At 42.0% G+C, this 57,671-nt stretch carries 48 protein-coding genes (1 of these 48 running past the window's edge); 17 read left to right on the forward strand and 31 right to left on the reverse strand.

Annotated elements, in window-relative coordinates; translation table 11 throughout:
- The first annotated feature begins 375 nt into the window (after window positions 1–375).
- The 5 genes from KSK37_RS12780 to KSK37_RS12800 all read left to right on the forward strand — a co-directional run bounded on the left by KSK37_RS12780 (window position 376) and on the right by KSK37_RS12800 (window position 4,621).
- Complete coding sequence (locus tag KSK37_RS12780; RefSeq protein WP_217201937.1) at window positions 376–1,047, forward strand: hypothetical protein; 672 nt, start codon at window positions 376–378, stop codon at window positions 1,045–1,047.
- A gap of 117 nt (window positions 1,048–1,164) precedes the next feature.
- Window positions 1,165–1,593 (forward strand): hypothetical protein, encoded by a 429-nt coding sequence (locus KSK37_RS12785; protein ID WP_217201938.1) that lies wholly within the window; start codon window positions 1,165–1,167, stop codon window positions 1,591–1,593.
- A gap of 68 nt (window positions 1,594–1,661) precedes the next feature.
- Window positions 1,662–2,267: an REP-associated tyrosine transposase gene (locus KSK37_RS12790; protein WP_217201939.1), complete on the forward strand. Its 606-nt coding sequence runs from the start codon at window positions 1,662–1,664 to the stop codon at window positions 2,265–2,267.
- Window positions 2,268–2,644: 377 nt separating this feature from the next.
- Window positions 2,645–3,766 (forward strand): hypothetical protein, encoded by a 1,122-nt coding sequence (locus KSK37_RS12795; RefSeq protein ID WP_246566602.1) that lies wholly within the window; start codon window positions 2,645–2,647, stop codon window positions 3,764–3,766.
- A gap of 15 nt (window positions 3,767–3,781) precedes the next feature.
- Complete coding sequence (locus KSK37_RS12800; protein WP_217201940.1) at window positions 3,782–4,621, forward strand: polysaccharide deacetylase family protein; 840 nt, start codon at window positions 3,782–3,784, stop codon at window positions 4,619–4,621.
- 176 nt (window positions 4,622–4,797) lie between these two features.
- On the opposite strand, the gene KSK37_RS12805 is transcribed toward KSK37_RS12800, so the two are convergent.
- A complete protein-coding gene (locus KSK37_RS12805) occupies window positions 4,798–5,952 on the reverse strand; it encodes a T9SS type A sorting domain-containing protein (protein ID WP_217201941.1) in 1,155 nt (384 codons plus the stop codon).
- Between the two features lie 286 nt (window positions 5,953–6,238).
- Here KSK37_RS12805 and KSK37_RS12810 point away from each other — a divergent pair, with 286 nt between their 5' ends.
- The 4 genes from KSK37_RS12810 to KSK37_RS12825 all read left to right on the forward strand — a co-directional run bounded on the left by KSK37_RS12810 (window position 6,239) and on the right by KSK37_RS12825 (window position 8,712).
- Window positions 6,239–6,793 carry a hypothetical protein gene (locus tag KSK37_RS12810; RefSeq protein WP_217201942.1) on the forward strand — a complete coding sequence of 185 codons (555 nt, stop codon included), beginning with the start codon at window positions 6,239–6,241 and terminating at the stop codon, window positions 6,791–6,793.
- 606 nt (window positions 6,794–7,399) lie between these two features.
- Complete coding sequence (locus KSK37_RS12815) at window positions 7,400–7,726, forward strand: hypothetical protein (RefSeq protein ID WP_217201943.1); 327 nt, start codon at window positions 7,400–7,402, stop codon at window positions 7,724–7,726.
- Window positions 7,727–7,844: 118 nt separating this feature from the next.
- Entirely contained in the window at window positions 7,845–8,228 is a 384-nt protein-coding gene (locus tag KSK37_RS12820) for a YkvA family protein (protein ID WP_088360546.1), read from the forward strand.
- 187 nt (window positions 8,229–8,415) lie between these two features.
- Window positions 8,416–8,712: a hypothetical protein gene (locus tag KSK37_RS12825; RefSeq protein WP_217201944.1), complete on the forward strand. Its 297-nt coding sequence runs from the start codon at window positions 8,416–8,418 to the stop codon at window positions 8,710–8,712.
- A gap of 114 nt (window positions 8,713–8,826) precedes the next feature.
- Here the strand turns inward: KSK37_RS12825 and KSK37_RS12830 are convergent, their stop codons facing one another.
- The gene (locus tag KSK37_RS12830) at window positions 8,827–9,081 is read right to left on the reverse strand and encodes a hypothetical protein (protein ID WP_217201945.1); all 255 of its coding nucleotides are present in this window, start codon (window positions 9,079–9,081) and stop codon (window positions 8,827–8,829) included.
- 109 nt (window positions 9,082–9,190) lie between these two features.
- On the opposite strand from KSK37_RS12830, the gene KSK37_RS12835 reads away from it, so the two are divergent.
- Both KSK37_RS12835 and KSK37_RS12840 read left to right on the forward strand, forming a co-directional pair.
- Window positions 9,191–10,105, forward strand: coding sequence for an alpha/beta fold hydrolase (locus tag KSK37_RS12835; RefSeq protein WP_217201946.1), 915 nt, complete (start codon window positions 9,191–9,193; stop codon window positions 10,103–10,105).
- 19 nt (window positions 10,106–10,124) lie between these two features.
- A complete protein-coding gene (locus KSK37_RS12840) occupies window positions 10,125–10,976 on the forward strand; it encodes a GNAT family N-acetyltransferase (RefSeq protein ID WP_217201947.1) in 852 nt (283 codons plus the stop codon).
- Between the two features lie 130 nt (window positions 10,977–11,106).
- Here KSK37_RS12840 and KSK37_RS12845 read toward each other — a convergent pair whose 3' ends face one another.
- Window positions 11,107–12,963: a glycoside hydrolase family 13 protein gene (locus tag KSK37_RS12845; RefSeq protein ID WP_217201948.1), complete on the reverse strand. Its 1,857-nt coding sequence runs from the start codon at window positions 12,961–12,963 to the stop codon at window positions 11,107–11,109.
- A 205-nt stretch (window positions 12,964–13,168) separates the two neighbouring features.
- On the opposite strand from KSK37_RS12845, the gene KSK37_RS12850 reads away from it, so the two are divergent.
- From KSK37_RS12850 to KSK37_RS12860, 3 genes are all read left to right on the forward strand, one after another.
- Window positions 13,169–13,963 (forward strand): LytR/AlgR family response regulator transcription factor, encoded by a 795-nt coding sequence (locus tag KSK37_RS12850; RefSeq protein ID WP_217201949.1) that lies wholly within the window; start codon window positions 13,169–13,171, stop codon window positions 13,961–13,963.
- A 159-nt stretch (window positions 13,964–14,122) separates the two neighbouring features.
- Window positions 14,123–14,422, forward strand: coding sequence for a response regulator (locus KSK37_RS12855; protein ID WP_179209415.1), 300 nt, complete (start codon window positions 14,123–14,125; stop codon window positions 14,420–14,422).
- Window positions 14,423–14,614: 192 nt separating this feature from the next.
- Complete coding sequence (locus KSK37_RS12860; RefSeq protein WP_088360447.1) at window positions 14,615–16,741, forward strand: Tex family protein; 2,127 nt, start codon at window positions 14,615–14,617, stop codon at window positions 16,739–16,741.
- Window positions 16,742–16,810: 69 nt separating this feature from the next.
- On the opposite strand, the gene KSK37_RS12865 is transcribed toward KSK37_RS12860, so the two are convergent.
- The 6 genes from KSK37_RS12865 to KSK37_RS12890 form a co-directional block, all read right to left on the reverse strand.
- Window positions 16,811–17,491, reverse strand: a complete 681-nt coding sequence (locus KSK37_RS12865) for a type 1 glutamine amidotransferase domain-containing protein (RefSeq protein ID WP_088360448.1) — start codon at window positions 17,489–17,491, stop codon at window positions 16,811–16,813.
- A 269-nt stretch (window positions 17,492–17,760) separates the two neighbouring features.
- Window positions 17,761–18,510, reverse strand: coding sequence for a rhamnogalacturonan acetylesterase (locus KSK37_RS12870; protein WP_088360449.1), 750 nt, complete (start codon window positions 18,508–18,510; stop codon window positions 17,761–17,763).
- Complete coding sequence (gene pelA, locus KSK37_RS12875) at window positions 18,497–20,464, reverse strand: pectate lyase (protein ID WP_217201950.1); 1,968 nt, start codon at window positions 20,462–20,464, stop codon at window positions 18,497–18,499. Before pelA ends, KSK37_RS12870 begins: the two co-directional genes overlap by 14 nt.
- A 3-nt stretch (window positions 20,465–20,467) precedes the next feature.
- Window positions 20,468–21,679, reverse strand: coding sequence for a glycoside hydrolase family 88/105 protein (locus tag KSK37_RS12880; RefSeq protein WP_217201951.1), 1,212 nt, complete (start codon window positions 21,677–21,679; stop codon window positions 20,468–20,470).
- A 5-nt stretch (window positions 21,680–21,684) separates the two neighbouring features.
- Window positions 21,685–22,662: a DUF4861 family protein gene (locus KSK37_RS12885; RefSeq protein ID WP_217201952.1), complete on the reverse strand. Its 978-nt coding sequence runs from the start codon at window positions 22,660–22,662 to the stop codon at window positions 21,685–21,687.
- Between the two features lie 29 nt (window positions 22,663–22,691).
- Window positions 22,692–23,585: an alpha/beta hydrolase gene (locus tag KSK37_RS12890; protein WP_217201953.1), complete on the reverse strand. Its 894-nt coding sequence runs from the start codon at window positions 23,583–23,585 to the stop codon at window positions 22,692–22,694.
- Between the two features lie 319 nt (window positions 23,586–23,904).
- Between KSK37_RS12890 and KSK37_RS12895 the strand changes: the two genes are divergently transcribed.
- Window positions 23,905–26,397 (forward strand): pectate lyase family protein, encoded by a 2,493-nt coding sequence (locus tag KSK37_RS12895; RefSeq protein WP_217201954.1) that lies wholly within the window; start codon window positions 23,905–23,907, stop codon window positions 26,395–26,397.
- 447 nt (window positions 26,398–26,844) lie between these two features.
- On the opposite strand, the gene KSK37_RS12900 is transcribed toward KSK37_RS12895, so the two are convergent.
- The 7 genes from KSK37_RS12900 to KSK37_RS12930 form a co-directional block, all read right to left on the reverse strand.
- Window positions 26,845–27,663: a T9SS type A sorting domain-containing protein gene (locus KSK37_RS12900; protein ID WP_179209416.1), complete on the reverse strand. Its 819-nt coding sequence runs from the start codon at window positions 27,661–27,663 to the stop codon at window positions 26,845–26,847.
- 281 nt (window positions 27,664–27,944) lie between these two features.
- On the reverse strand, window positions 27,945–28,739 hold the full coding sequence (locus tag KSK37_RS12905) for a T9SS type A sorting domain-containing protein (protein WP_217201955.1): 795 nt from the start codon (window positions 28,737–28,739) through the stop codon (window positions 27,945–27,947).
- A gap of 238 nt (window positions 28,740–28,977) precedes the next feature.
- A complete protein-coding gene (locus KSK37_RS12910) occupies window positions 28,978–30,318 on the reverse strand; it encodes a T9SS type A sorting domain-containing protein (protein ID WP_217201956.1) in 1,341 nt (446 codons plus the stop codon).
- Window positions 30,319–30,374: 56 nt separating this feature from the next.
- Window positions 30,375–33,593, reverse strand: coding sequence for a pectinesterase family protein (locus tag KSK37_RS12915; protein ID WP_217201957.1), 3,219 nt, complete (start codon window positions 33,591–33,593; stop codon window positions 30,375–30,377).
- A gap of 95 nt (window positions 33,594–33,688) precedes the next feature.
- Entirely contained in the window at window positions 33,689–35,500 is a 1,812-nt protein-coding gene (locus tag KSK37_RS12920; RefSeq protein WP_217201958.1) for a RagB/SusD family nutrient uptake outer membrane protein, read from the reverse strand.
- Window positions 35,501–35,519: 19 nt separating this feature from the next.
- Complete coding sequence (locus KSK37_RS12925; protein WP_217201959.1) at window positions 35,520–38,516, reverse strand: SusC/RagA family TonB-linked outer membrane protein; 2,997 nt, start codon at window positions 38,514–38,516, stop codon at window positions 35,520–35,522.
- A gap of 4 nt (window positions 38,517–38,520) precedes the next feature.
- Window positions 38,521–40,005: a glycoside hydrolase family 28 protein gene (locus KSK37_RS12930; protein WP_217201960.1), complete on the reverse strand. Its 1,485-nt coding sequence runs from the start codon at window positions 40,003–40,005 to the stop codon at window positions 38,521–38,523.
- A gap of 184 nt (window positions 40,006–40,189) precedes the next feature.
- Between KSK37_RS12930 and KSK37_RS12935 the strand changes: the two genes are divergently transcribed.
- A complete protein-coding gene (locus tag KSK37_RS12935; RefSeq protein WP_217201961.1) occupies window positions 40,190–41,212 on the forward strand; it encodes a LacI family DNA-binding transcriptional regulator in 1,023 nt (340 codons plus the stop codon).
- A gap of 68 nt (window positions 41,213–41,280) precedes the next feature.
- Here the strand turns inward: KSK37_RS12935 and KSK37_RS12940 are convergent, their stop codons facing one another.
- From KSK37_RS12940 to kduI, 10 genes are read right to left on the reverse strand one after another with little or no spacing between them, the layout of a single operon-like run.
- Window positions 41,281–42,894, reverse strand: coding sequence for a UxaA family hydrolase (locus KSK37_RS12940; RefSeq protein WP_217201962.1), 1,614 nt, complete (start codon window positions 42,892–42,894; stop codon window positions 41,281–41,283).
- Window positions 42,895–42,905: 11 nt separating this feature from the next.
- Window positions 42,906–44,375, reverse strand: coding sequence for a tagaturonate reductase (locus tag KSK37_RS12945; RefSeq protein WP_217201963.1), 1,470 nt, complete (start codon window positions 44,373–44,375; stop codon window positions 42,906–42,908).
- Between the two features lie 2 nt (window positions 44,376–44,377).
- Window positions 44,378–45,910, reverse strand: coding sequence for an MFS transporter (locus tag KSK37_RS12950; RefSeq protein WP_217201964.1), 1,533 nt, complete (start codon window positions 45,908–45,910; stop codon window positions 44,378–44,380).
- A 21-nt stretch (window positions 45,911–45,931) separates the two neighbouring features.
- Window positions 45,932–46,597: a bifunctional 4-hydroxy-2-oxoglutarate aldolase/2-dehydro-3-deoxy-phosphogluconate aldolase gene (locus KSK37_RS12955; protein ID WP_217201965.1), complete on the reverse strand. Its 666-nt coding sequence runs from the start codon at window positions 46,595–46,597 to the stop codon at window positions 45,932–45,934.
- 10 nt (window positions 46,598–46,607) lie between these two features.
- Entirely contained in the window at window positions 46,608–47,057 is a 450-nt protein-coding gene (locus KSK37_RS12960) for a NanQ anomerase/TabA/YiaL family protein (protein ID WP_217201966.1), read from the reverse strand.
- A gap of 12 nt (window positions 47,058–47,069) precedes the next feature.
- The gene (locus tag KSK37_RS12965; protein WP_217201967.1) at window positions 47,070–48,110 is read right to left on the reverse strand and encodes a sugar kinase; all 1,041 of its coding nucleotides are present in this window, start codon (window positions 48,108–48,110) and stop codon (window positions 47,070–47,072) included.
- A 25-nt stretch (window positions 48,111–48,135) separates the two neighbouring features.
- On the reverse strand, window positions 48,136–48,462 hold the full coding sequence (locus KSK37_RS12970) for a cupin domain-containing protein (protein ID WP_217201968.1): 327 nt from the start codon (window positions 48,460–48,462) through the stop codon (window positions 48,136–48,138).
- 13 nt (window positions 48,463–48,475) lie between these two features.
- Window positions 48,476–49,876, reverse strand: a complete 1,401-nt coding sequence (gene uxaC / locus KSK37_RS12975) for a glucuronate isomerase (RefSeq protein ID WP_217201969.1) — start codon at window positions 49,874–49,876, stop codon at window positions 48,476–48,478.
- Between the two features lie 12 nt (window positions 49,877–49,888).
- Complete coding sequence (locus tag KSK37_RS12980) at window positions 49,889–50,674, reverse strand: gluconate 5-dehydrogenase (RefSeq protein WP_217201970.1); 786 nt, start codon at window positions 50,672–50,674, stop codon at window positions 49,889–49,891.
- 2 nt (window positions 50,675–50,676) lie between these two features.
- Complete coding sequence (gene kduI, locus KSK37_RS12985; RefSeq protein ID WP_217201971.1) at window positions 50,677–51,519, reverse strand: 5-dehydro-4-deoxy-D-glucuronate isomerase; 843 nt, start codon at window positions 51,517–51,519, stop codon at window positions 50,677–50,679.
- A gap of 294 nt (window positions 51,520–51,813) precedes the next feature.
- Here kduI and KSK37_RS12990 point away from each other — a divergent pair, with 294 nt between their 5' ends.
- Window positions 51,814–53,331: a glycoside hydrolase family 28 protein gene (locus KSK37_RS12990; protein WP_217201972.1), complete on the forward strand. Its 1,518-nt coding sequence runs from the start codon at window positions 51,814–51,816 to the stop codon at window positions 53,329–53,331.
- Between the two features lie 316 nt (window positions 53,332–53,647).
- Here the strand turns inward: KSK37_RS12990 and KSK37_RS12995 are convergent, their stop codons facing one another.
- The 5 genes from KSK37_RS12995 to KSK37_RS13015 all read right to left on the reverse strand — a co-directional run.
- Complete coding sequence (locus KSK37_RS12995) at window positions 53,648–54,508, reverse strand: hypothetical protein (RefSeq protein WP_217201973.1); 861 nt, start codon at window positions 54,506–54,508, stop codon at window positions 53,648–53,650.
- Window positions 54,509–54,917: 409 nt separating this feature from the next.
- Window positions 54,918–55,556, reverse strand: a complete 639-nt coding sequence (locus tag KSK37_RS13000; protein WP_217201974.1) for a SanA/YdcF family protein — start codon at window positions 55,554–55,556, stop codon at window positions 54,918–54,920.
- Window positions 55,557–55,696: 140 nt separating this feature from the next.
- On the reverse strand, window positions 55,697–56,314 hold the full coding sequence (locus KSK37_RS13005) for a DUF6759 domain-containing protein (protein WP_217201975.1): 618 nt from the start codon (window positions 56,312–56,314) through the stop codon (window positions 55,697–55,699).
- Window positions 56,315–56,316: 2 nt separating this feature from the next.
- The gene (locus KSK37_RS13010; protein ID WP_217201976.1) at window positions 56,317–56,826 is read right to left on the reverse strand and encodes a hypothetical protein; all 510 of its coding nucleotides are present in this window, start codon (window positions 56,824–56,826) and stop codon (window positions 56,317–56,319) included.
- Window positions 56,827–56,832: 6 nt separating this feature from the next.
- Window positions 56,833–57,671: the end of a hypothetical protein gene (locus KSK37_RS13015; protein WP_217201977.1), read on the reverse strand. 847 nt of this gene lie beyond the right edge of the window; the window shows 839 of its 1,686 coding nt (coding positions 848–1,686); its start codon lies off the right edge, out of view; its stop codon occupies window positions 56,833–56,835.

Below are 57,671 nucleotides of genomic sequence, written 5' to 3' on the forward strand. Positions count from 1 at the left end.
AAATAAGAGAAAGTAGAGGACTAATGCGGCAGATAAGTCGTAGAACTTAGCGCGAATCATAGTTCACCTCTACTTCTCTTTCTAAAGATAAGGTTTTACATTTATTTATAGAATACAAAGTAAAGGCGCGAATCCTTTCGCGTTAGCACAATAATATCAGCAGAATTTTCTATTTTTAAGTATAGCATAATGGCAAATGAGCCGAAACTATAAATTCCATCCTGTAGGTATTTATTTTATCAGCTTCGCAGTAGTGGGCTGTCAGAAGTCGGCAGAAAGTTATTAATTCATGCAATTGATTATGAACGTGAATTTTCGGAGGACGCACAAAAATGCATCGAAAAATTAAGAAATTGCATATTAGAGAAACACATTATGGATGATACAAGAAAATTAGAGAAAGAATTTAATCGGATAAAGAAATCTACATTTCTAACGTTACAACAATTAGGCGTACCGACAGTTGAACTTGAAAATGATTTTATCAATTCAAATATAGAGGCTGGCAATGTTAGAGCATTAAGAGACTTTATATGGTATCAATTCAACAAACACCTGCAGAGAGAAGCCAAGGACTCCGATTTACAGTCACGAATTTATTATGCAATGGCAATGTTCCGATTTAATTATGAAGAAGGAAAAGACGTTGACAGACTTAAACAGCAGTCTATTGATGCAAAAAAAACACATTACAAAATATCACAAACAGGCACAGGGGTGGTTATGGATGCTAAAATTTATAATTCGATCAAAAATTGTTGCCCTGAATGTACAGCAGACGATGGAAAAGCTTTTGATTTAGACGAATTTTTGGATAGCGACAGATTACCACATAAAAATTGCACTTGTGAAGGTTTTGGTTGTGGTTGTAGTTTTGGCGTGGTGGCAAGGAGAGATGAAAATGGTCTATTAATTTTTATCGAAAATGACACCAAGCCGACCACATCGAATAAACCACTAAAGACAAAATCAACTTCAACAATGTTGCAAAATGAAGGTGCGAAAAGCATTTTAAGCATTTTTAATGTCTTCAAAAAGAAGCGATAAATTCACCCCCACCGCTACCGCAAATTCTTTCGCGTATTTGCACTAATATTTACTATCTAACGCTTAATTTGAAAGTGGTTAAAATGTTTGCTAGGGAGAAAAAATAAATCATAAATTATGGATGATATAATCAAGACTTTTCATTTTCAATCCGAAAATGTAGAATTGCATTTACATATAAAGAAAAGTTTATTTAAAGGGAGATTAAAAATGTTTATTGAGGGTAATCTTATAACCTCAGATAAAGAATTACAGATTGACCGATCTAGTAATGGAACATCAAATGATACGTCACTCGTTTATAAGAATAAGGTCATGTTTTGGATGAGTTCCAATAAATGGAAAGGGTTGAGATGGGCTAATTATAGCAACGAAACGAAATTTTCAACATATAATAGTGTGAAAGAGATGAAAGAGAAATATATACATGAACGGGAATTTATAACGCCTATTTCAGAATATTTTTATGATTGCATGAAAAATTATAAAAGAATTAGGCTGCTTTATGAAACGTCGATTGATGACATCATTTCTGATGATGAATAACCTCCGCTGCGCAAAGTCTCCTGACTTTGAGCCTTCTAAAAAATTATTATCTTTGATAAAACACAACCATGAAAGCCGGATACATCATCAGGGATCAGGAAAAACCTCACTTTGTTACTTGTACAATAGTAGACTGGATCGATATTTTCACAAGGAAAAACTATCGCGACATCATCATGAACTGTTTCGAGTTCTGCATCAAAAATAAAGGGATGGTTTTATTTGGATACGTAATTATGAGCAATCATATTCATTTGATTGCGCAGAGCAAAGAGGGTAAACTTTCAGACCTTATCCGCGACTTTAAAAAATTTACAGCCACCGAAATCCTCAAACAACTGCAGACCGAACCGGAAAGCAGACGGGAATGGATTTTGGAAAGGTTTGCAAAAGCTACAGAAACGCATACTAGAAATAAGAATTTTCAGGTTTGGCAATACGGTAATCACGCAGAGGAAATTTTTACGTTAAAGTTTATGTGGGATAAACTCAATTATATTCATCTTAATCCTGTACGTGCAGGAATTGTAGAAAAGGCTAACCACTATTTGTATTCATCAGCAGCTAATTATTCTTTTGACAAAGGACTTATCTATATTGAAATTGCAGAAAACCCTGTCATTGATGTGTTGGGAAAGAAGGAGTTTTGGAAATATAATAATTATGAAGAGTAGGTTTTTAAATGCTCAAAGTCAGGAGACTTTGCGCAGCAGTAGCCGCACGAAAGGATTGACTTGATCTAAAATTCATTTCTTGCCGCTGCGAGGAAATTAATTCAAAATAGATAATATGGATACCGTTTTTTGGATATGTGTAAAACTCATGCAGGTAATGAGCAATATGCTTGGGATTACCTATCAGCAATTAAATGTTGTTTTGTTTGTAATAGTCCATCCATCCATTACTTTAATTTTGTTTTTGAAATTCAGAAAATATAAAAGACTTTGGACAGAACAGCAAAACATAAAAAATACCTAATCAAGGGAATGCTGTACAAAGACTTCTGATTTAAGCCATCTAAAAAATCACTATCTTTGATAAAACACAACCCATGAAAGCCGGCTGCGTCATCAGGGATCAGGAGCAACCACATTGGGTAACTCCTGCTGTGGTGGACTGGATTAATATGTTCACCGGAAAAAACCGGCGTGACCTTATACCATTTTTCACGATCTCTTTTTTGTGGTTAAGTACTATAGCCTGCAATGGCGGCAAAACGGACGAAACGGACGAAACGGTAAACCGAACAGAGAAACCGGAAACCGTAAAAGAGAATTCTGTAGAGAAAAAAACAGCACACCCTATTAATATTGATACGGCCGATTTCAATAAAAGAATACTCGCTTTAAGCAACAGCGACACCAGCGGCAGATGGCCCGTAAAAGCGCCTTATCCTTTGCCCGGAGCGTTATTGCCTTACCATAGGATCGTTGCCTTTTACGGAAATTTATATTCGGCAAGAATGGGAATCTTAGGCGAACTTCCCCGAAAAGAAATGCTGGCGAAATTAGAGGGCGAAATAGTCAAATGGAAAGCGGCAGATTCTACGGTACAGACCATTCCTGCTTTGCACTATATTGCGGTTACGGCTCAGGGCGAACCGGGAAAAAATAACATGCACCGCCTGCGAATGCCTTTTCACCAGATCGACACGATCATCAGTTGGGCAAAACCCATGAATGCGCTGGTGTTTCTGGATATTCAGGTAGGACACAGCTCCGTGAAAGCGGAAGTTACAGAACTGGAACCATACCTTTCTCTGCCCAACGTACATCTGGGAATAGATCCCGAATTTTCGATGAAAAAAGGAGAGCGGCCGGGTTCAGTAATTGGATATTTTACTGCCGCCGATATTAATGATGCCATTGATATCTTAGCAGACATCGTACGCAAAAACAAACTGCCTCCGAAAATACTGGTGGTACACCGGTTTACTCAGGGAATGGTGAAAAATTATAAAGAAATCAAAACCGTTCCCGAAGTGCAGATTGTCATGAACATGGATGGTTTTGGAAACAGAAGCTTAAAGAAAGACTCTTATGTGAGTTATATCTACAGAGAACCGGTGCAGTTTACCGGTTTCAAATTATTCTATAAAAATGATCAGAAAATGTACACGCCCGAAGAAATAATGAAATTCACGCCGATACCGATTTACATCCAGTACCAGTAATATACTTTTTGACTGATGAAAAATATTGTTGAGTCCGTTTTTGTTGGGTTGTTTTTATGGGCAGGCTGTCAGCCGGAACCCGGCAAAATAACTTCAGGGCCGCCACTTATTGAGGCTCCTGCGAAAACTGGAGTACCCAAAAAAGTCATGGCAGATGCGGCGGCTGTTCTTTCAAAAAAAGAAGTGCCTGTTTTATGCTATCATAATATTAAGGATTTCGGCGCCAATGCGGGTGCAAATACCAAAGTGTACACCGTAAAACCTGCTGCTTTTGCAGAACAGATGAAAGCTTTGGCCGATGCCGGATATCAAACCGTTTTGCCGGAGCAGCTGTATAACTATTTAGTTTTTGACGGCCCATTACCCGAAAAACCAATCATGATCACCTTTGATGATACGCGGGAAGCACAGTTCAGTATTGGCGCAGCCGAAATGAAAAAATACGGTTTCAAAGGGGTATTTTTTATCATGACCGTTTCTATGAACCGTCCCGGATATATGAGCACAGAGCAAATCAAAAGCTTATCGGATGGCGGCCATGTTATAGGCGCACACACCTGGGATCACCACATGGTGACTAAATATGCTGGAAACGACTGGGCTGCACAATTAGTCAAACCAAAAGCCACCCTGGAGGAAATCACAGGTAAACGGGTAACGGATTTTGCTTATCCAAATGGAGTATGGAATACCGCAGCCATCGCTGAAATAAAAAAGAGTGATTATAAAATGGCTTATATTCTGTCTACCAAAAGAGATCCTGCAGATCCATTATACACCATCAGACGTATTATTGTTTCCGGAAGCTGGTCAACTCAAGGTATGATGAACGCTGTGCATTCTTCATTTCACTGAAAGAATCAGGATTTAGGGCCCGCCGCGTGAAATGAAACTGGACGAAGTCAATCTCTCGTGTCATCATACAATAAAACTAAAACTTCCCCGCCCTAACAAAAAAAACTGCCCAAAGCCTTAAGACTTTGAGCAGTGGAAACTGATTGCTAACCAATCATTCTGTTTTTAAACAGATTTTAATTTTTGATAAAACGGACAGATTTGGTCTGGCCATCGACAGAAAGCATCAAAGTATAAACCCCGTTGGTAAGATTTCTGATATCCACCTGATTTCCGTTGGTAACCGATTTTGCTACCGTTCTGCCGGAAGCATCCACAATGACATACTCCGTATTTTTTACTGAACTGCCTTTGAAGTTAAGGAAGTCTGAACTTGGGTTAGGATAAGCAGACAGTTCTGCAGCAGAAACATCCGCAAGACTCAAATTGCTCGCAGAAGCAAGCCACATCACCGCATTGAGCAGCAACGGCTTGTGATTGCCGTTCGCATCTCCCGTATATCCGTTATAGAGGGTATTTCCTGAATTTCCGGTTCCGTCATCAGGAATCGAACTGTCCCCAAGCGCCACTACCTTTCCTGTTCCGTAAGTTGCTGTGGAAACAAGGGCATTCGTGGTGCCGAAAGTTCCTGTCGTAAACATCAGGCCCTGTACCGAAGAATTTTTTGCCGTGTTCAGCGTCATCGAAGTTCCGTTGGAAAGCATGATCATAGAAGGATTTCCTGCGGTTCCGTGTAAAACAGGATTCGTTGGAAGATTGGCAATATTGGTATAGGTTCCGGACAGATTCTTCAGGTCGAAAGTAATTCCGAAAGGATTGGAAAGAACCGTATTATTCGACATCAGATCATTCCATATTGCAGGAGAATCCCATCCGTCGTTGTTTCGGTCACTGATGGTGTGATCACTGATCATGAAAAGGCCGCCTCCGTTCTTTACAAAATTTACAATCGCATTGCTTTCTGCTACGGTAAATTTAGTATTGGGTTCGTCAACGATATATACTTTATAGTTGGACAGATCCTGAGGATTGGTACTGTCACCGTAAGTGATCTTTCCGGACGCAGGAAGTGTTTCCAGAATATAATTGGGATTGGTCTTCACCAGATCAACTCCCCATGCGCTCAGCGCTCCTTTCCAGTAGGTTTCGGATGTTGAAGAAGTGATACCGCTTTGCGCGGGTGTTGGGGTGCGCTGCGCAGTTCCTCCATCGGAATCAATAACCCAGTCAGCATTTCCGGCCATTTCAGCCTTCGTATTATCAAATAGAATTTTTTGGGAACTGAACAGGTTCAGACCCAAAAATAAAAACAGTAAAGAAAACTTTCTCATGAATTTTTAAAATTTAAGGATGCAAATGTAATTATAATCACCATATACATTCTGAATTTTTAAATAATTTTAACCTGATTTTAATTTTCCTTAAAATTTAACAGATGAATATTGGGAAAATCATATTTTAGAGAATGAATTTTTCCGGTTTCGGCAATCGTTCAGGGCAACAGAAGGCGGTGTGATCACAAGAGAAAATGACGGATATATTTTTTATATATTTTTTATACATTTCTCATATTAAATTCGATTTATTTATATATTTGATATCATAAAATACCGAACCATGAAAACACTTCTATCTTTTGTCCTTTTTCTTTCTTTTACGCTATTCCATTCTCAGCTGAAAAAAGTTGGAGTGGTTGATTTTTACAACTGGACGGCTAATGACGGTGTGCATTATCAGTTTATCCTTGCTGCCGGGGATGTGGCTGGCCTCGATGTGGAACAGCCAGCTGTGGTACGGGTACGCTACTCTACCGATGGCGGGGTTTCGTACAGACTCGTGGAATTTGATGCGACCTTAAGATTCATGACCGACAAAAACAATTCGGAAAACCTCATCGCTTATCTGAACGGCGCCTCCACGGCGAAAATCATAGAGAATGCCACGGGCTACACTCCGGATAACTTCGTGCTGTACTACACTAAAAGCGGTAATTTCATCAAGGGTTTTCAGGCAGATCACAACGAAATGGCAAAAAGCGAAGTGGAATATGCCAAAGTCTATATGACGCCAAGCAGCACTGCCGAGCAGCTTCGCAACCTGATCCGGCTGTATTATAAATCCACTGATCCGCTCTACCGTGACCTTATGGTATATGCGGCGCAGTATGATTAAAGAAAGCGGATACAGAAAATCTTTGAACCGGTAAATAACAGTAATGAAATTTGCGTTTAAAAACAATCAAAAGGGCAGCAAATTTGCTGCACTGTAAAAACAGATGAATCGTTGAAAACATACAACACCAAAACAGCGGGATAAAAAACTGCTTCCCGGTTCCGCTGCTTTCTTTAAACCTTTGGCGGGAAGACAAAATCACAATGAGCACCACGGTTTATTATGAGGCATTCATAATCCTCTTTCTGGCTTTCATCATTTTCAGCAGCTTTGAAATTCTAAAAAGTCCCTATAACACTTCCGGAAAATTCCTATGGTTTTCTATGGTTCTGTTCATGCCGTTTTTAGGATCGATACTTTTTCACTGGTACAGAAAAGGGTAAAACTTTTGCTGCCTGACCCGCGGAAAGGATTATTAAAAACTGCTGTGAAGTCTAAAGCAATTTTTGCGTCATTGTGGCAACCTTAGTGTTCTTTGTGGTTAAATAAACCACCCCATATCCTCCGTAAACTCCAGGGTTAAAAAATAATCCGAAAACGGTAAGATCCCGCACTACATTTTAAAATCCGAAAAAAAACAGATATATTGGCTTGATAATTCAAATCATGCAAGATTTTTTAGAAAAATGCCTTTACTACAAAGGCGAAGAAAGCTGCCCTGCGGAGCTTAAAGCCCTTGGTTATAACGGAATCTGGTATTACGAGATGCTCTGGGTAGAACGCGATGACCTTCGGGACGAAAACGGATTTAACATGCTGGAATACAAACACTACGGTCTTACACCATTTAATGAAAACGACGGCACACCAATGACTCTGAAAGCACTGCTTTTTAACAGGCACATGCACTGGACGGGCGGCTGGGGACCGGAAAACGATGTGAAAAGCTTTAAACAATGGTATTTGGAGAATTATCTTGCGAAGCGACGGTAAGAATTGGATTTGCTTTCCGGAACTGTTAGCATCAGGGACAAAAGGAAAATCAGTATGGTCTAAAATTATGGTACAACATTAGTTCCATATTGATGTCATAATTTTCGAATTTACCATCATGCTCCGTGAGTTAAAAGAAAAAGTAAAAAAACTAAAACAGGAAACCGTTCCCATCTATTATGCACTTTTCGACAGGCGCACGCCGCTGTCGGCAAAATTATTGGCGGCACTTACGGTAACCTACCTGCTCAGCCCTATCGATCTTATTCCTGATTTTATTCCGGTTCTGGGCCTGCTGGACGACCTGATCATTGTTCCGCTGCTCATCACAGCAACCCTGAAACTGATTCCGCAATATGTGCTCGACGACATTAAAAGTAAAATAGACAGCAAAAAAAAACTGCCCACAAAATGGTATTATGCGTTGCCGGTGGTGGTGCTGTACGGATATCTGCTTTTGGTGATTTTCAGGCATGCAAAGCAATGGTTTAACCTTTTCTAAACCGTAAAACGTTTACAGGTTTTCACTGTTACTTCCGGCTCCGGTAGTCTTATGTCAGTGAATACTCAGGCTTTAACAATGGACCATCTGATCATTTTTCGGATTAATCTGTAACAAAAAAGGTACAGACGCTACCTATCTGCATTCACAGGATATTGACTTCTAAAAACTAACCGAAACCATTTAAATGATTCAGAAATTTATTATTTTCATTGGTGTATTTGCGCTTCTCCACAGCTGCAAAACCAATACCCGCAGCGTCTATATGCGTCCTACCCTCCACACCCTTCACCAGGTTAACAGCCAATACTCTTACATTCAGCTCAGGCAAACCGTGGCAGCACTGAAACCCGACCTTATTGCAGTAGAAATACGGTCTGAAGACCTAATGCAGGACTCACTGTATCTGAAAAAGAATTACCCGTACGAAATGTGGATGATGAAGCAATGGTTTCCTGCAGTACAGACAGCAGGTTTCGACTAGCTCGGAAGCGATATTGAAGGCCAACCCATACCTGAAAATTACTGGAAAGAAATATCTCCCATTAAAAAATACGAAAAAGCGCTTGCAGAAGATTCTGTTTACTCCAATAGAAAATCAAAATGCAGCCATTTCAATACCGAGCGCCTTCCCATCCTGAAAACCAAAAGTCTTGCGGAGATCCTGAGCAGCAATGACGCCCAACTTACCGGGAAGTTTTACAGCTGTCTCGCCGAAAGTCTGCATGGAAGCGTACATCAGCGAGTAACCGATTTCTATGACCAACGAAACGATAAGCTGCTGGACAACATAAAAGACCTGATCGCTAAAAACAGAAACAAAAGGATCCTTATTATTACAGGAGACGATCATTATGCTTTCCTTAAAGACAAAATACCGCACAGGACCCATCAGTAAACTTCATGCTTACAAAAACTAAATAACCATAACAGCGGTTTGTGCCGCATCAAATTCAATTTACATGAAAACAATTCATTTATCTTTTTTAATGCTATTGGTGGCGAATTTATTTTCTGCCCAAATGTCTTCTAAAAAACCCGAAGCAACGGCTCCCTTTTTCACAGAGACTTCCGACGGCACGAAGCTTTTCACGAAAGTTTTGGGAAGCGGTGACCTTTGTATCTATGTTCACGGCGGTCCCGGGATGTGGAGCGATTCTTTTGAAAACCTCAAAGGTAAAAATCTCGAAAGCAAGCTCAGAATGGTGTATTACGACCAGCGCGGCAGCGGCCGTTCAGCCGGTTCAGTAACCAATGATTATTCCGTAAACAGAATGGTGGAAGACATCGAAGATATCCGCAAGAAACTGGGCGCAGGGAAAGTATATCTCATGTCGCACTCCTTCGGAGGGATTATCGCGACGGCTTACGCGGCGAAATACGGTGACCATCTGAAAGGGCTGATTCTGGTTAACAGCACCCTGTACCTCAACGATTCGGTGATGGGCCAGGTAGCCTACGCCAATGAACTTGCGGGAAGCCATATCGAAATTAAAGACGGCCAGTATATGCCGGCATTGGGCGAAGCCATGGGCGTACTGAATGACAAAGGGCTTATTTATAAACTGCTTACTGACACCCAGGAGAATATGGATACCCTGAACAAGATCGATGCGAAGAGACCAGAGGAAAACGGCTTCCGCAATAACGTCTGGAACATCAGTGAATATTACGGTGATTTCACCAAACTTACGCCGGAGATAAAAGTTCCTGTTTTGGTCATTAGCGGAACTCAGGATCACGCCGTAGGTCCGCAGCACTATAAACTGTTTAAATTCCCTAAACAGAAAGTGGTACAGATCAAGGGCGGACACTTGCTGTATTACGAAAACAATGATGAGTTTGTAAAGAGTGTTTTTTCATTCATCCAAAAATAAACGGTTAAATCTTCTCTCCATGGAAATAAAATCACTTGAAGACATCAGCTTCGAAGCGGTTTTTGCTGCCTTTAATCAAGCTTTCGCCGATTATGAAATGCAGCTCAACGCGGATGAACTGAAGAGCATGCTCATCCGCCGCGGCTACAGAGCGGAATTGTCTTTCGCAGCTTTTGAAGGCGAAAAGATCGTCGCCTTTACCCTGAACGGTACCGGAGATTTCAACGGACTCAAAATCGCTTACGATACCGGAACCGGAACGCTGAAAAGCCACAGAGGACAGAGTCTTGCCGGCAAAATATTCGAACACTCCATCCCTTATCTTCAGCATGCAGGCATTTCGCAATATCTGCTCGAAGTGCTTCAGCATAATACCGCGGCCGTTTCGGTATATCAAAAGGCAGGCTTTAAAATCACCCGCGAATTCAATTATTTCAGCTGGAACAACGAAGCGGTGAAAGCAGCTTTAGGAGACACCGCTGGGAAATTTCAAATTAAACCGGTAACCGGCCGTTTGCCTGAAAAGGTGTCGGAATTTTGCGACTTTGAGCCTTCCTGGCAGAATACTTTTCAGTCGATTGAACGGGCGCAGGAAAATTTCGTGAATCTGGGTGCCTATGACGGTGAACAGTTGGTAGGCTACTGTATTTTTGAGCCGCTTTCGGGAGACCTTACCCAAATTGCCGTTCATCAGGATCACCGCAGAAAAGGCGTAGGTTCATTACTGCTGCAGGAAATGACAAAACTGAATACCAATTCCCGGGCAAAACTCATCAATGCAGAAGTAAACTGTACCGCAATCCTACACTTCCTGAAGTCTAAAAACATTGGGCTGACCGGAAAACAGTACGAGATGGTAAAGGAATTATAGTTCTTTATTTTTTCGCTGGAGATTTATAATCATATTGTTAATCTTTTAAGGGTTTCAAAAGCTACCCTATCTGAAAAACTTTATCTGATGTCATCGGAAAGTTATTGTGATTTAGGTTTCAATAAACGGCTTAGCGGTCAGTTTCAATCTCCAGGATCATGGCAGTTGCGGCAGGGATTTTCAGCGTATTTTCAAAACTAAACTCCTGGTCTGTAATAATATCCCTGGCTTTGAACTGCGTTGGGACTGCTTCGTGATACCGTTTTAAATCAATGGTAACCTCTTCTTCATTTTTATTGAGCAAAACCATAACCTGCTGTTGGTCATTGTACCGGAAATAGATATAGACATTGTTTTTTTGCGGAGCGTAGTGAAGAAATTTTCCGTTGGTAACAGCGGAGTTGGTTTTTCGCCAATTCAGTAATTTCGAGAAGTAGGCCTTTGCTTCTTTTTCGCCGGTGGACAAACCCTTTTCTGTCAGGGTGTTTTTAGCATCTGTTTTCCAGCCGCCATAAAAGTCCCCTCGTCGCTGTCCGTCGCTTCCTGCTTTTTCGTTGGTCATCAGTACTTCAGTTCCGTAGAAAAACTGGGGAATTCCCCGCATGGTCATATACATCGCAATTCCGAGTTTCCAGTGTGAAAAGTTTTTGTTGATCCGGGAATAGAAACGGTCGATATCATGGTTGTCGGGAAAAATGAGCTGCTCATCGGGATGAGGATAGAAAAAATCTAAAGCCACGCCCTGATAAACATCGCGCCATGGCGAATACCAGTCATCCGTTCTGTTGAGGCTGGTTACAATATTGTCTGTCAAAGAAAAGTCCATCACAGTGGGTAAATAAGATTGGTAACCATCGCTGTTTATTTTATCTTTTTGCCAGTAGGCGTTTTGAGCCGGAATTCTGGTCATTTCTTCACCGACGATATTCATATTCGGATATTCATCAGTGATGGTTTTGGTCCAGACGGAAAGGAAATCTTTGTCCGCATCAGAAAAGGTATCTTCTCTAAGTCCCGAAATCCCTGCATATTCTACCCACCAAATGGTGTTCTGAATGAGGTATTTTGCGACCAAAGGGTTTTTCTGGTTAAGATCAGCCATATGGTCATCAAACCATCCATCGGTGTATTCTTTTTTATCAATTCCGGTAGCGTAGAGATCATTAACCGTTGATTTCAGATGATTGGTCCGGGTATGGGTGTCGGAAAAGTTAAGCCAGTCTTTAGAGGGCAGATCTTTCACGAAATAGTATTCGTTTCCGCAATGATTGAGAATGACGTCCCAAATGATTCCGATGTTTCTCTTTTTCGCTTCATGAGATAGTTTTTTGAAATCTTCATTGGTCCCAAAACGGGGATCTATTTTATATAAATCAGTCGCTGCATAGCCGTGATATGAGTATTGCGGCTGGTTGTTTTCTGTTAAAGGCGTGTTCCATATTTGGGTAAATCCCAGCGACTGTATATAATCTAAATGATTGACAATGCCATGGATATCGCCTCCGTGTCTTTTATCTTCACTGCTTCTGTTGACGGTTTTCTCATTCATCGTCGGAATCACGTCGTTATTTGCGTTTCCATTGGCGAAACGGTCGGGTACAATAAGGTAAATGGCATCTTTCTGAGAGAAACTTTCCCGGTTAGCGCTTTCTTTTTCCCTTTCCAGCAATGGGAACTTCTGAGTGATTTTCTTCCCGTTCTCTTTAAAGAAATCAATATTAAGAATACCGGGTTTGGTGTGGTCGGATATTTTAAGTGTTAGAAAGAGGTAATTGGGATTTTCCACTTTTTTAGATGCTCCAAGCTGAACGCCGGGATAGGAGATTTTAGGTTCCAGATTAGAAATGTCTTTTCCGTAAACGAGCAGGGTGACGGTATTGTATTTCATCCCGATCCACCAGTTGGCAGGTTCTATTCTTTCAATTTTCTGGGAGTAAAAAAGTGTTGACAGTAAAAGAGCAACAAATAAGGGAAGTGTTTTTTTCATAATCGGTATTAATGTTTTTTGATGGAAGTAATCTTTCAGTCTTTTCATCATGAGTTTACAGAACAAAAATATTTCATAAAACCCAATGCGGAAAGCACCCGGTACATACAGCAACCCATGAGGGACGAACAGCAGGATGTACGGCGAAAGCTGTTATTCAAGAATAAAACACTATTTTTGAATAAAGGATTTAAACTGTATTTAAATGAACATTACCCAGTGCAGGCTTACCAACCATATTTTATACTGGATGCTGTTTGTTCTGTTTTGGAGTTTTGTATGGGGCCTGTCCGATTATGATTTTCTCAGAAATATACTCATTCAGATATGCTGTCTTCCTTCCAGGATGCTTTTGGTTTATATCAGTCTGTATTTTCTGTATCCAGTGTTCTTTCTGAAAAAGAAATACCTGCTGTTCGCCCTTTACTACAGTTTATTGGTGCTGTTTATAAGTGTACTTATTCAGCGGCCATTTATGATGTATTATATTCAGCCTCATTACATTCCGGGATATCAGAGTAACCACTTTTTTGAACCCTCAGAAATAATGAACACCGCACTGGATATTAATATCGCAGCCATTATTCCGTTAGGGTACACCATTTTGAAATCATTGGAAAGAGTAAACCGCGATAATTCAGTGCTTGCGGAGCAGAATAACCTTTTGAAAACCGCCAAAGACCAGCATATCATCGAACTTAAAATTGACAAGTCAGTATATAAAATCCCTGTTGCTGAAATTGAATACATTGAAAGCCAAAGAAATAATGTGAGGATTAAATTGATCGGTTCGGAACTGATCGCGAGACAAAATATATCCTCACTTCAGGATCTGCTTCCGAAAGAACATTTCGTAAGAGTTCACCGCTCCTTTCTCATCAACAGAAGCCGGATAACCGCTTATTCAGCAAGTAAAATAGCGCTCAGCGATGTTACCGTCCCCATTGGCCGGAGCTATAAAGAAGCTGTTCTGAACAGCTTAGGGAGTGCTGGATCCTAATATATACAATTTATTTTTGCCTCACTTCGGTTTCACCGCCACCCAAAAGTCTTCTCGCGCGGCCTATTGTTGATGACCACTGATTTTTCAAAATATTCTCAAAATTTTAAGGACTGGCATGTTTTTTTTATTACAGTTCATAAGTAACTGAAAATGATTATGAAAAGCAAGATCCTTATCCTCGACAATAAAATATATTCCCTCTCTAAAGTTTCAAATTTTCTGAAACAAAAGAAATTTGAAGTGGTGAAGCCTACGGAAACCCAAAGTGTGTTCAATATCTGTTCAAAGGCAGACGTTGCCGCGGTGATCATTGATCTGCGGCTTTTCGGCGAAAAATCCGCTGTTTTCATCAGGAATTTAAAAGAAAATGTACTTCCGGAACACGTGAAATTAATTACCATTTCCGATCATACTTCTCCCCGTCAGATCTTTCAAAAAATTACGTTGGATACCTGAAAGTAAAAGCAGCTCGTCCAGAAAGCGGGTAAAATTCCCACAACGGGTCAGCATCAAAGCAATGTCAAAGGAATGTCAAAGGAAAGTCAAAGCAATGTATAACTAATGTCCGGAAGATTCCTACCTTTTTCCTTAAACCCTGTTGATTCATTCCTATAATTCTCCCTATTTTAGCGGTCTTAAAAATCTCCTATGACCGCGACCGGCTTTATTCAAAAATCCCTTCCTCTTTCTGAGAAAAATATCAGTACAACCCTGAAACTTCTGGGCGAAGACTGTACCATCCCTTTTATTTCCCGATACCGGAAAGATGCCACGGGAAACCTCGACGAAGTTCAGATTGAGCAGATCGCCAAACTCAACACCCAGTTTGAGGAAATTATTAAAAGGAAAGAAAGCATCCTTAAATCCATTGAAGAACAGAACTCCCTTTCCCCTGAATTAAAACAAAGGATTGAAACGAGTTTTGACCTTCAGGAACTGGAGGATCTGTACCTGCCTTTCAGGAAAAGAAGAAAAACCAAAGCCGACACCGCGAAAGAAAAAGGTCTGGAACCTTTGGCCAGAATCATTATGAGCCAGAAAGCCAATGACCTTCAGTTCCTTGCTTCCAAATACCTGAATGATGAGGTGACTTCGGTGGAAGATGCGCTTCAGGGCGCCAGAGACATTATGTCGGAATGGATTAATGAAAACGGATATGTCCGCAAAAACCTCAGACGCTTATTTCAGCGTAAGGCAATTATTTCTTCAAAAGTAGTAAAAGCTAAAAAAGATGAGGAAGCCGCACAGAAATTCTCCCAATATTTTGAATGGGAAGAAAGCCTGAACAGAATTCCTTCGCACCGCCTTTTGGCCATGCTCAGAGCGGAAGCTGAAGGTTTCGTGAAAACTAAAATTGATGTCGACAAGGACGAAGCCCTCGACCTTATCGAAAACGCCATCCTGAAATCCAATAATGAATGTACAGATCAGATTGCAATTGCAATCGGGGACAGTTATAAAAGATTGCTCGAACCCGCAATTTCCAACGAGGCCTTGCAGGAAGCAAAACAGAAGGCAGACGAAAAAGCGATCGGCATCTTTTCTGAAAACCTCAGACAGCTGCTGCTCGCGCCGCCTTTAGGCGAAAAACGGATTCTTGCCATCGATCCCGGTTACCGAAGCGGCTGCAAGGTGGTTTGTCTGGATGAAAAAGGTGACCTCCTGCACAACGAAACGATCTACCCTCACGCTCCGCAAAACGAGAGCGGAATGGCGATGAAGAAGATCCGCTCCATGGTAAATGCCTATAATATTCAGGCGATCTCGATTGGAAACGGAACGGCAAGCCGGGAAACAGAATTCTTTATCAAGAAAATAGCTTTTGATACTCCGCCTCAGGTTTTTGTAGTTTCCGAAGCCGGCGCGTCGGTATATTCAGCAAGCAAGATTGCGAGGGATGAATTTCCATCTTTCGATGTCACGGTTCGCGGAGCCATTTCGATTGGCAGAAGACTTTCTGATCCTTTGGCAGAACTCGTAAAGATCGATGCGAAATCAATCGGTGTCGGACAGTATCAGCATGATGTAGACCAGACTCAGCTGAAAAACGAACTGGATACTACCGTAATGAAATGCGTAAATTCTGTCGGAATCAATCTGAATACGGCAAGCAAATCGCTGTTGAGTTATGTCTCGGGAATCGGGGAAAAGATGGCAGAGAATATTGTGAATTACCGCGCAGAAAACGGAGCTTTTGAAGACAGAAAACAACTGAAAAAAGTACCGAGACTTGGAGAAAAGGCTTTTCAGCAGGCCGCAGCTTTTGTGAGAATTGCCAACAGCAAAAACCCGCTGGATAATTCAGCGGTTCACCCGGAAGCCTACCCTGTCGTGGAGAAAATGGCAAAAGATTTAAGTATTAAAACCGTTGACCTCATCGCTAATAAAGAAAAGATTGCTTTAATCACTCCTGAAAAATATGTAACCGAAACCATTGGCATTTTAGGGATTAAAGATATTCTGAAAGAACTTGAAAAACCCGGTTTAGATCCCAGGAAAGCTGCGAAGGTTTTTGAGTTTGACCCTACCGTTAAAAGCATCAAAGATTTAAAAACCGGAATGATCCTTCCCGGCATCGTGAACAACATCACGGCATTTGGCTGTTTCGTAGATCTTGGGATCAAAGAAAGCGGACTGGTGCATATCTCACAGCTGAAAGACGGTTTTGTTTCCGATGTGAATGAAGTGGTGAAACTGCATCAGCACGTTCAGGTAAGGGTGACAGAAGTGGATGAGGCAAGGAAAAGGGTGCAGCTGAGTATGATACTGAATTAGTTTCTTTTGCCTTAAAATAAAAGTTCCGTGATGAGAGTCATCCGGAACTTTTTTTATGCTTTTGAATATTTATTTCTGAAGCTTATTAAGTAAGATTTCCGCCACCTTTTCAGATGAAGCCGGATTTTGGCCGGTAATCAGCAGACCGTCTTCCAGAGCATAAGGTTCGAAATCGCCTGCTTTCGAATAAATTCCTCCTTTTTCTTTCAGCATATTTTCAACGAGAAACGGAACCACGTCGGTGAGTTTCACAAGCTCTTCTTCCGTGTTAGTAAATCCGGTCACTTTTTTACCTTTTACCAGTGGCTCTCCCTCAGCATCATTCACATTTTTCAATACTCCCGGAGCATGGCATACAAAAGCTACAGGTTTTTCCATAGCGTAAAAACTTTCGATCAGCTTCGCTGAATCTTTGCTTTCAGCCAAATCCCAAAGTGGCCCGTGACCTCCCGGATAAAATACCGCGTCATAGTCCTCCGCTTTTACTTCGGACAAAGGATGCGTTTTACCGAGTTTTTCCTGCAGTGCGTTATCAGCCTTGAAACGGATGGTGGCTTCAGTCTGGTTTTCCGGTTTATCACTGCTGGGATCAATGGGAGGCTGTCCTCCAGCAGGAGAAGCCAGGGTTACTTCTACCCCTTTATCCGTGAGATAGTAATAGGGACTTGCAAACTCTTCGATCCAGAAACCGGTTTTCTCACCGGTATTTCCCAGTTTGTCATGGGAAGTTAATACAAACAGTACGTTCATTGCTTTTGTTTTTTTGGTTACTTTAGTCAGTAAAGAATGCAGGATATTTCATCCGTAACAAAGGTGAAATCGCAACATTTTTACTGCTGTTTCACGTCAATATCTGTTCCAATCTGTCAGGAGCATGATCGAAGATATAAATAGCGGCAATAGCATGACCGGCATCTTACCTCTTAAAAAATTAAGCAAATCTCAAATACTTTCCACGCATTTGATAGCGACCTATTCGCAGCATGGATGATCTGTAGGACTAAAGACGTTATATTTTCCTACTTCAGATATTTCGCCAAAGGATGTTTCTGGCGCTTCAGTTCTTCAATAAAAAGTTTTGAAATTTCGTTGGCACCGAGTTCGGAAAGATGGGTATTGTCATCTTTTCCTTCAGGATAATAAGGAATTTCGCCTGGCTGGTAATGGAGGTGCAGCTTTTTAGAACCTTCCACTCCATAAGCGGTTTCGAGGTTTTCAGTCAGGTACTGCATATCGAAAAACGGCACTTTCATTTCATTGGCTACCATTCGGGCTACCAGAGTATAATTTCCATGCGCATCCAGCAGCACGCCTTCCTTATTGAACTTTCTTCTCGCTATGGAAGAAAAAAGAATGGGAACCGCCCCTTTGGCTCTGGCTTCTTCAATATACCGGATTAAATTATAGCGGTAAGCCGTCTGGGGATTCGTATAACGCTCCGGATCGGTATCTTTACTGTCATTGTGCCCAAACTGTATAAACAGATAATCGCCGGGTTTTAAAGCTTCCAGAACAGGTTTCCAGTTGCCGCGCTCTCTGAAGCTTTTGGTGCTTCTTCCGTTAACGGCGTAATTCTTAATCTCAACCTGATCATTGAAATACTGTGGCAGAACCTGAACCCAGCCTCTTTCCGGATTTTTGTCGGGATCGGGCTTAATGGCCATGGTGGAATCGCCAATCGTATGAACTATAATTTTTTTATGAATATTGTTGGCCTTACAGCCCACTAAAAAGAACGCGGAAAGGAGGATTAATTTATAGATTTTCATACCAGTTGCTGTTGATTTCGGTTTTTAAAATATTCTGTTTGGTGTATTTTTTTTCTTCTTTTCGGGAAAGCTGATGAGCCCATTTCACTCTCAAATCTGGTTTTGCTCCTTTCCCTGAATTGCTGAATTCCGCGAAGAAAGCGTTTTCTTCTGCTTCTTTTTTATTCCAGTTGTGCCAACCTTCAGTCGCGGTGGCTGCAGGTAATTCACTGTTTAAAAATACTGATTTTGCAAAACTGCGCCACGGTCTTCCCAGATAAATTTTGCTCACTTCTTCAGCTGCCGTCAGTCTGCAGTTATTAAAAACAAAACCAAACCTGCTGCCCTGAGGCGTGGAAGGTGCGGTGATGTAGGAATCTTTTTTGCTGTGCAGGACGCAGTTTTCAAAATAAGCAGTTGCGCCTCCGAAAATATAGTCGGTGGTACCTTCCACATAGGAATCTTTAATATAAATTTTTCCTTCATTTCCAAGGTAAAGCGTATCCTGGTTGCCGGTCAGGCTGCAGTTGACCACCGCTACCCTGTCTGAAGTAATGCTCAGTGCAACGGCTTGTCCTACGTCACCTGCAGTATTCCTGATGGTGAGGTTTTCAAGGACAATGTCATTCGCTTCAACACTGAAAGTGGAGGTGAAAAATGTACTGTTTCTGCCCCGGTCTGCTTTATCAAAATAATCATCAAAAGTAATGACGGTAGCATCACGGTCCTCTCCGATGATTGTAATATTCGTATTCCACTGCCGGATCTTTACTTTTTGATGGTACGTTCCCTTTTTAATGAACAGGGTAATTCTTTCGTCGGGAAAAGATCTGCATTGATCAACAGCGTGCTGAATGCTTTCGAAATCCCCTGAACCATCTTTAGAAACGACATAATAATTTTTATCGGGAATGGTTTTAACGAATTTCTTTTTCCATTGATCATATTTTTTAAGCACTTCAGCAGGTTCGTAAGTATACCAGGCATAACCGTTTCTGCGCTCAAAACCGATGTCATCATACGAGCTTTTCCTGATTCCGTCCCGGTCCGAAACAAAAATCCGGTTGGTTTCGAGGTCATAAAATCTTCCCCAAATTGGCGGTGCCGTACCGTCAGCGATCAGTTTTTTATCTCCTGAAACTATTGCTTCTTTAAAACCTGTGACCTTATTCTGCTTAAACCATTTCACCGCATGTTCCACGGCATTAATGACTTCAGCTGAAGGTTTTTCCAAAGACATCAGAAGCAAAACCAGTGTTGCAGATTCCTTCCCGCTGAGCGACGGAAATTCATAAGCCCGCGCTTTGGCTGGAAACAGGCTGAATTCGTCATGCTGCGCACACCAGATTGTAAGTTTTCCATTCTGTTTGTACTGGGTTTTTAGGATGATTTCAATACCTTTTGAAAAAGAATATTCGATTTTTGACATCGTTTCTGACGGGATTTTCACAGGAAAGGTCTCCCTTTCATCCATGATTTTTTTTAACAGAAAAAGCACATTGGCCATCGCATCATCATTATAGGTAATATGCGAACTGTAATTGTTCTGTAAGGGATAAAACTGAGGCCAGCCGCCGTTTTCGTACTGTGCTTCCAGAAGAAAACCCAGGCCTTTCAGAAAAGCAGCGCAGTAGGATTCGTTGGGGTGATACCGGTAGACATTCGCCAGAAAAGTAAGCTCCTGAACGGTCGCATTATTGTCAATCGTCGTTTCCTTCAGGTTGTTTTTGGACGCTGTAATCTCCTTTTTTTCCTGCGCAGAAAGTACTTTCTGCATGGCAATATTCTTTCCCCAGCCTCCGTTTGACTTTTGATACAGCAGAACATTCTCTGCAATGCGTACAGCTTCTTCAGAGGCAAGGAAAGCAGCGTCTTTAGAAAATGCTGTTTTACTCCACTTTTTTTCTAGAGACTGCGCGTTCAGATGGTGCAGACTCAATATCAGAAGAAATAGTAAGGTGATCCGGTTTTTCATCGGTTATCGGTCAAGTTGCAGAGCGGCCAGAATAAACGGTCCGGTACCTTTCGGATCGTTGTCTTTCTTTTTCTCATTGACATAATATTCGTATGAACCGTCTCTGTATGGTTTTCCGCCCAATCCCGCCACCGCACAAACCTGGGTAAGGGTAACATAACCTTCCGGCGAAACGGTAATCAGGTTTTTAACCAGTCCGTCAAATGCTTTATTCGCAGCCGCTTTATAGGTTTTCGGCAGATAGCCCTTATTGGCGCCTTTGGCGAGCGCATACGCAAACATTGATGAACCTGAGGCTTCCAGATAATTGCCTTCACGTGTGCCCTGATCGGTTACCTGATACCAAAGCCCTGTAGCATCCTGATATTTTACGATCGCTTTAGAAAGATCATTTAAATAAGAAATCAGTTCCGCTCTTTTTGGATGGTCTTTTGGAAAATAGTCAAGGACATCCACTAAAGCCATGGCGTACCAGCCCATCGATCTCGACCAGAAGTTTGGAGAATTTCCTGTCTTTTGATCTGCCCAGGGCATTTCGCGGCTTTCGTCCCAGCCGTGGAACAGCAAACCTGTCTTAGGGTCAACCATATTTTTCTGCACCAGCTCGAACTGCAAGGCCACATCATCCAGTTTATTACCGTTTTCGAAGGTTGAATTGTATCTGGCGTAAAACGGAGAGCCCATATAAAGTCCGTCGAGCCACATCTGGTTCGGATAAATTTTCTTGTGCCAGAAACCGCCTTCAGAAGTTCTGGGCTGGGTATCAAGCTGCGAACGTAAAGTTTTTAAAGCTGTAAGATAACGGTTGTCTTTGGTTTTAGCATATAAATCGAACAGATGATGACCGGCAATAATCATATCGATATTATAACTCGAGAATTTGTAGCTTGGGATATTTCCCTTCGCATCAATAGTGGCGTCTGCATAGCCTTTCACATAATTAAAATACGCGGGGTTTTTGGTTTTTGCATAGAGTTCCTCAAAACCTATCATGACCAACCCGTGAACATAGTCCCATTTAGGCTCGGTTTTGTCATCGAGCATATAGGCTTCAGGATATTTTTTCATTAAAGTAAGCGCCATTCTTTCTGACCATTTTTTATCCGCAGGAACTTCCATACCGTTAACTGCAGTTTTGGAAATGGTTTTACATCCTGTCAGAACCAGAGCTCCAAAGAGAACCAGAGAAATACTTTTTATTGAAAATGAAATCATAAGCTTTACTTTAATTCGTTGGAGGTATTTAATTTCGCAAGGTTTTCATCCAGATACTTCAGGAATTCCGCTTCGGTTTTGATGCCGTTCGGTTCTTTTTCCCATGCGCCCAGAAAATAGAAAGTCACCTTTTCTGTTGTGGGTTTAAACTGAACTAAATGATCAGTTGCCCCTTCAAAAACTTTCTCCGCATCACTGGTTTTATAGAATACAGCCATCCCCAGGTTATCATTGAACAGCGTCTGTTTTCCGTAGGTTGCAATATACGCCCATTTCCCGTTACCACTGGTTTTTCTGATGGAAGGCAGTTTGTAAAGATTTACAATTCCGGTAACAATTCCGTTAAGCGCTCTGCTGCTCTGTATCGTGTGTCTGGTATAACGCTGATCGGGGGAAGCCGTAAGTTCGGAACTCAGATCGGTGGTTTCTCCGTTGGTTTCCCAGCCTTTATAATTCACAAAAACTTTGGAGTTTGCTTTGGAATTCTCTACCCTGGCGGTGGTATTTTCCACTTTATTGAAATGCTGAACTTCATTGTCCACAACCCTTCCGATGGAACCGATGCCAAGTCCTTTTCCTACTTTAAGAATATCGGCACCCCAGTCGCTCATTTCGTGATAGGAATCAAATCCGTCCTGTCCTACGCCCTGAAGCACCATCTCTTCGGTGAGTTTTCCGTAGATATCAATGGCATTTCGCCAGTCCAGATACAGACGGTACCCTATTTTATTACTTTCCCAGCCCGGCCCTTCGTAACGGATATAGTAAGAATGATCGGTATGGCTTGACGGCAGGGTTAAATTCTGAACATTTTTAAAAGTGCCGCCTTCATATTTTTTGCCTTTCCATTCGCCGCCTTCTTTTACTGAAAGTTCAGCATAAGTTTTAGCATTTTGGGAAGCCAGTGAAGTTGGTTTGGCCGCATTACAGTTCAGCAGTAAAGAAAGCACCGGGATGGCCAGAATGGGGTGTATAGATTTCATATTATTTTTTTTATGATTAAATTTTAAAATTATGGTTTGAACTGCTTATTCAGAAATTGCGTCACATATTTTACCGTCGGTTCAAACCAGGGATTGAACATCCAGAACGTATGCGGCGAATTTTCTATTTTTTCAGAACGGGAATAGATGGAATATCGATTTAAGACTTCAGTCATATCTGTTCTGCCTGCCTGAAACCTTTCGTACTGACTGTTGATGAACAGCACCGGAACAGAATTTCTGTCCACGTGACATAGCGGCGAAGCATCACTCCAGATCTCCGGTTTTTCCTGATAAGTTCCGCCAAGCCATTCAGCGGCCAAAGTTCCTTCCTTTGACTGCGGATGACTGAATGCCAGAATTCCGTCGATATCGATGACAGCGCTCACCTGCCCCGAATATTTAGTCCCGGTCAAAGCTGCCATCTGCCCTCCCGAAGAAGTTCCCAGTACCGCAATTTTATAAGCATCAATATTAAACCTCGCTGCATTTGACTTTAAAAAACGGATCGCGTTCAGTACATCATCAATCCCTGCCGGATATTTTGCTTCCCCTGAAAGCCTGTACTCCACCGCAAAACATTGATATCCCTGCGAGGCAATACTTTGCGCGAGAGGCATCATCATTTCTTTATCTCCGGATTTCCATCCTCCGCCGTGAATAAGGATAACGGCGGGTTTCTTTCCTGCTGACTGATGAAGATAACCGTCCAGAAGAAGTTTTCTATCTCCTAAACTATGATAGGGAATATCTTTAATCTCTTTTACATCAGCAGAAACTGGAGCTTTCGCCAGAGCAACCGACGGAAATTTCTTCAGCACTTTCTGCAGCTCCGATTCATTGGTGAAGGAGAGGTCTTTCTGGATTTGCGCAAAACCCAGAGAAAAGGAAATGAGAAAAACAACTGACACAAACAGTTTCATAAAACACACAAATTGGGCGGTCCTGATGTTGAGAAAATTGCCAAATAAATTAGCAATCGATTACACAAATATATAACTTTTATTGACGTATTGAACTTAAAAACAGATTTAAACGCAGATTTCGAAGGTTAAAATAATGTTAAATTCAACTCACAAAATAAGTTTCCTAACACGCGAATCCATTCAAAAACCCTTTTAATATTACATTTTTAATGACAATAATCAGAAATATTAATTATTTCTTGCGCATATTAATATTTCATATAACTTTGTGTAATCCATTACATAAATTATAATTATTAAACAAATTTATTGAATTATGACTAAATTTTTATCCATCCTGAGTTGGCTGTTTACCGCAGTGCTGATCAGCGCACAGGGAGTAAACATCACTGCAGAAGCCGGTTCGCTGGAAAGCGCCTACGTAAAATGGGATCCGGTAAGCGATGCAGACAGCTATAATGTATATTATTCCGGTGCCGGAATTACCGACCGCAAAATTGACACCCAGCTGATCAGAAGTTACGGGACTTATTTCCGTGCAGATCTGCCGGGACTTGCAGCAGGCAATTATACCATTAAAGTAGCTCCGGTAAAAGCAGGCACAGAAGGCACAGCCTCCGTATCCAATACGGTAACTGTTCTTGCACACGACCGTAACGGCTTTGCCCACGAAGGCGGAAGAATACCGGGAGCGTACAATATGGACGGTACCCTGAAAAGCAACGCCGTGGTCATTTATATTACTCAGAATACCAAAAACACCGTATCGATGAATGTTACGGGCGCTACTGCAAACCCGTGTGTAGGTCTGCAGACGATTCTGGACGGATTCAAAAAAGGAAAAGACAACCGTCCTTTGGCGGTAAGACTGATTGGAAACATCACCGATCCGAGCTACCTTCTGAGCGGCGACTTGGTGATCGAAAATAATAACTTCGCCGCAGGTTCCATTACCCTTGAAGGAATTGGAGACGATGCTTACGCCAACGGATGGGGAGTACGGATCAAGAATGCCTCAAATATTGAAGTCCGTAATTTAGGATTTATGCTGACTGACGCTGCCGAAGGTGACAATGTTGGTTTGCAGCAGTCCAACGATCATGTTTGGGTTCATAACAATGATATGTTTTACGGAAAAGCAGGCGGTGATGCCGATCAGGTAAAAGGAGACGGCGCCCTGGATGTAAAAAAATCAACGTTTGTAACGCTGTCTTACAACCACTTTTGGGACAGCGGAAAAGCCAACCTTTTGGGATTAAGCGAAGGAACTACGGCAGGTCTTTATGTGACTTACCACCACAACTGGTACGATCATTCAGATTCAAGACATCCGAGAGTAAGATACTATTCCGCGCACGTGTATAACAATTATTTTGACGGAAATTCTAAATATGGTGCAGGATCTACAATGGGTTCTTCCCTCTTTCTTGAAGGAAATTTTTTCAGAAACTGTAAATATCCGATGCTGATCTCCATGCAGGGAACTGATACCTTCACCGGTCCCGGAACTTTCTCCAGCGAAAACGGCGGCATCATTAAAGCATTTAACAATACAATGAGCGGGCAAAACCGTTTTATTGCTTATGATGCAGTGAATTACCCTGTAGAATTTGACGCATATGTGGCCAGTTCACGAGGTGAAACGGTTGCCAATACGGTAAAAGCAAAAAAAGGTGCAGGGGTTTATAATAATTTTGATACCGATGCTGCTTTATATGTGAAAAATTTGGTGGTTGATGAACCCGAAGCAGCAAAAACCAAAGTAATGCAGTATGCCGGACGCGTTGACGGCGGAGACATGAAATGGACTTTCACCGCTGCGGATGATACTTCCTACGACATCAATGCAGGTTTAAAAGCAATGCTCGTTAATTACACCAGTCCTATGGTTTATGTTCAGGGAGAAACTCCGGTGGTAGTCAGCACCCAGACGCTTGATATCCCTGCAAATAATGACCAGACTGTCGCTGCAGGAAGCCCAATTGAAAACATGGTATTTACCTGGGGCGGAACTGCCACAGATGTAACCGTTGACGGTTTACCGGCTTCAGGACTGACATTCGTTAAAAATATTGCAGCAAAAACAGTAACGGTTACCGGTACACCGACTACAGATGTTTCATTTACTTTGACAACGTCAGGATCCTCAGGAACGCCTGTATCTGGATCAGGAAATGTAGCTTTGGGCGAGCCTTCAGCTGAAACCACATTTATACATAATTTTACAACTGACGGAAAAGTAAGCACTTACTACACAATCTCAGGAAATATGAATTCAACCGACGGATCGACAAATTATGACGGCAATACGCTTACGAAAAGGCTGAAAATTGAAACCGCGACCTTCATCAATTATACCACAGCAAAAACCTCAACCCTGACACTGGTTTTTGATCCGGCATTTGCAGGTAAAATTAAGCTTAACGGGACAACTTATACCGTACCGGCCGGAGCAAACGGTGTGATCAGCATTCCTAATGTACCAGCCGGAGCCAATGCGATCCTGAAAGGAGACACCGCGAATCTGTTTTATATTAAAACGGTTTATGACACTCAGGTTCTGGCTGCCGGTGAGCAGAACAGAAAGAATCAGCTGACCGTTTATCCTAACCCGACAGTGGACAAAGTATTAATCCAGTCTGCCGAAGAAGTACAGAATATCAGTATCTTCAGTGCAAACGGAAGTTTGGTGAGAACTGTTACTGGCAATATAAAATCAGTGGATCTGCAGCATCTGAATGCGGGAATCTATCTGATGAAAATCACTACAAAATCCGGAAGCACCACCCAGAAGATTATTAAAAAGTAAATTTCTGACTGACCGGATTTATATAACCTTCTCCTTTTGGGGAAGGTTTTTTTGTGAATCATTCCGACTGGTTCAAGACCAAAAATCAGTTAATGAAACATTTTAGAATCGACCCTAACACCTTTAACTGTTATGAATAACGTTTAAAGCGATTCAGATAACCGATGTGTTACGGTAAAAAGACGCATCAAAAGCTACTTCCTGATTCAGAAACACTATGCGGAATAAAAGGTCTTTTTTGTTGTTTTAAACCATCCGCAACAGGAAAAGATATTAAATCCATACCATTATTTTCTACTCAATAATCACGGAACACAAAACTTCAAAAGGAGAAAGGTATTTCTAAATAGACTTGCCATAAAAAAATGCCCATGGATGTCCCACAGGCAACAAAAAAAACAGCATTCCGAAAAATGCTGCTTCCTGTATAAATAAATGATCCTAAATTTATTTCACGATAACCTTTTGGGATTTTACTCCTTTATCCGACTGTACGTTTACGATATAAACACCGGTTTTCAAATCAAAATTAACATCAGATTTGGTGTTAAGTGATTTTACCAGTCCGCCTGCGGTATTGTACACATTTACTTTGGTGTCGCCTGCTACTTTCGAAACGTGAACTCTGCTGCCTTCTGAGAAGATCACAGTGGAATTCTTATTTGCTGAAGTTTCAGAAGCAGCTAAAGTATTGGACGCTAAAGTGGTAATTACCGTAGCACCGCTCACCTCAATTTTGTAAAAATTAATCGCAGCATCAGTATAGATATAGAACGTTCCTGCTGATGGGATACTCGCAGTAAGAATCGCAGTATCAGCTGGCGTCGCAGAAGGACTTGTTGCCGCTGAACCGTAGAGCGTCATATCTCCGTTACTAACATAAGCTGTTCTTACAGCTCCTCCGCTTCCGCTCTTGTACCAAGCTTTTACAGTACATGCTCCATTCGTCTGAATGAAGAAATAACGTTGGGTCGGATGATAAGTTCCTGCAGATACAGCACCTCCCCCGTTGGTTTGAAATCTGTTTCCTGTACCGACATAACCGTCGGAAAAAGTAACCTGAGAAGAGTTGGTAATCGCCCCGAAATTGGAGTTGCTTGAAATAGGATTAAGTCCTAAGCCCGCTTTTACGATTGGCGTTGTCCCAATCCCTGCATTGATCGGCCAGTTGGTTGCATCATTACTGAAGTCCCATGAGGTAGTCTGCGCATTTGCAGAGAAAACCGACAGCAGACTTGCGAATGCAACAAGTAATGTTTTTTTCATAATTAATGAATTTAATAAGTTGATTTTTTTGTTATTCTGATTTAATACAATCGATTGCACAAATATAATAACTATTTTCATACCGACTTTAATTCTGCACAATTATTTTACATTCTTCCATAAAATGTAAGATCAGTTAAGGATTCAGAAGTAATTGTGCAGACCCCAGGGATCAACCTGAATTTCTCATATTCAGCACGCTGTCATTTTTGACAACAAAAAAAAGAAGCGGTATTCATCTGAATACCACTTCTTTATAAAACCAATAGCAAAATTTTGTATTATTTCACAATTACTTTCTGAGATTTTGATCCTTTTACGGATGTTGTATTGACGAGGTAAATACCAGGCTTCAGGTCAAACGAAACATCAGATTTCGAATGCAGAGAATTCACCAAAGCTCCATTCATGGTATACACCGAAATAGCGGTAGGAACTGAAACTTTTGAGACATATACAGTTTTACCGTTGGTGAATACTTTTTCCGCAGCCTGAGCACTCTCACCTGTCGCTAATGTGGTGGCAGTAACGGTAATCTTGGAGATATTACAGGCACTGTCTCCGTAGACATAAAGCCGTTCTGTACCTGCACTGGTTTTCTTTGCCGTGAAGATTTCTCCGGTACCTGCAGCATCAGTAATTCTCTGCCCTAAAACCGTTGAACCGTCAGTAACGAACACTGTTCTGGCAGAGCTGTTGCTTCCTGATCTGAACCACACCGTTACCGTAACGGGACCCGAAACATCAAAATAAAGATATCTTTGGCTCGGAGTGGTTGTAAATCCGCTGCTTGGATAACCTGCGCCGTTGAGCTGCAGACGGTTGACACCGGAATAACCGTCGGTATAAGTGTAAGATGTTGCAGTAATCGCCCCAAAATTGGTAATGGTTCCGTCACCCTTGCTGAAAAGTCCCAGCTGATCAATGGTTTTGTCGGCAACTCCGGTTCCGGAATTCAGCGGCCAGTTGGTGGTGTCATTTGCAAAATCCCAGGTTTTGGGAAGGGCAATCTGCGCTTTCATGGTGAAGGTGGTGCTCATCACCCCTACCAACATAAGAAGTAAGGTTTTTTTCATAAACATTTTTTTAAAGTACTGATTTGTTGTTATTTATATTTAATACAATCGATTACACAAATATAGATACTTTTTTGATTTTATTGGCTTTTTATTCACTTTTTTCTGCTGTTATTAAGCATCAAGCTTGCGGCTGGCGCAAAACCCCACGTCACAACATCCATAATATCTAAACATGTAGAAACAAAAAAGTGCATTCTCATTGGAATGCACTCATTGAAGAAAATTAAAATCCGTTTTAGTCTTTAATAAATTTTAAGGGAAAAGATTGGTCTCCAGCCCGCAGCCTTCCAAAATAAGTGCCTTTCGGAAGGTGAGCAACATCAACGGTCATCGTCTTACCAGAAGTATTCGGCACAGATCCTGAATAAACCTTCCTTCCTTCTGGGTTGTAGATTTCCAGATTCATCAGTCTGTTGCGATTGACCGGAAGTTCAATATTCAGTACATCCTTTACCGGTACAGGAAATAATTTTAACTCAGGAGTTTTTCCCGTGCTGCCTACTCCCATATTGGCACACTGTCCCGGCGTAATAACCCCGGACTCAGTCACCTGCAATGTCGCACCTGCGCCACAGCCAGGATCAGGCACGTAAGCAGCCACATTTTCTGTAGGAATGACGGTATATGCATAATTGGGCGGACTTACCGTACCGATATTGGACCCACCGCCGATCGCGCCAGCTCCGGAAAGGCTGTTGATATAATTTACGGCAATGCTGCCCCCGTCTGTGGACACATAACTTTTGAAAAATGTACTGATTTTAGCATAGTTTGTATTTTCAACATATACCGTGGAATTTTTAGTACCGCCGCCAAGACCTAACCCTACAGCACCGGAAACATTCGTGTTGTAATAGCAGTTCAGAATATGCAGCTCAGCATTCCTTGCGCGGGGCATCCTTTCCCGGCAACCGTCGGCCCAGTAACAGCTTTGATAGGTAATGCTGTAATGTCCGTCCGCAGGCGCATCTGTGGCACTGGAACCTACAAGATTCGAAAAACGGTGATCGTTGCTTCCGCCTACTCCCCCTGCAATAGGCGCCTTCAGGTAAGTAAATTTACACCACGAAATAGTGACATTGTCTGCAGATCCTACATTGTCAAAATTGCCGTCCTGCCCGTCCTGAAATTCACAGTGATCCACCCAGATATTGGTACCGCCTTGGTTGGTAAGGTTATCATTTCCGTTGATGTCGTAGGCACCGGGACCTACAAAAATCAGATTTCTGATGATAACATTATTAGAGCCGCTTTTCAAATTAAGAATCCCGGCACCGGTTTGGTTTTCATTAACCAGTTTAGCACCCGGCAGTCCGATAATAGATTTGTTGGTAATCACTGCGCTGATCTGCTGTCCTGAAGGAATCTGAATGGTTCCCGATACCAGAATGACCTTTGACCCAGCGGAAGTAATATTGGATCTTAAACTGGTAAAATCTGTCACTGTTACCGGAGCTGCATTGCCGCCACCCGTGGCCGCGGCACCAAATCCTTCAGGCGCTGCCTGATAGTAAACCTGACTGTTCATTACAGAAAATCCCATCAGCCAGATCATCATTAAAAATACCTTTCTCATACTAAGTTGTTTAAATTGAATGGATCAGATCCATTCTGCTTATATTTATTTAATTATTAATCAGTTCTCAGTTTTACCGACTTTGTTCCTTTTGAATTCTGAAGGTGGATCAGCCAAATTCCTGCCGGTAGTTCAAAACTACTGTCCGATGAAACAGCAAAAGACCTCATTAAGGAGCCGTTCACTGCATATACTTTTACGGCAGTGGTGTTTTTAACATCATCAATATATACGGTGTTTCTGACGGAAAAAACCCTGGTATCCAAAACAGGTTTCACTGAAGCGCTTCCCAAAACAGTTTCGGAAAACGGATCCCAGCCGTCATTCCCTTTGGTGAAATTCAGGGTGGTAATCGCGGTTCCGTCAGTAAGTTGTGGCAGCGTCAAAAATGTTGCCCAGGCAGCCCGGTTTCCTGAATTATTCACTCCGGAAACTTCAGTGGTCCCGTATTCATACATTCCGGACGAAGTTCCGCCAAGGGTATTTTGCCATCCAAGCGGCATAATAAGGGAAGTTCCGACAGATCCGGGGAAATCTGACACTTCAACAGTTGTATTATAAAATACGGCTTCACTGGTATTTGCAGCCCATGGACGTCCAAAATAACCGGGTTTCGAGCGGTAAACAGACGCGGTCTGAACCAGAGGCTGAGCACTGGTAACCTTACAGTTGTACATGAGGTATCCTCTTCCTGACGTCTGCTGTGGCGCGGTAATATAAGAAAGATCGCTGCCCTGGTCGCTCGTGTTCATCACCAGATTGGTCTGATAAAACACCGCCGTCATTCCTCCGAAAATAAAATCAACTGCACCCATAACATCACCTTTGTACAGGGCGACTCTCGCTCCCTGAGCTCCGTAAAACGAATCCTGACGTCCGACAATTCTGCAGTTTTTCAGGAAACTGCGGTCTCCGCTTCCGGTGATAGCAAGTGCAGCAGCTCTTTCTACAAGGGATTTATTCTGAACGGAAGTGTTTTTCAGATCCGTCGGTCTGGCACCAGGACTTCCTGAAGTCCACGGCACCACTACATCCTGCGATTCTTTTGCTGAAACATATTGGTTGAATGAATTCTCGAAAATAATGCCGTCAGCTTCGAATCCTTTTGCATTCACGACCACTGTGGCATTCCAGAACGAACCGTTGGTGGTTCCGGAACCAGCGTTGGCGTATGAAAAACTTCCGTTCTCTTTATTGACATTAAGAACTTCCTGACTCCATTTCTGGTTGCTGCCCATTGAATAATAATGATATCCATGTCCGTAATAAGAGGTGATGCGCACGGCATTGGGTGAAATATCAGTTCCTTTGTTCAGAATGGCAGTATCGGGAGAACCGGCCGCATTTTTCAAGGTGATATTCGGCTGAGATACCACAAGCATCTCTTCATAATTTCCCGGATCAACCAGTACCGTGACTCTTTGGGTATCATTTCTGCTCATATTGGAAACAGCATTTAAAGCGGCATTAATGGTTTGAAACTGCTTCCCGGATCCTACGGTAATTTCAGAGGCATACGCAACATTCTGAACGGTACGGATTTCAGTGAAATACGAAGTAGATCCTGCAGCGCCGCCAACGGTGATGGTCACGTTTCCGGGAACGGATCCCGGATAAACATACTCAGCCCATTCCGTTATGGATGTTGAATTGGAAGCGGTAGAATAAGTCGCACCGCCTTCGATCGAGAAGTTAGCAGAGTAATAATAGGAAACAATCACCTTCTGTCCCGGATTTACCGGAACTAGGATCGTCGCCCCTGGTTTTGCCGTTAAATGACCGGATGCAGGCACTGTTGTAACCTGTCCGTTAAGCTGCATCCCTTTATAATAAACAGTGGTAACAGAATTAACTTGCTGATCATCAAAAGACCACACATTCACCGGATTAAAAACCAGATTTTTGGACGCCGGAGCGCCGTTGATATTCAGGTTTGAAGCAAGTGCAAGTTCCACGGGAAAATTATTCAAACCCGAAAACGAAATGCTGTATTTACCGTTTCTGAGGTTAATATTGGAAAGATCCGAAAAACTGTATGAGTATCCCGTTTCGTTAATATTCGTAAAACTAAGATTCAGTGCATTCTGCTGTGTGGGATTTAAACCCGAAACATTTAAACTCACCAAATATTGAGGTTTGGGGCTGAAATTAATTGGAAATGTCGTATTACCCGCTACCGTTATAATATTATTGGTGATTTGAAAATCATTGACTCCCTGTGATGAAATGGTATACTGCACCCCCGGAACAAGCTGCACCGAATAAGTGGAATTTGCCGTATTGATAACAGGATTCGGAACATAAATGCTTCCGCTTCCTGCATCCGGAGTGAACGTTAATCCTGCATTGGTAATGTTACCGCCTAAACCGGTAATACTTCCGCTAACTTCAGCCAAACTTACCGACGAAACCGAAATCAGATGCGTGAATGTTGAGGACGCTCCCACTGTGCTGAATGTTTCCCCTGTCGTGATAATATATCCGCTCGCATTGGCGAGACTTACGGTATAGGAATAACCGACCGGCAGATTAATCTGATAAGCATTCGAATTCACAGGAACATTCCAGGTTTTTCCAGCCACATTGGTGAAAACCAGGGAATATCCCGCAGGAATCCCACTGGCCTGACTCACATCTATGTTTCCGGAAACACTGGTATATACCGCTGCTTTCCTGTAAATCCTGTAGAAACTGGCTTTGGCCAGTGCATCATAAATAAAATAATTCCCCGCAGTTTTTGCAACAAAATTAGCTTCTGTTACCGCACCGGATGCAGCAGTGGTTGACACATTATCACTTTGCGAAGCCGGATTGGATGCATAACTGAAAGTCAGCTTTCCGGCGGTATCACCTCGGGCAATCACTTTAATTTCATCATCTTCATTAAGATTGATTTTAAAATATCTTGCGTTCGGCTGCCCTGCGGTAACAGTAGGGATAGCGTTGCAATAAAGGCGCCCGTTATAACCGGTAACCGATGCGATATTTTCATCATATCGGGTTAAAGCAGTATTGGTCGTTCTTAATCTGTCATTGTTTCCGCCGGTCCAAACCAGGTCTACAGCTGTAAAATTTGCAGGAAAGACGTTTGCTGTACTGGAACTTCCGGGCGTTATCACCGGATTGTACCAGGAATTAATAACGTTGGCATTCAGTCTATTGTTGTACTGAGCAGCATCAAGCTGCTGTCCTCCAAAATCCCATACATCGGTAAGCTGTCCGAAAACGCTCATCACCGGGAAAAGGAGAAAGAACAAGTAGAAGTTTTTTTTCATAATTATATTTTTGAGATTGGTATAAAAAAAATTGCTGTCTGATTCTTATGAAATGTAAGAACAGACAGCAATTGATACTGATTTATAAATATTTTCTAGTAACCATAGTCATTGGTGAGCGTATTGTTACTTGCGTCAAGAAATACCTGCCAGATTGGCCAGAATTGTCTGGTATCCGGATTTTTTCTGTAAAGTGCAGCGATCTTGGAATCTGAAAGTGCAGTCCAGTCCACGGACAGCCAGCCCGCACCCGGATCTGAAGTTTCCCCTCTGTTCAGTCCGTAAATAATCAGTGTTTCTTTGTCTGCGGCGTATTTGTAATAAAGTACACTTGGAACATCTGCATAAGCGCCAATTCTGTTTTTCAGATCTGTCATCGCGAGTTTTGCTTCGGCCATTTTCGCACCAAGAAGGTTCCAGCGGATCAGTGCCTGTCTTCTTTCCATTTCACCGGTAAATTCAAATTCATGTTCCTTTACTATTGCATTAAACATTGCAGTTTTACTGGAAAGTGAATTTACGTAAGCCTCCACTTTTACCGCCTGATCTGCAGGTGAGAAAGCACGCTTGCGAAGCATCTTCAGATAAACCGCAGCGGAAGCGGGACCTTCGAGTTCATTGGCTGTTTCCGCGGCCATCAATACGACTTCACCGTAACGCATATACATTTTGTTAACACCGTCATCATTCGTTGAAGTTACTCTTCTGTTCATCCACTCGTATCTGTATTTACCAAAATACCAGCGGTTTAAAACTCCTAACTCCTGTTTTGCCGTAGGAAAACCATTGGTAAGCACTGTAGAACTTGGGTTTCCCCATTTGTACGGAACGCAGGTAACATCTCTGCGAAGATCTTTCACATCATAGTTGTAGAAAACGGTAGGGAGCGGACCGCCCTGTCCACCTTTATTGGAACCGTTTGCCTGATACTGGTCCACATTGGCATGGTTAACCGCGAAGGTAAATAACATTCTACCTCTACCTGCGCCGAAGGGGATTTCCCAAAGAGATTCTCCACCAGCGGCGGTATTTTCCTGATTGTATTTTTTCCAAAGTCCTTCAAACGACGGTTCCAGTTTTGCGGTTCCGCTATTGATCACATCCCTGCTTTCCTGCAAGGCCAAAGTGTACATTTTCTGCACGGAAAGTTCTGGATCGTTACTTCTTCGTACACCATCGGGATATTGCTGATATCCGGAAGCCGCCAAGGCCAGTCGTGCGCGCAGTCCTTTTACAAAAGCTTTATTAATTCTTTCAACAGAGGCTGTTGCAGCATTGCCATTGGGCCAGGGAACCAGCGTTTCAGCTTCGCCAAGATCTGCAATAATCTGTTTGTAAATAATATCTCTGTTGGATTTTGGCAAGTAAACAGTTTCCGGACTGATCGGTTCGAATCTTGCGGGAACATCACCCCAGGCTTTTAAAAGGTCGGCATAATAAACCGCGCGTAAAGTAAGAGATTCTCCCAGAAGATATCCCAGTTCAGAACCCGGAGTTGGATTCCCATAAGTTCTTAAACCACGAATACAGATGTTGGCTCTTTCAATCCCCGCATACATTCCTGTGGCCCAAACATTAGTAACTTTGTTCATTTCACTGTTGTTCGGCTTTGCATCATAAGTCGCCAAATCCGCTTTATCATTGGAGGTAGATTCCGAAGAGTTGTACCATTCCGTATCGGTATTCATACCGTACCATGGCAAAAAACGCCCGCGGTAGGATTCGGTGTCACCAAAAGGAATTTTTACACCGTCCACTGCACCGGCTGCCAAACCTGGCGTAGAGAAGATCTTAGCTTCATCTAAAGACGAGGGAGATTCCGTGGTGAGAAAATCATCGGCTAAATTGGAGCAGGACGCAAAAAGAGAGGTGAGCGCGAGTCCTGATATTATTAAATAATTTTTCATTTTAAATTGAATTTAGTAATTAGAAATTGACATTTAATCCCAAAACATACATTCTGCTTTTTGGATAAGGCGAATAATCAACACCAGGAGTTAAAGCTGTTTTCCTTCTTGTAGAAACTTCAGGATCTAAACCGGAATATTTGGTTAAGACAAAAACGTTGTTGGCAGTAGCGTAAATCCTGATTTTCGACAGACCGATCTGTGAGGTGAAAGACTGCGGTACGCTGTATCCCAGCGTTAAGGTATTTAATCTGAGGAACGAACCATCTTCGATCGCCCAGTCTGTAAGGACAAACCGCTGCATAAACGGGGACCACATGGTGGTGTTCGCGTTCAGGGCTGCAAGCGCAGTAGGATCTGTAACTAAACTACCGGTATTAGGATCAATATTCGTCCATCTTACACCGTCCATCTGCTCAGTTGTTAAATTCCGGAACTGACCGTTTGGCGAGGAAGGAGTTGAACTTGTATTTTCGATTTTATTGGCATTGTAAATATCATTTCCAACGGTAAAGTTAAAAGCTGCTCCAAAATCAAAATTCTTATAAGTTGCGTTTAAATTAAAACCGCCGGAATATTTTGGATTGGTATCAGCGATGATTGTTCTGTCTAACGCATCAACTTTCCCGTCGCCATTCAAGTCGCGGAGCTTCATGGAACCCGGACGTACCGCACCTACAATAACAGAAGAATTCACTACACCCGCTTTCAGCGTATATGCACCTGTTGTAGAGTTGTAATCAAAATCTGAAACTTCATACCTCCCATCATTGAGATAGCCATAAATCTGTCCGATCGGTTCGCCCACTTTTAACTGATATTCGGCGCCGATCGCGGGATTCCAGCCGCTCGGGTAGTATTGAGAAACCAGAGGTCCCAGATCATTAATTTTATTTCTGTTTACACCAACATTCAGAGAGAAGTTCACCGTAGTGTCTCCTTTCCGAAGTACATCAACACTTACGGAAGCTTCAATCCCTTTGTTTTCGTTTTCGCCAATGTTTTGGTATTGCCCGTCGTAACCGGAACCTGGCAATGGGAATAAAATTAGAAGGTCTTTGGTGAGATTTTTATAAAGCTCGACCGAACCGCTTATCCGACCCTTGAATAAATCGAAGTCGATACCGAAGTTCTGAGTTACGGTATTTTCCCATCTAAGATCTGAATTATAGAGAATTTTATCGACGGCCCAGTAATTCGTTACATTATTGATCCAGCTGCTTGGCAAGTTCGAAAATGTTTGAATCTGCTGACCTGCAGGAATGTTGTTGTTCCCCGCTTCGCCGTAGCTCAACCGGAATTTCAGGAGATTCATCCAGGCTACATCTTTCAGGAAACTTTCTTCATTAGCTTTCCAGGCAAATGCAAGGGAAGGGAAGTATCCCCATTTGTTATCCGTAGAAAATTTACTGGAACCATCGGCTCTCATAGTAGCGGTGAATAAATACCTGTTTTTGAAGTCGTAATTCACACGGCCAAAGAAAGACAGTAAACGGTCATCGGGATCGGTTACGTTTCCAACAGATTGCGGAATTCCCTGTGTAGTAATATTCAGAGCATCATTAAAGGTGAAGAATTTTGGGAAACCATGAACTACATTTGTAACTGTAGTTCTTTGGCTAAGGATCATTTCCTGACCGAGCAGTAAATTAAGTTTATGGTCAGAACTCAACATCCCTTTGAAATCATAACTCAAGGTATTTGAGTTTCTAAATCTGCGGTCTTCTCGGTTATTGGTAACCAAAGCCGGCATTCCCTGGAATGCTGCCAACGGCACGTTTTTTACGTAATACGTTCCTTTTCCGTAGAAGCGTGCATCTTTGTAGCGGGTAAAATCTACACCGAGATCAGATTTAAACTGAAGGTTTTTAATGATCTTATAACCGATGCTTCCCTGGATATTGTAATTTCTTCTTTCCTGTGTACGATCGTTATCAGAAACCGAAGTGTAGGGATTGATCAGCGTGTCATCTTCGGTATCGTCAGCATCTTCTACCGTTAAACCCGGAACGTAAAATGGTGTATACAATACGGAGTTTTTTAATCGGGAATCGGAGGAAGAAGATTCATTCTGTTCATTGGTTCCACCCCCATGAATCACGGTGTTGGAATGACGCAAAGTTACCGAAAGATCTAACTTATCCATCGGTTTGCTTTTCAAGTTAAAGGCAATATTTTCTCTTTTCAGATCAGAACCGAGCATAATTGCGTTTTCGTCATATCTTGCCAGGTTGATGTTGTAACTCGTTTTCTCGCTGCCTGCTCTAATGGAAATGTCGTTGCTTAAAACTGTACCAGTGCGGCCATAAATTTCTTTTTGCCAGTCGATCGGTGTTGCGGCTGCAAAATTTCCGATTTGGCTGTAGGGTCCAAAATATTTGGTATACTTATCCATCGAATTGTCCAGTGTGGCATATTCGTATTGCCATTTCACATAATCCAGTGGCGAGAGCACATCCAGCCTGTTTGCTTTTTCTTTAAAACCGCTGTAAGTATTAAAGTTAACTTGAATTTTTCCTGTTTTACCACTTTTTGTAGTGATCAGAATTACACCGTAAGCTCCTCTTGAACCGTAAATTGCAGTAGAAGAGGCATCTTTCAGCACGGTTAAACTTTCAATATCCGAAGGTGAGATATCCGACATGCTGTTCACCGGAAAACCATCAACAATAATAAGTGGTGAACTGTCCTGCGTAATTGAACCGCCCCCACGGATCCGGATACTTACCTCGGAGTCGGGTGAACCCTCAGTCGTGGTGATTTTCACACCGGCAATTTTTCCGGTAAGCGCTTCGGCCACGTTTGAAACCGGAATTTTAACCAGATCCGCACCTTTCAGGTTGGAGACAGAACCCGTAAGATCACCTTTCTTTGCAGTACCGTAACCGATCATGATCACCTCTTCTATCTTCTTTTCTTTGAGAGCAGTATCCTGTACTTTCTTCTGTGCACTCATGTTGATTCCAAGAAAAAACATGGCTGCAATGCAGGTTACTGTGGTTGTATTTCTCTTCATATAATTATTTTTTATAGTCCGGAATATATTCGGTTTTCACACCGTTGATTGTTGTATTGATGAGTTTCAGATTCTCCACAGACTTTACATTGAAATTTGCTTTCACTTTGTCGATGGTGACATTTTTAAAGGTGATGTTCTGAATCTTTGAGTTTTCAAGACCTTCCGCAAAAATGGCATATTTACCGCCGTTTTTTACGGTGACGTCTTCGAGGAGAATGTTTCGGATCTGCGGAATGGCATTTCCGGTACGGTTCGAATAGTCTTTGTAATTCATCGTAATATGAAGAACAGCTTCCTTTACTTCTCCTACCGTGATATTCTTAACATAGAGCCCGTCTACCGTTCCTCCTCTTACTGAATTTGTTTTTAAGCGGATCGCTCGGTCCAGTTCCGGTGAATCCATGTGGTTGTTATACACAAATACGTTTTTCACGCCTGCCGACATTTCGCTTCCGATGACAACACCGCCGTGACCGTCGATCATTTTGCAGTCTCTGACGATGATATTTTCTGTCATAATTCCAACTCTTCTTCCCTCTTCATCTCTTCCTGCTTTAATGGCGATACAGTCGTCTCCGGTATTGAATACTGAGTTTTTAATCAGAACATTCTGTGAATATTCCGGATCGCAGCCGTCATTGTTCGGGCCGTGACTTTTAATATGCACCCCGTCAACAATCACATTTTTGCTTTTCATAGGATGAAGAATCCAGAACGGGGCGTTGATGATGGTGACTCCCTGAATCAATACATTCTCACACTCGAAAGGCTCGATAAAGTTGGGACGAAGATATCTGCCGTTCCCGAAAGTCCTTTGGGAAACCGGCACATTTTTGTCTGCCATTTCCATTAATGCGGGAAGATTATTCTCGTCCAGCTGGCTGGGCATTCCCTTTTGAAAACCGTAGGCTGCGCTGCCTTTCCATGTCCACCAGTTATCATTGCCGGCCTGTCCGTTAAGCGTGCCTTTTCCGGTAACTGCAATGTTTTTTTTGTTATTGGCATAAATCAGCGGCGAATAGTTCATCAGCTCCATTCCTTCAAAAGAAGTGTGAACCAAAGGATAAAAATCATCCGGATTGGTACTGAAAAGAATCTCGGAACCTTCTTCAAGATGAAGATTCACATTGTTTTCAAGATGGATCGGTCCGCTCAAAAATTTACCTGCCGGAACAATCACTTTTCCGCCTCCGTTTTCAGAGCAGGCTACAATTGCCTTTCTGATGCTTTCAGTAGCCATTGTTTTGCCGTCCGCGATTGCACCAAAATTCAGAATATTGTAACTTGCATTACGGAATTTCGGTTCTTTGATTGATTTTTCAAGCTGCACCATTCTTTCCATCGGGAAGCGGTCAACGGCCAGATTCTCATCAGACTGTGTTTTTTTGATTCCGCATCCGTAGATAAAAGCTAATGCAGAAACCGCAAGGACCAAAATAGATGCCCGCGATTTAGTACTGTTCACGCTGTTAATAAGATTATTCATAAATTATTAATGTAATCGATTACAAATATATATAAATTTATTCATAGATTTACCAAATAAAAAATCTTTTTTATTTACTTTTGCGCAATACTTCCGGGAGAAAACATCTGCTGCTTTAAAAAAAAGTCGTAAAATTGTATGTTGCTGAAGGTCAGGGATTATTTTTTGAACCAAACTCATTTTAATGAATAATAAAGTTACTATTTACGACATCGCCAAAGAACTGAATATCACCGCTGCAACGGTTTCCAGAGCGCTGAACGGGAATCCGAATATCAGCGAGAAAACACGAAATAAAGTGCTTGCCAAGGCGAATGAAATGGATTACAAACAGAACAAACTGGCTCTGGCACTCAAAAGCGGTAAAAGTAACTACATTGGGGTAATTGTCCCCAGAATCAATACCAATTTTTTCGGATCCGTGATCCGTGGTCTTGAAGAGGAACTCAATGTGAAGGGCTACAGCATCATCATCTGTCAGAGTCATAATGACGAAAAACAGGAGGCAAAAAACATTGAAACGCTCATCGATTCCCACGTAGACGCCATTTTCATATCTTCTTCCAGTAAAAGCTCCGCAGCGCTGCAGAAAATACTGGACAGTAAAATCCCGCTGATCTTCTTTGACAGACGCAAAATTATGGACAATGTAAGTTCCGTAACCATTGACGATTATGCGGGCGGATATCTCGCGACCAAACATCTTATTGACACCGGTTGCAAAAAAATTGCACACATTGTTTCCGGACCTATCGAACTTGAAATCTTCAGGGAGCGTCACAGAGGCTATCAGCAGGCATTGGCTGATCATAATATCGATTACAGAAAAGAGTGGGTTTTAAAGACTAACAGTAGCATTGAAGAGGGTAAAAGAGCGGTTGACATCCTGTTCAGCCTGCCGGAAAAGCCCGACGCTATATTTTCTGCCAGTGATTTTGTTGCACTGGGTGCTATACAGGAACTGCAGGCCAGAAACATTAAAGTTCCGGATGAAGTTTCTGTGATCGGTTTTGCAAATGAGCCTTTTACCGATTTCCTCGAACTTTCGATCACTACAGTGGACCAGTTCCCTCTCGAAATGGGTAAAACCGCAGCCCGGGTATATCTGACACAGGGAGGCAACGGGGAGGAAGACGGAAACATTCAGAGAAAAGTAGTGCTGGAACCGAAACTGATCCTCAGAAAATCAACTAAGAATATTCAATAAAAACATCCCATAAAATAAAATCCGTTTAAATAATTTAAACGGATTTTTTATGAAAAATATAACCTGAATTATAATGAAACTCCGCGTTTCCACGGGATAAAGACATCCTGTTTCAGCACATCGGCCTTGGTTTCTACCAGTCCGCTGGCGAGGTCGATGATATAATCTACAATTTCTTCCCCCACTTCCTGAATGGTTTTTTCTCCGGTGATTACCGTTCCGGCATTGATATCGATGATATCCGGCATTTTTTCAACCACAGTGGTGTTTGAAGCAATTTTCACTACAGGTGCAATCGGATTTCCCATCGGATTTCCTAAACCGGTTGTAAACAGAACTACAGTTGCTCCCGCTCCTACCAGTCCGGTGGTGCATTCAGCGTCATTTCCCGGGGTATTTAAAAGATTCAGTCCGGGTTTTGAAATATATTCGCCGTAATCGAGCACATCAACGATAGGTGCTGTTCCGCCTTTTTTGGCAGCTCCCGCAGATTTCATCGCATCAGTAATCAGTCCGTCTTTGATATTTCCCGGGGACGGATTCATATCAAATCCTGAACCTGCGTCCACCACCGATTTTTCAAAGGCTTTCATCAGACTTAGGAATTTATCTGCTTTTTCCGCATCAACACATCGGTTCATGAGTTCCTGCTCTACTCCGCAAAGTTCAGGGAACTCCGCTAAAATGGTTTTTCCGCCAAGCGCTGCAAAAATATCCGAAACTATACCCAGTGCAGGGTTTGCCGAAATACCGGAAAATCCGTCGGAACCCCCGCATTCCAGACCAATGCTCAGTTTGGAGAGCGGTGCAGGCTGTCTCTGGATCTGGTTGGCGCGTTTAATGGCTTCAAACGAATCTTTAATCACCATCTGGAACATCTTATCGGTCGTCCCGATCTGCTGCTGTTCATAAATAAGCACTTCCTTGTTGCTGTCCGGACTCATTTCCCTCAGCGCATCACGGAAAATATCGATCTGTAGATTCTGGCAGCCCAAACTCAATACGGTAGCTCCCGCAACGTTCGGATTGTTCACATATCCTGCAAGCAGTTTTGCAAGCAGTTCAGAATCCTGTCTGATACCGCCGCATCCGCCCTGATGATTGATGAATTTCACTTCAATATTGTCAAGCAGATGGGTGTCCGGTTCTTTTGCTGCAACTTCTTCAACGCTTTTTTCTTCAATCAGCGAACGCAGAAACCGTTTATAGGTATCTTCTTTTTTAGGCAGTAGTTCGTTTTCAAAAATTTCTTTGAGCTTCTCGATATTCTTGTTTTCACAGAAAACTAGCGGAAAAAAGAGCCACACATTTTTGGTCCCAACCTGTCCGTCAGCACGGTGATATCCCATAAAGGTGCGGTCTTTCCAGCGGTCCACATTAGGGATATTCCACCCAAGTGTATCGTTTTTACCGGAAACTTCTTCACTTTGATGTTTTACGTTTTCGGTGGTAATTACTTCTCCCTTTTTGATCGGCAGGCAGGCTTTCCCCACCAGAACACCGTACATCATGATGCTGTCGCCGGGTGCAAAGTCTATTTCAGCCATTTTATGTTTGGCTTTCACAAGAGTCTGCGCGGTAAAATCAGTTCCTTCAAATTTTACAGTTTCCCCCTGGGACACGTCTGCCAAAGCAACCAGCACATTATCTTTAGGGTTTACCTTAATGAGTTTGTTTTCCATGATTTTAAATTTTAAGAAAAATGACTGATGAAATTCTGATATCCTTTTTCAATACCGTTTTCTTCAGCATTTTTTATCGCATAAGTGATCGCGCTGTGCAGACCGGGAATACTGTTAAGGTCTTGATCCCAGAATCCGGTGTTCGCCAGAATTTCTTCTACCGTCGCTTCCAGACTGGTGTTTTTCCAGGCTTGATCAAATGTTTCTACAATATCTTTAGAATCCTTCACCGGCAAAGATTTCCCGTTCCAGCTTCCTTTATAGTAACGGATCATACATGCAAAACCAAAAACCAGGTGATAAGGCAGTTTTCCGTTCTTTTCAAAATATTCAAGAATCGTCGGAAGCACCCTAACTTTAAACTTGGATACAGAATTTAATACAATATCCGAAAGCTGATGACGGATGAACGGATTTCTGAACCGGTCCAGAACTTCTTCTGTAAAGCTTTTCAGTTCTTCCTTATCCATGTCCAGCGTAGGTACAATTTCGTTGAATGCGATTTCACTAACATACTTCATCGTGAAAGGGCTTACCACGGTTTCCTGTACGGTTTCATTGCCATACATCATGGAGAACGGAACCATCGCAGTATGAATACCGTTGAGAATCCTCACTTTTCGGTTGCGGTACGGCTGCATGTCGGACACAATTTTTACATCCAGACTGGTTTTGTCGAAAGGTAATTTTTCTTTTAACTGGTCATCGCCTTCAATCACCCAAAGGAAAAAAGGTTCGGCGGTGACCATGAATTTATCCTGATAATCAAGTTTATTGCTGAATTCTTCCTCTTCATCTCTCGGATATCCGGGAACAATTCTGTCCACCAGAGTATTATGGAAAGTACAGGCTTCATTGATCCATGCGGCAAAGTCTGCTTCAAGCTTCCAAAGTTCGCAATACTGCAGAAGGACTTTTTTCAGCGTATCTGCATTATGGTTGATCAGTTCACACGGAATGACCGTTAAACCTTTGCTGCGGTCGCCTTTAAAGTGATTGTATCTTTCGTAAAGTACGGCAACCACTTTGGCGGGAAAAGATTTCGGACTTTCTTCAGAAAGCACGTCGCTATCCACAAATTCGATTCCGGCTTCTGTCGTATTGGAAATGATAAATTCCAGACTGTCAAGTTTTGCAACATCCAGAAGTGCCTTAAAATCTTTGTAAGGATTGATGCACTTTACAATATTATCGATCAGGTGATTTTCCTGAATTTTCTTTCCGTTTTTAATTCCGTTCAGGAAAACAGTGTATAAGGCATCCTGTTCGTCCAGTTGCTCAACCATTCCTCCGGGAAGCGGCTGCACGACGGCTACGCCGGCATTGAAACCAATTTCTTTGTTAAGGGTATGAAAAGCATAATCTACAAACGCTCTTAAAAAATTTCCTTCTCCAAACTGAAGAATTTTTACCGGCAGTTCGGCTCCGCTACCATAAGCTTCACGGTTTAATCTGGGTTTGGTATTAGTATCTGTTGTCATTATTAATCTTTTATTACTTTATATTTTGGAACTAAGCCTTTCATTACAAACCATGCGACAAGATAAGCGACGGCACAGATGGAGAAAATAATCATGTAACCGGTATTGATTCCGTCGGAAATCACCGCTCCTGAAGCCTTGAGATTCGCAAAGAAATCATCAGGAATTCTTTCGGTATTGAACTGCGGATATTTCTGAAGCAAAGGAACGCCGTCAACAGTGGTCCAGTTCTTATGGGAAAAATCGAATAATACACCGGAACCTTTATTGATCAGGAACGAGCCGATTCCTCCCGCCATTCCGCCAATTCCTGTTACAGTTGCGATGGCTCTTTTAGGGAACATATCACCAACGGTGGAAAAAATATTGGCTGACCACGCCTGATGCGCGGCTCCTGCAACTCCGATGATTAAAACCGGAATCCAGTAACTGAGGTGCCCGCCCGGCTGAGCCAAAAGTGCAAGGAGTGGGAAAAATGCAAAAATCAGCATCGCACGCATTCTTCCTGCATAAGGATCAAGTCCTAGTTTATTCACAAAATATTTTGGAAGCCAGCCGCCAATAATCGCAAGCAGCGTAATGACGTAGAGTACGAACAGCGGTAAAGCACTTTCGGTACTGTCCATTCCGTACACAGAGCTTAGATAAGCCGGTGTCCAGAACAGGTAAAACCACCACACACCGTCCGTCATGAACTTTCCGAAAGCAAATGCCCAGGTTTGTCTGTATTTAAAACATTCTTTAAAAGTGAATTTTTTACCAATGCCTTCACCGTTTTCATTTACAGCCTGGTCATCATGATCCTGCTGAATGTAATCAAGTTCACACTGGTTTACTTTTTTGTTTTGATGAGGCTTTTTATAGTAAAATATCCAGAATCCCATCCATACGAAACCTAATGCTCCAATAATGATGAATGCCATTTCCCAGCCATAAGCTTTCGCGATAAACGGAATACTTACGGGCGCTGCCAAAGCTCCTACGGTCGCACCGGCATTGAAAATACTGGTGGCGAACGCACGGTCTTTCTTAGGAAAATATTCTGCTGTTGTTTTAATTGCTGCAGGAAAGTTACCGGCTTCCCCAATCGCAAGAACGAAACGCGCAAAAATAAACAGGGTAACACTGGTGCTGATCACAAGCGATACATTGTTCACGGTTGCAATCGATTCTTTTGCTCCTTCAAAACCTACGAACCAGTTTCCTGTAAGCATCCCTGAAGTCGCAATTCCGCAGAATGCATGAAGAACCGCTCCGATGGACCAGATAAAAATGGCCCAGAGAAATCCTTTCTTGGTATCCATCCAGTCGATAAATTTCCCGGCAAACATCATACTTACCGCATAGAAAATAGAGAACAGCGCCGTGATGTTACCGTAATCGGTATTGTCCCAGTGGAACTCGGGCTGCAGATAATCTTTCCAGGTAAGGGAAAGCACCTGCCTGTCAAGGTAATTGATAGTCGTGGCAAAGAAAAGCAAAACACAGATGGACCATCTGACATTGGTAGACTTGGTATTCGTACTCTGATTCATGAGCTAAGTTTTTAAATCTGTTTATGCATTTTTTACCGACTGCACGGTTTCCAGAACCTTTCTGGTTTCAGATTCCATTTCGGAATAATTCTGTTCGGACATCAGTTTTTTACTGATCAGCTTACTTCCCATTCCTACTGCTGAAACGCCGGCTTTGAACCAGCCTTCGATGTTTTCACGGGTGGTATCCACGCCGCCTGTGGGCATAAATAACAGATTCGGGAAGATATCTTTTATTCCGCTTAAAAAATCAGGGCCGAGCATATTCCCCGGGAAAAGTTTGATAAACTTCACGCCCGCATTTTCTGCCGCGATGATTTCAGTAGGCGTCATACAGCCCGGGCTGTAAAACTTGTCCTGGCTGATAAGAAATTCTGCAACTTCCGGTACAAAACCCGGACTGATAAAGAAATCAGCGCCGGCTTCCACAAAATCTTTGGCCTGCTGAAGGTTTTTGATGGTACCGATTCCCAGAAGCAGATCCTGCATTTCGGAATCTCTGGTTTCCACCATTTTTTTGAAATTATTCAACGCGGCTTCACCACGGTTGGTATATTCTACGGCACGGATTCCGGCGCGGTAAATCGCACGCAGGGTTTCAATGGTTACCGTTGCATCGGCATTGAAATATAAGGGCAAGATTCCCTGCTTTACTACGGCATCGGAAACTTTCTGAATATTGCTCATTTGATCTGAATTAAATTTTTACTTTAAATACTAATTTCCTGATTTCATCATCACCAATCATCGGTGCATGGACGTCATCCGGATAAAAAATCACAAACTGACGGTCTTTTAAACTGAAAAACATATCCGGCTCGTCCTCAAAAAAGAGAACATCCTTTGCCGGATCATACTCGCCTTTCGGTGAAGCGCAGGTTTCGCGGGGTTTCCACCCGATAGTTTCATTACCTTTTACACAAACCTGAATGTCGATATTGGTATTGTGACATTCAAATTTCTTTAAACTTTCTTCTGCGGTTTTTCCGGTTTTCTGGCTGACAATTACTTTCAGCCCTTCTTCGATCTGTACCGTTCCGTCTGGCAAAGCCATCAGATCATTTTCCTGAATAAATTTAAAAGCACTCGAAAACAAAGGATGCAGCCCGAAATATTTCTCCGCGTTATGTAGTGAATCTATAATCATTGTTAAAGAATTTTATCTTGCAACACGTCCGGAAGCGTCGCCGCCCATCAGTTTGGTTACTTCATCTACGGTCACCAGGTTGGCATCGCCTTTAATGGTATGTTTAAGACATGAGGCGGCTACCGCGAAATCCAGTGCGTTCTGGTCATCCTCAGGATAAGTCAACAGTCCGTAGATCAGTCCGCCCATGAAAGAGTCTCCTCCGCCGACACGGTCAACGATATCGGTGATCTGATACTGTCTTGTCTGCAGCATTTCCTTACCGTCATATAAAACTCCGGCCCAGGTATTGTGGGAAGCCGAGATGGAACCTCTTAACGTAGTAATTACTTTTTTGGCTTTCGGGAACTTCTGCATCATCTGCTGACAAACGGATAAAAACGCTTCCGCCTTTACATCGTGACCGTGAGTCTGCACCGCCGCACCGTCGGGTTTGATACCGAAATGCATTTCCGCGTCTTCTTCGTTTCCGAGGATGATGTCGCAGTAAGAAGTAAGTTCGGTCATGATTTTTTCTCTGTCTCCGCCATATTTCCAGAGTTTGGCTCTGTAATTCAGGTCGGTGGAGATGGTAAGTCCAAGTTTGCTTGCAGCTTTTACAGCTTCAAGACACACATCAGCCGAACTCTGTGAAATCGCCGGCGTAATTCCGGTCCAGTGGAACCATTCCGCTCCTGCAAAAACCTCTTCCCAGTTCACCATTCCCGGCTGAATTTCAGCCATCGCGGAATGGGCTCTGTCGTAAACCACTTTGCTTCCTCTGGAAACAGCACCGGTTTCAAGGAAATAAATTCCCAAACGGTCTCCGCCCCAGACAATTTTATCTACACCTACGCCTCTTTTACGCATCTCCATCATAGCGCACTGGCCGATATCGTTTTTTGGCAAACGGGTTACGAAATCTACAGGAATTCCATAATTCGCCAATGATACTGCTACATTGGATTCGCCTCCGCCGTAAACAACATCGAAATTATCAGCCTGCGAAAATCTTAAAAATCCCTGTGGTGCAAGCCTAAGCATTATTTCACCGAAAGTAACTACTCTACTCATCTGTATATATTTTTAATGTATAATTTTATCTGTTTAAAAAGTCTTCACGCATTGGGCTGAAAGACTCGATTAGAACGCCGTCTTCCAGGCAGACAACACCGTGCATAATATCGGTGGGCAGGAAAAATGAATCTCCTGTTTTCAGAACTTTTTTATTTTCTTCGATCTGAACTTCAAATGATCCGGAAGCGATATAAGCGGCCTGCGAATGAATATGCTGATGCAGTTTGCCAATTCCGCCTTTTTTAAAACGCACAATGGTCAGCATCAGTGAATCATCAAAACCGACAACTGCCCGGTCTAAATTTTCATCGATTTTCTCCCACTTATAATTGCTTTGCTCTAAAAACATTTGGTTTTAAATTTTAGAAATTGAAATATTCTTTCGCATTGTGATAACTGATGTCCGAAACGATTTTGCCAATCCATTCCATATCATTCGGAAGTTCACCCCGCTGGATTTCATCACCGAGAAGATTACAGAGTACACGTCTGAAATATTCATGTCTTGGGAAAGAAAGGAAACTTCTGGAATCCGTCAGCATCCCGATGAAACAGCTTAAAAGTCCCATATTGGAAAGGGCATTCATCTGTTTCGTCATGCCGTCTTTCTGATCCAGAAACCACCAGCCGGAACCGAACTGTACTTTTCCTTTTACACTGCCGTCATTGAAGTTCCCGATCATGGTCGCGAATACTTCATTATCAGCAGGATTAAGATTATAAATAATTGTTTTGGTCAGTTTGTCATTAGAATCCAGACGGTTTAAGAAGGCGGAAAGCTGCCGTGCCTGAGAAAGATCGCCGATGGAATCCCATCCTGTATCAGGTCCGAGAATTCGGTGCATTCTCGCATTATTATTTCTCAGAGCTCCAAGGTGGAACTGCTGCACCCAGTCAAAACTGTGGTAAGATTCTGCAAGGAAAATAAGGATTGCGCTCTGGAATTTCAATGCTTCCTCCCCGGAAATCTGATCTCCGTCTCTGCGTTTTCTGAATATTGCCGAGATTTCATTTTCTGTAAATTCTGCGGAAAAAATCTGGTCAAGCCCGTGATCGGAAAGCCTGCATCCGTTGTCGTTGAAATAAGAAATTCTTTTGGTTAAAGCTTCACACAGATCGGCGTAGGTATTGATCTCAATTCCTGCAGCCTCAGCCAAAGTATTCACATATTCATTATAGCCTTCATTCTCAATCAGGATCGCTTTGTCCGGCCTGAAAGCAGTGCTTACTTTAATATTGAAATCGCTTGCTGCTATTTTTTTGTGGTGCTCTAAGCTGTCCACAGGATCTTCCGTAGTACACACCAGTTCAGCATTCATTTTCCTCAAAAGGTTTTGCGTGCTGTATTCGGGCGAACTGATCTTTTCAGAAGCTTCGGCATAGATTTTCTCTGCCGTATTTTCATTCAGTAAATCATAGATATCGAAATATCGCGCCAGTTCCAGATGCGTCCAGTGAAACAGAGGATTCCTCAGCGTGTAGGGAACTGTTTTTCCCCACTGAAGAAATTTGTCTTTTGCAGCCGCATCTCCGGTAATGAAATTTTCATTCACCCCTAAAGTCCGCATTGCGCGCCATTTGTAATGATCACCGTTGATCCAGGCTTCTGTAATATTTCCGAAAACATGGTTATCCGCAATCAGTGCCGGTGAAAGGTGATTGTGATAATCAATAATCGGCTGGTTTTTCGAAAAGTTGTGGTACAGCTCTTCGGCATATTTGTTTTCAAGGAGAAAGTTGTCGTGAATAAAATTTGTTTTCATTTTTAATAATGATTAATCTTCATTCGAAGGTTTTCCGATGGTGGCTAAAATTCCGCCATCTACATAAATAATCTGTCCGTTTACAAAATTGCTGGCTGCCGATGCGAGAAAAACCGCAGCACCGCCCAGATCTTCCGGATTTCCCCATCTTCCCGCAGGAGTTCTGCTGATGATGAATTCATTAAAGGGATTTCCGTCGACGCGGATAGGCTCAGTCTGCGAGGTCGCAAAATAACCCGGACCGATTCCGTTAACCTGAATATTATGCTTAGCCCATTCTGTCGCCAGGTTTCTGGTGAGCATTTTTAAACCTCCTTTTGCGGCGGCATAGGCGGAAACACTGTTTCTTCCGAGCTCGCTCATCATGGAGCAGATATTGATAATCTTGCCTTCATTTCGCTCGATCATCTGTTTCGCAACCAGTTGAGACATAACAAAAGGCCCTACAAGATCCACATCGATCACACGTCTGAAATCTGTAACCGACATAGAAATGGCCGGCTCACGTTTGATAATTCCGGCATTATTCACCAGAATATGGATTCCTCCGGCTTCTTCAGTAATCAGATCTACATATTTCGCGGCTTCATTTTCGTCGGTAACGTCAAAAAGATATCCTTTTGCGTCATAACCTTTGGAGTGATAGTAAGCCAAGGCATCCTCCATTTTCTGCGGCGTAGTGCCGGTGATGAGGAGTTTTGCACCAGCGATTGCCAGAGCTTCAGCCATCGCCATTCCGAGACCGTGTGTGCCGCCGGTAATGAGCGCATTTTTATTTTTTAAACTGAATAATTCCATGTTTATCTTAATTCGTTGGGAGCACAGATATCCATATCGCCGTAATCTAAATTTTCACCTGCCATTCCCCAGATAAAGGAATAGTTGGAAGTGCCCGCTCCGCTGTGGATCGACCATTCCGGTGATAATACCGCTTCGTTGTTCTGCATGAAAATATGTCGCGTCTGTTGTGGCTCGCCCATAAAATGGGAAATCGTCTGCCCTTCTTCCAGATCGAAATAGAAATAAGCCTCCATTCTTCTGGAATGGGTGTGCGCAGGCATCGTGTTCCAGATATTTCCGGGAAGCAGCTCTGTAAGCCCCATCTGAAGCTGGTTGGTTTCAACAATGCTGTTGACGATCAGTTTGTTCAGAACTCTCCGGTTGGCTGATTTTTCTTCACCAAGCTGAATCACTTCTGCATTTTCTTTTCCAACTTTTTTGGTCGGAAATTTTTCATGAGCAGGAGCAGAATTAAGATAAAACAAAGCTGGATTGCTGCTGTCTTTACTTACAAACAATACCTCCTTCACTCCTTTTCCGATATAAAGCGCTTCTTTTTTGTCAAGTTCGAACACTTCGCCGTCTGCATGTACCTCTCCGCTTCCGCCTACATTGATGATTCCGAGTTCTCTGCGGTCGAGGAAGTTTTCGGACTTAAGGTAAGGGATGGTTTCAAGGGTAAGTTTTTCATTGATCGGCATTGCACCGCCCACAATGAATCTGTCATACATGGAATACACAAGATTCACCTCGTTCTCCGTAAAAAGATTCTGCATTAAAAACTCGCTGCGGAGTTTATCGGTATCATAGGATTTTACATCTGCAGGATTCGCTGCGTACCTGAAACTGAAATTGGTCTTCATAATAATTATCTGTAATCGATTACACAAAGATATATATTTTTTTTAAATGGGGAGAAAATTTTCTCTAAAAATTAAGAACTTCTTTCAGTACCGGTAATCACAGGCTATACGCTAAGTACGGCAGCCAAAAAGATCCTCCTGAACTTTCACCGTTTTAGCAGCACTTCATTTGTAATTTATTAAATTAAGTTACAAACTGATGCTGTGTTCTAAAATAATATGTAATTTTGACCCGAAATAATTTTTGTTTCACCCGTTTTACTAAGATTCTAATATTCATTAACACTTCCTGTTATGCATTTCGACCTCAGAAAAAAAATACTCGTTTCTATAGTGGCTGTATGCAGCCTGCAATCGATTAACTCTCAAACTCCTGAATGGCAGCCCTACCTGGATAAGGCACCGTTTAAAATCATTCTTCCGGAGCTTCCTAAAAACACAGCGCAGAAAAACATCTCCGTGGTTTCATTCGGTGCGGTGGCGGACGGCAAAACTTTAAATACCGCAGCTTTTCAGAAAGCCATCGACCAAAGCAGCAAAGACGGCAATACTGTCATCAATGTTCCCGCAGGAACCTGGCTTCTGGGTCCCATTGAGCTTAAAAGCAACATCACCCTTCACCTGAGCAAAGGTGCCCTGATGCAGTTTACAAAAGACCGTTCACAGTATCCGCTGATCGCAAAAAATTCTGCCGGAACTGAGTATTTCGTTATGTCTCCGGTATATGCCCGCGATGTTCAGAATGTGGCGATTACTGGCGAAGGCACGATCGACGGCGGCGGTGACAGTTGGCGGCCGGTAAAAAAAGGAAAAGTAAGCCCCGAATTCTGGGAAAACCTCATCAGAACAGGAGTCTTAAGCGAAGACAAAAAAGTGTGGTGGCCTTCCGCTGACGCCATGAACGGCGAAAAAATCATTGAATCCCTGAAAAAGAAAACCAGTCCTGTGGCAGCGGATTTCGAAAGAACCCGCGATTATCTCCGTCCATACATGATGAACCTCATCAACTGCAAAAACTTAAGGATTCAGGGAATCACCATACAGAACTCCCCGAAACTGACTGTTTACGTTTCCCAGTCCGACGGCGTTCTGCTGACTGATCTGAAGGTACTCAACCCTAAATATGGACAGAATACCGATGGAATCGACATCAGCGGCTCCAGAAATGTGCTGGTATACAACTGTACCGTGGATGTTGGCGACGACGGAATCTGCATGAAAAGCAGCAGCTCTAAAAACAGTGACGGTCCGCGTCTGGAAAATATCATCATTGCTAAGTCAACAGTACTGCAGGCTCACGGCGGCTTCTCCATCGGATCGAATACCGATGGCGGCATGAACAATATTTTTGTGACCGACTGCTATTTTGACGGTACCGACATCGGAATCCGTGTAAAGAGCAATCAGGGCATCGGCGGTAAGGTGAGCAATATTTATATTGAAAACATCACCATGAACAACATTGTGGATGAAGCTATTTATCTGACTTCATTTTACGAGAACAGACAGGTCGGCAAAACGCCGGTAGTTTACGACAACCCTCTGGAAGAAAAAATCCCTGAATATTCAAATTTCTATTTTAAAAACATCACCGTTAACGGTGCAGAAACCGCTGTAAAACTGATTGGTCTTGAAAATTCCCCCATCCATGATCTCTTTTTCGAAAATGTAAACATCAAGGCAAACAAAGGTTTCACAGCAGAAAACGCAAAGAACATTACCATGAAAAACACGCAGCTTCAGGTACCCGGAAACCAATTCACTTTAAAGAATACTTCGAATATTGTGAAGGAGGGGAAAATGGTGAAATAATCACGCTGTAACACTGCTCCCGCAACTGTTTATTATTTTAAACCCATGTGTTTTTAGGAAAACCAACTTAAGTTGAGGCTTGGATTTATAAAATCCGGGCCTTTCTTTTTTAATCTTTTTCCTTTAACTTAAAAATTAAAGGCTGCCTTTTAAGAAAGCCAGTCAAATGAATTAACGGGAACAAATTGACCAGCTGATTTTCGAACTGTTTTCATGCAGTAAGAAGGTGGGAAATTTCCTCATATTTAAGCCAAATTCGCTTCAATAAATAATGAAGCTAAATAGGGCAACACATATCTTATCTCTGTAAAATGCTTTATTTTCTCCAGGCCACTAGATATTTAAGCGCTCCCTTTTCTTCATAGCCCTTGGCCAGAAAAGGACGGTATCCTTTGCTCTCCAAATTTTTCACAGAAGCCTCCAGTTCTTTCATACTAAGTCCGGTACTGATTTCCAAATCAGTCGGAGCTGCAAGTTTAAGCATGAGGGCAGCTACTTTGGTCTTATTTCCTTTATGGTAAACCGAAAGATTCAGGGGCAGATAGCTTTGCGCTCTGAATTTTTCAAATTCCTGTGAGACCTTATCTAGGGCGATATCATAATAAACACTCGTTTTTTCGGCTGGAGAATCATAGGTCTGCAAAACAAATGCGACCTGATTCTCTCCATTCGGCATATCATACACAGCCAGAGAATTTATCCAGTATGCCCCATATTCCGCTTGCGGAGCAGTCAAAGCACTGAATAGGGGCAAAATGTTTTCTTTCGCGCTAAGGGAGTAGGAAATTTCGTAGTCGGTACTCCACCCCTTAAACCAAAGAGCGCCAAACCGAAGTTCACCCTTAGGGTTAAAATAAGGAGTAACAGCATACGGCATGAGCTCGTGTTCCTGCATACCTTTATCGAAGGTATCAAAATCATCTGAGCTCAGCTCATGGCGGGCCTGCCAGGGCCGACCTTCGTTATTCTTATAGAAAATTACTGAAAAACGGTTCTCTTTTCCAACTGTTGTGACATTTATATCAACGGGAATATAGTTGGTGGCGTACTGATCGAAGGCTTTCTGATAGTCAGACTCAGAGAGGTTGTACTTAAAAATCCAGTTCTGTGCCCGAAGAAATGTACAGCAGGACAAAAGAGTAAATAAAGAAAAGATAAACACCTTTAAAGTTTTCATAATTCGTTTTTATATAATGTGAAATTAAATATTTTTGAGAACATTATAAAAAAATAATTGAATTCAATTACCGTCAACAGCGCGGAAACCGCTGTAAAACTGATTGTATTGGAAAGCTCCCGATTCATGATCTGTTTTTCGAAAATGTAAACATCAAGGTGAAGAATAGTTTAACAGCAGAAAACGCAAAGAACATTATCTTAAAAAACACGCAGTTTCAGGTACCCGGAAACCAATTCACTTTAAAGAATATTACGAATATTGTAAAGGATAGGAAAATGGTGAAATATATATTTTCAGCATGCGAGGGCATACTTCAGCTAAGTCAATTCCGATAATTCCTACTGTTTTACTTGTGGGAGCTTATATAACGGCATTCATTTCGGCTTAAGATCTTTAAGGATTTAATCTATTGTATTATAATATTTGTTCCCCGCTTTGTATTAACTTTCGAGCCATAAAACTTTGGTTTTCTGTTTACGAGACAGTCAGCATAGGCTTTGATACTAGCAAACCATTCCCGCAAAAAATACCTTTTCTTACCTGTTGCTGAAGAGGAAAAACCTACAGCATTTATCCCCTTTTGTTGAGCCAAATAGACGGAGCGGCTCAAATGAAATTTTTGGGTGACGATCACCGCATTCTTTATATCAAATATATTTTTCCCTCTTGCCATTGTAGAATAGGTATCAAACCCAGCATAATCCCCAAAAATCACATCCTGCTCAATCCCTTTTTCAATCAGATAACCGTTCATTACACTGATTTCATCGTAGGATTTTTTTCCGTTATCACCGGAGATCAGGATTTTCTGTACTTTCTTATCCTTGTATAATTTTACGGCATCATCGAGTCTCTGCTTTAAGAAGTTTCCGGGAGTTCCATTCTTTCTAATTCCGGCTCCCAGCACAATTGCAAATTCTTTTTTGGGCACATTATTCACATTGCTGTACAAAGAAGTTCTTACAGAATGTCTTACAAAAAACGGCATAACCAAAATCATTAAAACGAGTACGACAACGACAACAACAATTTTAAGTAATTTCATAGGGTTTTATCAAAATTTATGATTGATTTAATTCCCGGATTTTTCTAAGGCTGTATAAGTATCGACAGAAAGAAGACATAAATTAGCAAGGTGACTCTTCCGAAATTATAATATCAATTCTCAGAAAATACTACAGGAAATTAATATCTTACAGTAGAAATATAGTAAACAACGGAATAGTCACCCATCAAATTTTCAGATCCAGCGTAGTTGTATCCGCAAGCGTTAGCAGCTACACTGTATCTACCGCTTCCCAACGAGATTTTCCTTTTTGAATTTGGAGCTATTATAATTCTTTTTGCATCATTTCCGCTGTATAGCAGCGTCAAGTCGCAAGAGGTATTATTTTCAACATCAATGGTAGAAATTGCAGAACTGGAAGAACCTACCCTTTCTGCTTCAGGCATTTGGCCGGTATTTGAATCTGCAGCTATTTCTCTTACTTCTGCACGAATAATATTATCCTCAATTTGCTGCTTTTTATTGTAATCGGGATTATCAATCAGGAACTGCTTCCATGCAGCAGAGGAATTGACTCGACTTGCTTCATCAAATGTCATTATTGCAGAAGTTTCAACCACACTTGAGGAATCAGTTAATGTGTCCATATTAACTGCGGCATCGATAGCCACAGCGCTACTGTCAACAGTTAAAACTGTAGAATCAGTCGACGAAACAAGGGAGCTCTGGTCAATTTCTTTTTTAAAACAGGAGTTCATCGCAAACAAGGCGATTAAAAACAGTATTGTATTTTTCATATCTAATTAATTTTTGGGGTATCTAAAATCAAATAAAAATTATCTAAAATAAAACTAAGTACCGGATAGAAGGCTACGGAAATACATAGCAGAATGACCCCTTCAAAAATCTTAAAGTTTAAATCATCTACTGCAAAAAATTTCTTTGCTATAATTTTTGAGAATAAAGAAATAATTAATACCCACACAAACGCTAATGCCATGTATATAGTTGTGATTTTAAGCATTTCAATGCTGAATCCAAAATTATAATTGCCGGCTGTAAAAAGTTTTATAAAGTCAAAATCAAGAAAATACTGATCGATGACGTCATACAGGTAAATAACTTTTTGAAACACAAGGTTAAGAATTATACTCACTGAAATAAAAATCGCAGAGAGCTTAATAAATTCTTTCGTAACCAAATCGTTATGGTCTGATCGTTCTTTTAAAACTCTTTTAGCAAGTATAATGCAGACCGCAAAGCAGGGTATGGAGAAGAGCAGAATTGAAAAAATTTTTAAAGTATTCATATTTTATTATTTTAAAGAGATATCCCAATAGTTCAGGTTCATCACCTCAGGAGGTAAAATCCCTGGCTTGAATCCACGATCAGTAGTTTCCCAAAGCGTATATTTACCATCACCTGATTCATAGGTCAAACCGTTGTATGGCAATGAAATCCCTAAGATTGAGTGCCGGTAAACCTCGCTGCTCAAAACCGCTACATTGTATCGATAATGCTTAAATACGGTATAGAGTAAAACAGTTCTGGAATCACAGTCACCTTGACTGTTACTAAGAAATTCAAGTGGTGTTGTTATCCCAAATTTCTGATTCGGCAAACATCTTCCTGCATTTTCTTTAAGCAGGTTCCTTATGCTTCTGTCTGTGTATTCATTAGGGTTACAACTGCCCTCGACAATTGCGTGATAAGGAATATACTGAACAAATGAAACAATCATTTCGGCAAATTGCTTATTATTCAGGTTACGATCAGACCGAATTTTATCAAACATGCTATAAAGTCCTCCCAATTTATCTGAATCGAAAGCTGAAATATTATAAATTATATTATTATACCCTATGTTGGCATTCAAACTGTTTTTAAGATTTCGTGATGCATCCAAATCAGACTTCATGAGACTAAATGTTCCTGAGTACGCCTCACCATTGTACCCACTCCATTTCAATTGCCTTTGTATTTGAATGTCGTTGACTTTTCCATTTTTAATTAAAGTGATAACTTTAATTAACTGAGGTTTTTCAACAATTTTCTGCACGGGATGAGGCACATATGCAACAGCTTTGTTGTGCCAGTTGGTATTCGCAATTGAATAAACCAAACCAATTAAAAACAGGAAAGCAAAAAAGTATG

This window comes from Kaistella soli (assembly GCF_019038595.1).
In the GTDB taxonomy this organism is placed as follows: Bacteria; Bacteroidota; Bacteroidia; order Flavobacteriales; family Weeksellaceae; genus Kaistella; species Kaistella soli.

Excerpts from the sequence above, each read along its gene's own strand:
- KSK37_RS12780 (WP_217201937.1), top strand. The coding sequence starts at position 376 with ATGGATGATACAAGAAAATTAGAGAAAGAATTTAATCGGATAAAGAAA.
- KSK37_RS12785 (WP_217201938.1), top strand. The coding sequence starts at position 1,165 with ATGGATGATATAATCAAGACTTTTCATTTTCAATCCGAAAATGTAGAA.
- KSK37_RS12790 (WP_217201939.1), top strand. The coding sequence starts at position 1,662 with ATGAAAGCCGGATACATCATCAGGGATCAGGAAAAACCTCACTTTGTT.
- KSK37_RS12795 (WP_246566602.1), top strand. The coding sequence starts at position 2,645 with ATGAAAGCCGGCTGCGTCATCAGGGATCAGGAGCAACCACATTGGGTA.
- KSK37_RS12800 (WP_217201940.1), top strand. The coding sequence starts at position 3,782 with ATGAAAAATATTGTTGAGTCCGTTTTTGTTGGGTTGTTTTTATGGGCA.
- KSK37_RS12805 (WP_217201941.1), bottom strand. The coding sequence starts at position 5,952 with ATGAGAAAGTTTTCTTTACTGTTTTTATTTTTGGGTCTGAACCTGTTC.
- KSK37_RS12810 (WP_217201942.1), top strand. The coding sequence starts at position 6,239 with ATGAAAACACTTCTATCTTTTGTCCTTTTTCTTTCTTTTACGCTATTC.
- KSK37_RS12815 (WP_217201943.1), top strand. The coding sequence starts at position 7,400 with ATGCAAGATTTTTTAGAAAAATGCCTTTACTACAAAGGCGAAGAAAGC.
- KSK37_RS12820 (WP_088360546.1), top strand. The coding sequence starts at position 7,845 with ATGCTCCGTGAGTTAAAAGAAAAAGTAAAAAAACTAAAACAGGAAACC.
- KSK37_RS12825 (WP_217201944.1), top strand. The coding sequence starts at position 8,416 with ATGATTCAGAAATTTATTATTTTCATTGGTGTATTTGCGCTTCTCCAC.
- KSK37_RS12830 (WP_217201945.1), bottom strand. The coding sequence starts at position 9,081 with ATGATCGTCTCCTGTAATAATAAGGATCCTTTTGTTTCTGTTTTTAGC.
- KSK37_RS12835 (WP_217201946.1), top strand. The coding sequence starts at position 9,191 with ATGAAAACAATTCATTTATCTTTTTTAATGCTATTGGTGGCGAATTTA.
- KSK37_RS12840 (WP_217201947.1), top strand. The coding sequence starts at position 10,125 with ATGGAAATAAAATCACTTGAAGACATCAGCTTCGAAGCGGTTTTTGCT.
- KSK37_RS12845 (WP_217201948.1), bottom strand. The coding sequence starts at position 12,963 with ATGAAAAAAACACTTCCCTTATTTGTTGCTCTTTTACTGTCAACACTT.
- KSK37_RS12850 (WP_217201949.1), top strand. The coding sequence starts at position 13,169 with ATGAACATTACCCAGTGCAGGCTTACCAACCATATTTTATACTGGATG.
- KSK37_RS12855 (WP_179209415.1), top strand. The coding sequence starts at position 14,123 with ATGAAAAGCAAGATCCTTATCCTCGACAATAAAATATATTCCCTCTCT.
- KSK37_RS12860 (WP_088360447.1), top strand. The coding sequence starts at position 14,615 with ATGACCGCGACCGGCTTTATTCAAAAATCCCTTCCTCTTTCTGAGAAA.
- KSK37_RS12865 (WP_088360448.1), bottom strand. The coding sequence starts at position 17,491 with ATGAACGTACTGTTTGTATTAACTTCCCATGACAAACTGGGAAATACC.
- KSK37_RS12870 (WP_088360449.1), bottom strand. The coding sequence starts at position 18,510 with ATGAAAATCTATAAATTAATCCTCCTTTCCGCGTTCTTTTTAGTGGGC.
- pelA (WP_217201950.1), bottom strand. The coding sequence starts at position 20,464 with ATGAAAAACCGGATCACCTTACTATTTCTTCTGATATTGAGTCTGCAC.
- KSK37_RS12880 (WP_217201951.1), bottom strand. The coding sequence starts at position 21,679 with ATGATTTCATTTTCAATAAAAAGTATTTCTCTGGTTCTCTTTGGAGCT.
- KSK37_RS12885 (WP_217201952.1), bottom strand. The coding sequence starts at position 22,662 with ATGAAATCTATACACCCCATTCTGGCCATCCCGGTGCTTTCTTTACTG.
- KSK37_RS12890 (WP_217201953.1), bottom strand. The coding sequence starts at position 23,585 with ATGAAACTGTTTGTGTCAGTTGTTTTTCTCATTTCCTTTTCTCTGGGT.
- KSK37_RS12895 (WP_217201954.1), top strand. The coding sequence starts at position 23,905 with ATGACTAAATTTTTATCCATCCTGAGTTGGCTGTTTACCGCAGTGCTG.
- KSK37_RS12900 (WP_179209416.1), bottom strand. The coding sequence starts at position 27,663 with ATGAAAAAAACATTACTTGTTGCATTCGCAAGTCTGCTGTCGGTTTTC.
- KSK37_RS12905 (WP_217201955.1), bottom strand. The coding sequence starts at position 28,739 with ATGAAAAAAACCTTACTTCTTATGTTGGTAGGGGTGATGAGCACCACC.
- KSK37_RS12910 (WP_217201956.1), bottom strand. The coding sequence starts at position 30,318 with ATGAGAAAGGTATTTTTAATGATGATCTGGCTGATGGGATTTTCTGTA.
- KSK37_RS12915 (WP_217201957.1), bottom strand. The coding sequence starts at position 33,593 with ATGAAAAAAAACTTCTACTTGTTCTTTCTCCTTTTCCCGGTGATGAGC.
- KSK37_RS12920 (WP_217201958.1), bottom strand. The coding sequence starts at position 35,500 with ATGAAAAATTATTTAATAATATCAGGACTCGCGCTCACCTCTCTTTTT.
- KSK37_RS12925 (WP_217201959.1), bottom strand. The coding sequence starts at position 38,516 with ATGAAGAGAAATACAACCACAGTAACCTGCATTGCAGCCATGTTTTTT.
- KSK37_RS12930 (WP_217201960.1), bottom strand. The coding sequence starts at position 40,005 with ATGAATAATCTTATTAACAGCGTGAACAGTACTAAATCGCGGGCATCT.
- KSK37_RS12935 (WP_217201961.1), top strand. The coding sequence starts at position 40,190 with ATGAATAATAAAGTTACTATTTACGACATCGCCAAAGAACTGAATATC.
- KSK37_RS12940 (WP_217201962.1), bottom strand. The coding sequence starts at position 42,894 with ATGGAAAACAAACTCATTAAGGTAAACCCTAAAGATAATGTGCTGGTT.
- KSK37_RS12945 (WP_217201963.1), bottom strand. The coding sequence starts at position 44,375 with ATGACAACAGATACTAATACCAAACCCAGATTAAACCGTGAAGCTTAT.
- KSK37_RS12950 (WP_217201964.1), bottom strand. The coding sequence starts at position 45,910 with ATGAATCAGAGTACGAATACCAAGTCTACCAATGTCAGATGGTCCATC.
- KSK37_RS12955 (WP_217201965.1), bottom strand. The coding sequence starts at position 46,597 with ATGAGCAATATTCAGAAAGTTTCCGATGCCGTAGTAAAGCAGGGAATC.
- KSK37_RS12960 (WP_217201966.1), bottom strand. The coding sequence starts at position 47,057 with ATGATTATAGATTCACTACATAACGCGGAGAAATATTTCGGGCTGCAT.
- KSK37_RS12965 (WP_217201967.1), bottom strand. The coding sequence starts at position 48,110 with ATGAGTAGAGTAGTTACTTTCGGTGAAATAATGCTTAGGCTTGCACCA.
- KSK37_RS12970 (WP_217201968.1), bottom strand. The coding sequence starts at position 48,462 with ATGTTTTTAGAGCAAAGCAATTATAAGTGGGAGAAAATCGATGAAAAT.
- uxaC (WP_217201969.1), bottom strand. The coding sequence starts at position 49,876 with ATGAAAACAAATTTTATTCACGACAACTTTCTCCTTGAAAACAAATAT.
- KSK37_RS12980 (WP_217201970.1), bottom strand. The coding sequence starts at position 50,674 with ATGGAATTATTCAGTTTAAAAAATAAAAATGCGCTCATTACCGGCGGC.
- kduI (WP_217201971.1), bottom strand. The coding sequence starts at position 51,519 with ATGAAGACCAATTTCAGTTTCAGGTACGCAGCGAATCCTGCAGATGTA.
- KSK37_RS12990 (WP_217201972.1), top strand. The coding sequence starts at position 51,814 with ATGCATTTCGACCTCAGAAAAAAAATACTCGTTTCTATAGTGGCTGTA.
- KSK37_RS12995 (WP_217201973.1), bottom strand. The coding sequence starts at position 54,508 with ATGAAAACTTTAAAGGTGTTTATCTTTTCTTTATTTACTCTTTTGTCC.
- KSK37_RS13000 (WP_217201974.1), bottom strand. The coding sequence starts at position 55,556 with ATGAAATTACTTAAAATTGTTGTTGTCGTTGTCGTACTCGTTTTAATG.
- KSK37_RS13005 (WP_217201975.1), bottom strand. The coding sequence starts at position 56,314 with ATGAAAAATACAATACTGTTTTTAATCGCCTTGTTTGCGATGAACTCC.
- KSK37_RS13010 (WP_217201976.1), bottom strand. The coding sequence starts at position 56,826 with ATGAATACTTTAAAAATTTTTTCAATTCTGCTCTTCTCCATACCCTGC.